The organism is Micromonospora sp. NPDC048830 (assembly GCF_043198215.1).
In the GTDB taxonomy this organism is placed as follows: Bacteria; Actinomycetota; Actinomycetes; order Mycobacteriales; family Micromonosporaceae; genus Micromonospora.
The window spans coordinates 1-45,766 of record NZ_JBICUP010000050.1; the positions used below are offsets into that span (position 1 = coordinate 1).

Consider the following 45,766-nt stretch of genomic DNA (forward strand, 5'->3'; position numbering starts at 1 on the left):
AACGACTCCACCACCGACCCCGGAGAACACCCCTTCTAACCCAGACCGAAAAGATCACGCCTCAACCGCGAAACACCACTCCCAGGGACTTGACCTCGTCAGGATCGGCTCGACGTGGCGTGCGCTGACGAATACCCGAAGCCTTGTCGGGACCTGGCACACTGAACACAGTTGCCCGTGGAGCGAGACATCCACCGGGCCTCGCGGGGGGGCCGCGCGCCGCATAGCGCGCGGGAGGAATCGACCTCGGAGGCTGCGGTGGGTATCCCCCACGAACTGGCTGAACTCGTCAACTTGGCTAACAGCTTGGTGCAGCTGATCGCTGCCAGCGTCGGTCTTGCTGCTGCCCTGGCTGTGCGGCGTCGGATGCGCGATTCTCGACAGAACGAGGACGGCAGGCGTGACAACGGCATGCCTGACTAGTTCAGGTTCGACCGGATTGCACGTCGAAGGGCCGGCCAGGCAGCGCCGTTCGGCCTTGCTGGCGACCTGCGGGCATCGGGCCGTACGGCACGCTTGTGGAGCTGGTTGCGGAACCCTTATTCACCTTTGCCGCGCGTCATTCACCTTTGCCGCGCGTCGTCGGCCACTGATGACCGAGCGACGGAGCGGCGTCTGCGGTCCGCCGCGCCTGGCTCCCCTTACGCGAGAGGTCCGGGTGTGGAGGTGAGCAACTGGTCGTGCTGGCCGGTGGTGGGCGGCACCGGGAGCTGCGGGGTGGGTCTGTTGGCGGGCCGGGGCGGGGTGAGTTTGGGTAGGGCCTTGTAGAGGGTGGTGCGGGAGACGCCGAGCAGTTTGGCGATGGAGGACATGGATCGGTCGGGCTCGGCGAGCAACTGGAGCGCGTAGGCGGTCTTCTCGGGGGTCATGGCGGGTGGGCGGCCGAGGCGTTGGCCGCGGGCGCGGGCGGCGGCGAGGCCTTCGTTGGTGTTGGCGGCGATGATGGTGCGGATGAACTCGGCCAGGGCGGCGAAGACGTGAAAGACGAACATGCCGCCGGCGGTTGTGGTGTCCAGCTTCTCGTGCAGGGACAGGAACCCCACGCCCTGGCGCTTGAGCCGGCCGACGATGCTGATGAGGTCTTCCAGGGAGCGGCCGAGCCGGTCAAGGGACACCACGGTCAGGGCGTCGCCGGGGCGGATGTAGTCGAACATCCGCTCCAGCTCCGGCCGGTTCGTGTTCTTGCCGGAGGCCTTGTCGAAGAAGCAGCGCACGCAACCGGCTGCGGTCAGCGCCGCCTCCTGCCGGGCGAGGTTCTGCTCTCGGGTCGAAACCCGACCGTAGCCGACGAGCACCCCGGACAGCGGGGCCGGCATGAGAAGGTCGCCCGGCGGGGGCGTGGGCGCGGGGGCGGTCATGCCGTTGATCCTGTCCGACAAACCCGTGGTCGTCTTGTTGGACACGCCGGCTTTCTGGACAGGTTTGTTGGACGGCACTGACCGGCCGATGTCCTGCTTTCTGATCTTGTTCGGGAAACGATCGATTGCTGGACACACGGCGAGCGGCCCGAATCTCCTTCGGGCCGCTCGCCGTGACTCGATTACGCGGAATCACCACGGTCGGTCAGGTCAGCACTCCCCGGTCAGGTCGGCCACGTACTCGAGCGCCGCGTTGCCGTCAGCGCGGGTGGTCCAGCCGTGGCAGACCACGCCGGCGTCGGCCAGCACGGTGGTGGCCCACTGGCACGCCTCGTCGACGCTGGCGGCGGGCAGCGCGTCATGGTCGGCGTGGGGCTTGTCGTCGGCCAGGAGCAGCCAGGCGTCGTCGACCGGGTCGTGCACCAGCCGCCATTCCCCCACTGGGCCCGTCCCGGCCGCCGCCGCGGTGAGATCGCCGGCGTGCACCGCGAGGTACGCCGGCCGGCCGGGCAGCAACTGCCCGTCGGTCCAGCCGGTGACCTCGATCCGGTGCCGCTCGGCCAACACCTCGGCCGCCCACGCCTGGGCGCCGTCGACGTCGTCGGGGTCGGTGAGGTGCTCCGCGCACGCGGCCGGCTTGTCGACCTCCAGGTCGTAGAACAGCAGCCAGCAGCAGGCGTCCTCGGCGTCGTAGGCCAGCGACACCCGCGCCGGCACCTCCGCGTCGACCTGGTCGACGGCGGTCTCGTCAGCGGGCGGCTCGATGGCGGCCAGGCGGGCCTGCTCCCACTCGGTCGGGGTGTAGCCGGCCTCCTCAACGAGGCGGTCCATCCACTCCTTGTCCCCCTCGTTCCAGGACCGGTAGGTACCGCGGGCCTGCACCTCGCGGCGGGCGATGCCGAGTGCGTGAGCGGCGTGTACCCGGGTCGGCCAGTCCGCTCGACGGACGTCCTCCCACCACCTGTAGTTGGGCAGGGCTGGGTCCGGGCCGACGCCGGCAGCGACCAGCCACCGGTGGGCGAGCTGAGCGCACTCGTTGCCCGGCGCCCACAACCAGGCGTCGACGATGTCCGCCGCCGACTTCGGCAACCTCGGCGCCCGAGCGGCCAGCACGGCAGCAGCCTCCGACCGGGCGGTCATGGCCCTCCGACGCTCTCGGTCGTCGGTGATCCGCTGTTGCTCGGCGGGGCTACGAGCGGCGGCCGTCGGGTGCCAGGATTCCCTTGCACCTGCCATCTGAGATGTTGAGGAACCAGGCGAATGTGGAACATTGCCGAGCGTCGAGGCGCGACGACCGTCGCCCTCACCACCGTCCAGGTCGCCCTGCTGCAAGTGATCTACGACGAGTTCCACGCCGGCACCGCCTGGCCGACGATGTACCAGGTCGACCGCGCGTTCATCAGGTTGAAGCGGCGCGGCGCCGCGAGCGCCGCCGCAGTGATGAGGGATTTGCCCGACGGGCTGCTGATGCGCAGCGGGATCCGGACGGACCCGGCCGCCCGCGACGAGGTGAAGCTGACGATCAGCGGCGTGGTGCGGTGCGCTGGCGGCGGCGCGGAGGACGCCGAGGCGTTTGTACGGGCCGTGCGCTGGTGCGCGCGACAGGAGCCGACCCGGGAACCGAAGGTCGGGGAGACCTCGGTGCAGGTGTACTGGCGGCAGGTGCGGCGGGCCATCCCGGTGGAGCTGCGGCCGGACCCGGGCAGCATGGACCGTCTGCACCTGCTGCTGACCGCGCACCACTGGGGGTGGGCGCAGGCCGGGCGGGCGCCGGACGGATCGGAGTGGACCCTTCACCTGGGGTCGGAGGTGCGGCGGTTCAGCAAGGTGCAGTCGGTGGAGGACTTCGTCGACGCGCGGGTCAGCTGGTGGGAGGAGGGCAATCAGCCCGTCCCCGTGACGAACACCTTCTTCGCGCCGAGCGAGGTGGCAATCACCGGGGCCGCGCAGCCCGAGGAGGCGCTGACCGCCGGCGCGTACATCAACCCGCTGGCTTTGGAGCAGCTTCGCGAGTGCGCGGGCACGGGCTGGGATACCACCAAGCTGGTGGCGCTGGCCGAGGAGCTGGACGCCTGCTGGCGGGCCGGGCATGTCTATGCGGCGCACACGGTGTTGCGGGCGCTTCTCGACCATGTGCCACCGTTGTTCGGCCAAAAGGGCTTCGCCGCCGTGGCGAGTAGTCACCCCTGGGAAAAAACGGACTCGAACTACCTGCGTCGGCTGAGCGCCTTCCGGGACCAGGCCGACGACGCTCTGCACCGTCAGATCTCCAAGAGGCCGGACCTGCTCATGCTGGACAACCTTCCGCCGGCCGCGGCGGTCAACGCTCTGCTGGGCGGCTGCGCGGCACAGCTCCAGCAGCCCTGACGGGCCCGGGGCCGCCAGCGATGCCGACCTCCGGCCACGTCGGTAGATGGCGGAGTCGAAGCGGCATCCGAGCCACCCCATCGCCGCGAACCTCCAAGCAGGAGGGCGAACGGACCCGTTAACCGCGGTTAATCAGGGGACGCGCCGGACTGAACCAGGTTTTCAGCTAGGCCCAGGTCAGCCCTAACATGGCGGGCATCCGAAGTACCGCGGCCCACGCTGGGCCAGGGAAGCACACGGAACGGAGCCCGTATGACTCAGGTGCATGTCATCGCCAACCAGAAAGGCGGCGTCGGTAAGACCACTCTCGCCGTGAACTTGGGGGCGGTGACCTACGACGTCTTGGTCAACCCGGAGCCGATCCTTCGGTCAACCGCTGAAGCTGTCGGCGACCCAGAGAGCCCGGTGATGGTTGCGTCCACGGACCCCCAAGCATCGTCGGTGTGGTGGTCGAGGCGCGTAGAGCAGCAAGGAGGAGGGCTGCCGTTCGACTTCGCTCAGGTCGACGACCCCCGCGACCTACGAAAGCTGCGGAACCTGCACTACGAACACATCTTCGTCGACACGCCGGGCTCACTGGAGGATGAGCGCATCCTCCAGGTCGCGCTCGATGAGTGCGATGACGTTCTCGTGCCAATGGTGCCGGAGCCGCTCTGCTACGACCCGACCACCAGAACTATCGAAGCGGTTATCGCGCCGCGCGGGATTCCGTACCGGGTGGTCGTCAACAGCTGGGACCCGCGGGACGGACTTCCCGACCTGCAGCAGACCGCGCAGTTCATTCAGCGCAAGGGCTGGCCCATGTGCAACACGGTCATCCGCCGGTACAAGCTGCACTCCCGAGCGTCCGCCGAGGGCATGGTGGTGACGCAGTACCCGCGGAACCGCGTGGCGATGGAAGCGCGCGAGGACTTCTTCCGCTTGGCGCTGGAGATGGGCTACGGCGGGGCAGCGCCAATCCCGTCACAGGCCGGCGCGCCAAACCTCCAGGAGGTCTGACGTGGCAGGGAAGCGAGTCAACCTGTCGGACCTCGCCACCGAGCCGGCGCTTCCTGAGGCACGTGTTCCGGCCTTTGCCGAGTCGGCGCCACGGACGGCTCGCGTGCAGCAGGTCGCGGCCAACCCACTGAACACCCGAGACCTTGACGCCGATCACGCGAAAATCGGGAGCATTGCGGACTCGATGCGCACGCACGGCCAGCTCCAGCCATGCGCGGTGGTATCCCGGGAAGCCTTCCTGCGTATCTACCCGGAGCACGAGGCTGCCATCGGCAGGGCAACCTGGGTTCAGGTCACCGGCGGCAGGCGTCGCGCCGCCGCGCTGCTGGCGAACCAGCCGACGTTGGACATCATCGTCAAGAACAGTCTGGCGGAGAGCCGGGAGGCTTGGGTCAGCGCCACCGCAGCCGAGAATCTCGACCGAGAGAACTTGGATCCGATCGAGGAGGCCCGGGCGATTCAGCTCTTGGTGCAGGAGTGCGGGACGGGCAAGGCCGCAGCCGAGCGGCTGTCCCGCACCCCGGCCTGGGTGACTCAACGGCTCAACCTGCTCAAGCTTGCGCCGGAGCTACAGGCTCTGCTGAGATCCGGCGAGGTGCCACTCCGAGACGTCCGAGACCTCCACCAACTCCCCCTCGCAGAGCAGCTTGAGGAACTGCGACAGCGACAGCAGCCCCCAGCCGAGCCGCCATTAACCGCGGTTAACCGAGCTCCCGCCACCTCTGAAACGCTGCCGAGTAGTGGCGCGACGAGCGAGCGGCGCCCGCGCAAATCTGCAGCAGCATCTGCCATCAGGCGCCTCGGCGGCACCCCTGACAAGGTCGCGGAATCACTACGAGCGGAGATGACGCCTGAGGATCTTCGAACCCTGGCGAACCTCCTACTAACCGAGTAGCAACGGCGACGAGTGTGGCCGGGACACCAGCGTGTCCCGGCCGCACAGATCGCCTGGAGCCCTACAGATTCGCCGAGATGACCGCGAAGGCGAGCGTCAGCTTCACCGCCAACTTCACCAGGACCTTGTAGGCGTCAGCGCGCTTCTTCTCGCTGCGCGACGCCACGGCGAAAGCCACGGCGAAGACGAACGACGCGCCCAGGGCCAGCATGTAGGCCACTTCGATCCACCCACGCACGGGTGCTCCTCCTCATCAGACGACAACGTCGGCGAGGAGAGGCGAAGCAACTTGCAACTTCCTGGCTTCCCTGCCCCCGATTATCCCGGCACGCCCTGCCCGTCGTCAGCAGCCAGAGGTCTTCGGCCCCCCATGCCGGGCGAGGATGCGCAGGATCTTGGTGGCCTGGGTCCGGTTGAGGCGGGCGGCGGCGTCGACGCCGCACAGCTCGTCAAGGGTGAGATGGTCGGGTCCGTGGGGTACTGCGGCGAGGATCGCGTCGACGCCCATGCCGGGGTCGTCGAGTTCGACGCGGTAGTGGATGTCGGCCCAGCTGGCGGGAATCGACCCTTCGGCAAAGATCGTGTACTTGACGTCCGGTCCCGCGACGGCGAGGGCTTCCAGGTCGGCGGTGGCCGTGTCCCAGCGGGCCTCTTCCTCTGGGGTCCACTTGCGGGTCATGCCACGCAGGCCGTCGCGGATCGCCTCCAGGTGGTCGTGCTCGGTCCAGTAGGCGTCGGCGACGCCCTGGATTTCCGCCTCAGCGGCGAGAGCGCCGGCAAGCGTGGCGCGCAACTGCTGCACGGCCCGCTGGTTCAGGACGGCGGTGTAGCCCAACGGGTACACCTCGGCAAGGTCCATGTCGTCCAGGACGCGGTAGCGGGCCTCCAGGGCCGCCTTGCGGACCGGGTCGGTGGCAGGCTCCGCCTCCAGACTGGTCAGCTCGGCATCGACCGCCTCCCGCTCGTCGCGCCGGACCTTCCGGCGCGCGTTGAGCGCCACGGTCGGGTCCGGCCCACCGAGCCAGGGGCCGGCCGCGTCTTCCCGGCTCCCGTACGCGGGGCCCCCGAGTCCCAGCCGCAGCGCCACCACGCCGGTCCGGTCCGTCACGGCCGCGACCCGGACGGTGCCGAAGTCACCAGTGACCTTGTCAGAGTCGATCAGTCTCTCACCTTCGTGCAGGTCCATCCGCCCGGCCAGCTTCAGCCGGTCCTTGCCCGCAGGCCGCCCGGTGGTGCTGGTCGACGTGACTGTGGTGGAGGTAGAGCCGTCGCCCATCGGGTTCTCCTTGCTCTCGCGAGGGCGCCGCCAGCCTCGGCGTTGCCGTAAGTCTGACTTTTCCCCAACTTGCTCCGCGCAGCGCGTCGGGCCCGGGTACCGGCCCAGTCCTGTCGGCCCCCGGGCATACCGTCCACGGGATGAGATACGAGTACGAGGCGGCGTGGGTCCCGTTCACCACGGACCGCACGATCGAGGACGCGGCCGCCGTCGCGATGAAGTGGGCCGAGCACGCTGCGGCTGAGCGAGGCCGTCCGGCGGTGTTGGTAACAGACCTGCTGGGCGAGTACCACGGCCGCAAGCTGTTCGACGGCTATCGGCGCGACGGCCGGCACGTCTCGCCGAGGTCGACGGCTCTGGCTGCGCGGCCAGGCGCGGTCATTGCCCACGCGCCCACGCCGAAGGCACTGGACCTGGCGATGCGACTGGCGCATGGAACAGCCTTGGCGGTCGTCGAGCATCCCGCGCCGCGCCGGCTGTTCGGCTGGGCCCGAATCGTGGGCGCTCGCGATCTACTCACCGGCGAGCCCGCGGCCGCCCTGGACCCGCAACTCGTCGAGCGCCTGGAGCACCTGATGTTCCTCGGCAACAACGGCTACGCCCGCGGTCCCGGCCAGACCAGCGCCCGCGCGGTGCTGCGGGAGCTGCACGCCGACGGACTGCTCGACCGCGACCTGGTCGTCAGCGCCCTCGCAGGGATGGGCGTCTCACCACGCAGCCAGGACGTCATCGCAGGGACCGTATTGCCCCCCGCACCGTAGCCAGGCGGCGGTGACCGAGGTCGGATCCCACCGGGCGCCGGGTTCGCCGGCGGGCAGCGCGAGGGCGGCGACGGAGGCTGCGATATGCGCGATCAGCGAGGGCTCCGGGCCGGCCGCCAGCGCCGGGGATGATGCCGGCGGCATCGCCTCGGGGATCGGCCCGGTCGGGATCAGGTGTCCGAGGCCGCGGCCGAGTCCGCCTCGGGGGCGCGGCGGGACGGCGCCGGCGGGGGTGGTCACGGGGTCGAGAGTAGAGCCCGGACGCTGGTGATAACCGCGATTATCACCATGGCGTGCCGGTGGCCTCGGCGGGGCGACCGGGCGATCACCCCGCCGAGACCGGTCGCGGCTTACCGGCCGTGCTCCGGGCCCGCTGTCACACTGATCAGACGCAGCAGCCGGCGCACGTTCGGCGCGATGAGGTAGCCGGTGGCGACGAGCAGCCCGAGCATCTGGCTGGAGTGGAGCCACCACTGCGGCTCCCCCCACCCGGAGGTGCCCATGCCGTACCCGGCGTGCGCCCCCAGGGTCACGAACGCCGTCGCCAGCGCCCTGTTCCGCTGGCGGAGGTGCCGCCGAAGGATCTCGACGTGAGTGTCGGGGCGGGCTCCGGCGCGCTTGAGTTCGCTTTCCAGTTGCGCGATCCGGCGGTTCGCCCGGTCCAGCTCGGCGGAGAGGCCGGTGGCCCGGGTGCGGGAGTGGTTGTTCTCGTCGGCCGAGATGCTCGGCACCTCGTGCGACAGGTCGGTGACCCGGACGGGCCGGTTGCCGCTGTTCCTGCGGGGCATAGGGGTCCTCGTTGTCTCTAGGGCTCCGGCCCCCGCAGGGGGCCGGAGACATGACGAAGGGTTGCCATCCGTCGCACAGAATACGTGAGCAGCACGCACGACGTACACACGACCTCAATCAACCATCCGTACATGTGACGAGCTTCACTCGCACCTGGGGCGTGATCGAACTGCCCTTTGCCTTGCAGCCAACTGCCTGATGTGCGCATACTGTCTGGGCATCACGCGCACACCGGTGCGCGGGCCCGCGTAATGCGCGAATGCGCGGGCTTGCGCGCATCCGTTGAGCGGAAGCTCGCTGAGCGGAGAATTCGAGGAGAGGAAGCTATGACCAGGGGCTCGGCAGCAGTCACAGACGTCGCGTCGTCGACGCGCGGGGGTGGTTCGCACGAGCGTGTCACCGTCAACCTCACCGAAAAGACCGCACGCGCACTTGCCGAAGCGGTCGAGATCACCAGCGACAGCAAGACGGACGCCATCAACAAGGCGCTACAGATGTACGCACTGCTCCAACGCGTCCAAGAGGCAGGCGGGGCGATCTATCTGCGAGAGAAGGACGGCGCCGAAATCGAACGCCTCCGCATGCTTTGACCTCTCGCGGGCAAAGCTATGTCCCAAGGGGCCATTGACCGGATCAAGCCGGTCCAGCCCAGCCTTGGGAGGGGTTCACGTCACACCAGGAGTGTTGACCATGAGCTGCGGAAACTGTCCGACGATCATTCCTAGGGCTGGGTTGCCATCCACATCCCGGGCTGGGCTTCTCGTGCCGGACGGGCTCCGCGCCGCCGTGTCTATGTCTGGCCATAACAGACGTAGACACGGCGGCACCCACGAGTGAACCCCGAGAGCAGGCACAAGGAAAGCGCCAACGAGTCGTGTATCTGACTCATCGTTCACCTGATCCTCGCCGGGCCGTCGCGATCTTTTGAGATCCCTCGCGGAACGGAGCAGTTCAAGCAGGGTTTTCCTTGTATGCCTGGGCGACAAGCGGTGTGCGGGGGTAGGGCGAACTAATCCACATGCAGCCTGCCGCCGCCCTTTCGTGGATCAAACGCTTCCGGGCCGCTGATGGCGCCGGTGGCGACTTGACAACCGGCCCACTGGCATTCCGTGGAATCGTTGCCGCGCTTGGCCAGGACTCGCCGCCGTTCGTTCACCGTTGGTCACCCGGATCGCCGCCAACAGGCGGCCGTGTGACCGCGCGCGGCGTCCGAGTGGCGCTACCCACCCGGGTTCCGCAGCTTGTAGTTAAACGATCATCGGGATCTGCGTGGAGAGCAGCGAAGATAGGCGTGCGTCGCCGAAAGGTCGTGTGCCTACGCGTTCTTGCCGTTGTCTGATCTTGGCTAGCGGGGGTCGAACGCGGTGACCCGGGCTGGTGGTTGGACGGAAAGCGCCTGGTAGATGGCCTTGTGTTCGGGTCGCAGTGGGGTGGTCTGCACGACGGTGCCGGCGGGTCCGGCGAGGGTGACCTGGCTGATTCGCCCGAGTAGCAGGCCGCCAGCCCGCGGATAGCGGGCGAGGAAGTCGGCGTTCGGCCCGGTCCGATAGAGGGTGATCTTTCCCAGGTCGCGGATGCGCGGGGAGAGCTGCTTGCCGACCAGGTCGAACAGGGCGAAGTTGGCCAGGGTCGCGCCGTGGGTGTCGGTGGCGTGCTCGAACACGGGTAGGTCGGTCTCGTTGCCCAGCAGCCCGTCGAGCACGTAGTGCGACTCCGGCGCGGTCGCCACGATGACCTTCGTGTCGAAGGTGGAGTGCTGGTCGGAGACGTGGGTGTAGGTGGAGACGCCCCGGCCCCGGCCTCCCCTGTCTGTCGGTGTCCAGGGATACCCCTTCGGGGAGTTTGAGCGTCTTCAGGTATTCGCGGAGGGTGGCGGGCCCGTCCTCACTGGGCCGCCAAGTGAGCACGTGATCTGGTGGTGGGGGCAGCAGCGGCGGCGCCAGACGCTCGACCCCGCGCCCTAAAGATCAACTAAATGATCCCCGGTGACATGAGCATTAGGAAAACCTCATGTCCGGCCCTGCCAGGTGGCCCAGGCGCCGGGGTTCCCGCTGTCGTCGTCGGGCTGATTGTCGATGGGCGGCTGGTCGAAGTCGGTGGACATCCCAGCACCGTGGGCGGTCATATCAATGTCGGGATTCGGCCACGCCGGTCCCGCCCACCCCGCCCACCCCGCCTGCCAGGACGATGCCGTGGGGACGTCCCGGTCGCCCAGCGGCCCGGGCAGCCCGAGCAGACCCGTGCCCGCCGGCGGGGCAGGTACCGACCCGGACATCGGCAACTGAGATGCCGGTTCCTGTACGCCCGGTCCGGGCGGCAACGACTGCGTCCCTGAGAACTGGCTGGACTGGTCGCCGCTGGACTGCGGCCACCATGTCGGGCCGGGCGGGGCCTGCGGCAGGGGCGGACCCGGATCGGTCACCCTGTACCGCGCCGCCACGCGACCGCGTTTTTCCTGGTCCAGCCACAGCAGACGACGGTTGCGCAATGCCACGATCCGGCCACGCACCGTCGGCCGCGCTGTGCGTGTCGCATCGGCGAGGGCTGGCTCGCTGGCGGTGATGAGCCCGTCGCCGTCCAACTGGTCGATCAGGGCGTTCCACAACTCCCGCAGCGGCTGCTCCTCCAGCCGCGTTGTGGTGGTGATGTGGCCGATGTGCTGCTCGAACAGCGTCCGGGCATCATCCCGGTCGAGCACCCACTGTCTGCCCTCAGGAGGGTCCGGCAATGCTTGCCGGGGCGGATCCGGAACGGTCACCTTGTACCGACTCGCCTCGCCACCGCGTGTTCCCTGGTCCAGCTCCAGCAGGCGGTGGGCGCGCAATACCCCGATCCGCTTATTCACCGTCTGCTGCACTGTGCCTGTCGCCTCGGCGAGGGTTGACTCGCTGGCGGTGATGAACCCGCCCTCGTCCATACGGCGGATCAGGGCGTCCCACAACTCCCGCAGCGGCTGCTCCCGGTACTGCGTTGTGGCGGTGATGTGACCGATGTGCTGGTTGAACAGCGTCCAGGCCCCATCCGGGTCGCGCACCCACTGGAGGCCCGCAGTGGGTTGGGGTTGGGGTTGGGGTTGGTCGGGGTGGAGTGGGGCGGGGGTGGGTGGCTCGTCGGCCGGGTGATGGAGGGTGTCGCCGGCGTGGAGAGTGCCGGCGTCGGTGCGGGTCACCGCTGGGGAGGGTGCGGGGTATGGTTCCCAGTCCATCTCCGTCCCCGGGTAGATGGCCCAGTCGCCGAGGTTCCCGCCGTCGTCGGGCTGATTGTTGATGTGCTGCTGGCCGGGGTCGGTGGACATCCCAGCACCGTGCCAGGTAGTCACATCAATGCCGGGATTCAGCCACCCCTCCGGCCAGGACGACGCGGCCGGCCCCTCCGGCCAGAACGATGCCGTGGAGGCGCCCCGGGGGTCGTCCAGCAGCCCGGGCAGCCCAGGCAGACCCGCGACCGCTGGCGGGGCAGGTACCGACCCGGACATCGGCAACTGAGATGCCGGATCCTGTACGCCCGGTCCGGGCGGCAACGACTGCATCCCTGGCAACTGGCTGGGCTGGTCACCGCTGGACCGCGACCACCATGTCGGGTCGGGCAGGGCCTGCGGCAGGGACAGATCCACCGGTTGCGGCCCGGGGTAGAGTCCCGTGCCCACGGCCGTGGGCAGGCCGCCCCACGCCGAATCGAGCGGATCAAGCGGATCGAGCGGACCGGCTGGGTCTGGCTCCGCCGGTTCCGCCCACCCCTCCGGCCAGAACGATGCCGTGGAGGCGCCCGGGTCGTTTAGCGGCCCGGGCAGCAAGCACCGGTACCTGCCCCGCCGGCGGGCACGGGTCTGCCTGGGCTGGGGCGGACCCGGATCGGTCACCCCGTACTGCGCCGCCATGCGACCGTGTCGTTCCTCGACCGGATGCAGCAGACGACGGGCGCGCAATGCCTTGATCCCCCGATGCACCGTCGTCTTCCCTGTGCCTGTCTCCGTGGCGAGGGTTGACATGCTGGCGGTGATGATCCCATTGTCGTTCATCTCGCGGATCAGGGCGTTCCACAACGGCCGCAATCTGGTGTCGTGGCCGACGTGCTGTTCGAACAGGGTCCAGGCATCATTCTGGTTGCGCACCCACTGGCAGCCCTCAGGAGGGGCCGGCAATGCTTGCCGGGTACCCGGATCGGTCACCTTGTACCGACTCGCCTCGCGACCGCGTGCTCCCTGGTCCAGCTCCAGCAGGCGATGGGCGCGCAATGCCACGATCCGGGCATTCACCGTCGCCTGCACTGTGCCCGTCTCACCGGCGAGGGCTTCCTCGCTGACGGTGATGTACCCCTCGCCGTCCATACTGTTGATCAGGACGTCCCACAACTGCCGCAGCGGCTGCTCCTGGTGCTGCGTTGTGGTGGTGATGTGGCCGATGTGCTGGTTGAACAGCGTCCAGGCCCCATCCGGGTCGCGCACCTGGGGGTTCGCAGTGGGTTGGGGTTGGGGTTGGTCGGGGCCGTTTTCCGTTGGATCGGGCGACTGCCCGTCTGAGGTGGAGCCGGCCCACCGGTGTTGACCGCCAGCGGCGGTGAAGTCCTGCTGGTCCGGCCAGCTCACGCCGGGTTCCTGACCGTTCTCGACGATGTCCGCGGTCCGTACCGCCTCCACCAGATCCGGTCCGAACAACTCCACCGAACCGTCCGAGAACAACACGGACCGCACCGGCTCGTCCGCGTGTGGCCGCAGCTCGCCGGGTATCTGGTCTACCTCGTGTGTGGACGACATCAGCCGCCGGGCGCGCAGTTGGGTGCGCAGCCATTCACCGAAGGAGGTGGCCTGTCCCGGTCCCTGCCATGCCGCGTCGCACCAGACGAGCATGATGTCGGGTGTGTCGCCGCCTTGCTGTTGCGCCTGCGCGACGGCGTGTTGCCAGGCGGGCGAGGCGGTGAGCGTCCGTAGGAACAGGGCTTGGCGTACCGGATCGTGGGCCAGCCGTTCGGCCAGGTTCCGGTGCCCGGCGATGGTGAACCATCCCTGCACCCACGGTAGCGCCTGTGCCGCCGTGTGGTCCGCCGCCGCCGTGTCCAGATCCGCCATGGCCGGGTCGGCGAAGTACACGCCGCTGAACGTGTCCGCCATGGCGATGTCCCTGGCTGCCTCGAACAGTTGGGGCAGGACCTCGTCCGGCGAGGCCGCCTGGATACCGATGTCCGCGGCGAGCCGGCGCAGCTGGGCGTCGGTGGCATGGCCGTGGCCGCCGCTGGCGAGATTGTGGATTCGTTCCGCGGCCGGCCCGTGGGCAGCGGCGAGCCCGAGATCGGCCGGGCTGCTGCTGCCGGCCGGGCCGGACGCAGCGCCCGGCCGGGATGCCGTACCTGAGTCCACCGCGGACCCGATCGCCGCGGCGGCCGGCCCCGTTGCCGCGACGGCCGGCTCGCCGAGACTGCCAGAGTCGGCACTGATCGGTTCGTCCGGTGAGGAGAGGGCACTGGACGTGACGGTGTCGGTGGAGCTGCTGTCGCCGCTGAACACGTCGTCGCTGAAGACGGACATGGCACTGTCCGACATCCTGTCGCTGGTGCGGTCCTGGTGCGGCGTGCCGTCGATGTCGGGGGCAGCGCCACCCGGCACCGTACTGCGGGCGCCGGCCGCATCCGGCGTGCCCGACGCGCCCGGCGTGCTGGCCGTACCCGAAGTGCCCGGCATGCTGGGCGTGCTGGGCGCAGCCGGCGTGCCGGGGGTGGCGGGCGCGGCGCTGCCGGCGGCCTGCGCGAGTACCTGGTGGTATTCCTTGACCCAGTCTTCTTGGAATGATCTGACGAGGGTGCCGTGGTTGGCCGGGTCGACGCCGTAGTACCGGTGGGCCAGGGCGGCGAACTGCTTTACTGCCAGCCTGTTCGCTGCTGCGGTGTGCTGCTCGGGAGTCACCGGCACCGGCGGCGCGTCGGCACGCCGGTGTGCCGGGATGTCCGCCGGGGACGCGACGGTGTGCGCTGCGGTGGTGTCGGGAATGGCCGCGGCCGTGAAACGGGCGGGCAGGTCGGTGACCGTCTGCCGGACCGCGTTCGCCACGGCGTTGACCTGCGCGGCGTCGGGACTGGCCACCACAGCGGGCAGTGCGGAGGTATCGAGGATCGCATCGAGGATTCGGTCCATCCGGTTCCGCACGGCGCTCTTGACCGCCTCGATCGCGGCGGCGGACGGCACCGCCGCCCCGGCGCCTGCCGGCACGCCGGCACCTGTCGGCGTGCCAACGGCCCACGACGTGCCAGCGGCCGTCGGTAGGCCGGCGGCGAGGTACCGGTCGATGTGGTGTTCGGCGGCCAGGTGCGCGATCTCGCGCAGCGCCTCCAGGTCGAACGCCGCCGGCAGCACGTCGATCACCTGCTCCGACCACACCTCGGCCGGGATCTGCTCACCCGCGGACGCCAACGCCTCGGCCATCCGGGCCACCGCCCGCTCCCGGACACCCGTCAGATACTCCTCGGTGAGCGCGGTACCGGGCAGACCGACCGCGGACAGGAAAGCCGCAACAGTCGGATCACCCTGCCGGGCGTCGACCCACCCGGCGAAAACCCGCTCGATCGGCACGGCAAGCGCGGCCATGCTCTTGCCCGCCCGAGCCACCCCGGCCAACAGCCCACCGTAGCGGTCCACCAGATCCTGCTGGAACCGATACCACTGCTCGACCACCGGCGCACCAGCTGCCACGACCCACTGCGGCGCCGGCGCAGCCGGCACCGACAGCGACGACCACGACGGCACCCACGTCGGCATGGGCAGGTTCAGCTTCGGCACGGGCATGTTCACTGCCGGCAGCGGCGGCGGGGTGGGCGGCGGCGTGGGCGGCGCGGCCTGCCCGCCGGTACCCGCAGCCTTCGGATCGCCGACCCCGCTCTGGTAGCCCGCGGACGTGTCCCCACCAACCGGCCTCGGCCCCACCGGCAGGACCGGCCTACCGTCCGGCGTGAAATCGGCACGAGGCACCTGCACCCGGGGCTGCGTCACGGCCCGACCGGCAGCGAACCCGGCCGCGGCCCCGACCGTGCCCGCGACCGATCCCGCTGCCCCCGAAAACGCCCCGGAAGTAGCATCCGCACCGACATTGTCGAGGTTGACGTGCCCCGTCACCATCCCCTCGGCGCCGATACCGAAGATCACCTCCCCGCCGGTCTCCAACACGGGCCGCGTCAGCACGTCGACCAACAGAGGACGAATGGCATCCGGCACGCCGAGCTTGCTGACACCGGCGGCGACAGCGCCAGCGACCTTACCCATCGCCGGCCCCGCCACCGTGCTCAGGAACGCCACCGACCCCGCGAACGCCGCCTGCTTACCGACCGCCGACCAGTTCACCCCGGACTGCAGACCGTCAGTCATCATCGACACCTCGGCCAGCAGCGCAGAACCCGGCATGAACAACATCTGCACAGCCGTGCCGCTCGCCGCCGACCGGACCGCCGCCGAACGCAGAACCGCCTGGATGATCGACCGTGTCTGGGCGACGTGTGCCGCCGCCCCCACCGGATTCCAGAACCACATCGCGGCGGCGGCGGCGAACTCGGCCTGCATGAAGCTGAACATGGCCACCGCCGTACGCTTGCCGGTCTCCGTCTCGAGGAAGAACTTCTTCTCCGCCTCGATCACGGCGAGCAGCAGGTCGGCCGTCTCAGCCATCTTCCTCACGAACGGAACGGTCTGGGCCACGAACCGGTCGAAGACCTCGCCCTCCCCCGCCTCCCGGACCGCCTTGATCGTCTGCTCCAGCATCGGACCAAGCACCGTACGCACCCGATGCTCCAGCACTTCGGCCGTGCCGATGTCCTGCCACAACAACGGCAGCTTCGTCCGGGACAACTTGAGCCCGGTGAAGCCTTCCAAAACCCGCATCGCGCTCTCGTCGAGCTCAACGGTCGGAACGGCGGCGGCCAACACGCAACGCTCCTTCCCCGCCCCGAATCAGGGCACCCAGTGCGGATCAGTCAGCCGCGCAGGCCGCCACCCCAGCCCCCGACCACTTCGTCGGCGATGATCTCGGCGCTGTCCCCCACCCGGCGGCCGAGACCCCCAACTCCTCGCCCTGCAACCCGACCGACGCCTCCACCGCCACCCAAGGTGTTGATCACCGAGAGCTACGCACCCGTCACCGTAAAGCGACGGTAGTCGACATCGGCGACACGAGCCACCCCCACCCACACGTGAACCACCACACATCCAGGCGCACGGCACGGGCGAACAAGACCAGCCACGACGGCTCGCGCAGACACACCACCAGATCCAGCCGGCCCGGCAGCAACGCCCAGCGCTCGACGAAACCATCAGTGTCCAGAGGCGACCGACCCACCAGCGATCATCCTGACCACCCTCAGAGCCGCCGGTCGGGGCGCCGATCCGCATCAGCTACGCCCGCTGCTCCACCACCGGCCAGGACCTGACCAGCCAGCTCGTGCTCCAAACCCCAGCACCAGTCGTCGCCCAGGCCCTCAACTTCCACCACCACACCACCCAACGGCACCACGCCGCCGCCGGCGGCACTCGGAACCGCTACAGCCCAACCCGCAACACACCGTGACTGGCAAGCGGTGAATACAAGACGATTGGATTACCACACCCTGCCAGTCGGGCGGGCCAGTTCGTTGCGCCCACTCCGGCCCCCACTGTGCGGGGCCGGAGCGGCATCCGTTGACTGCGGGGCAGGTGGCCGTGGGGTGGGTGTCCCATGCCCGTGCCCACCGCCGAACACGCACCGCGGTCACCACAGCTGGACCTGCCGCCAGTGCGCTGCGCCATCGACGATCTACTACCAGTGTGCTTACGACCTGACCCCCGCTGCCAAGGATTCCGGGGAATCACCGCGCTGAGGGCTGCGCGGGTGCCAGCGGCTACCGCTCGGCGGCTGGTTGCTGGTGATGGGCGGTCCCGTCCGCAGCCGGGGACGGCCGGGGAATGGCCGGGGATTCCGACCGGGGCTGGAGGACGCGTCGAGTGCTGCCGTGGATTGCGAGGGCTGCTACCTGTACGGCAGAGCTCGTGGTGGGACGACTCATCAGCGGCGCCGCTGAGGCGTCGATGGCGGCCAGGGTGGCGTGCCACCGGGGGTCGATCGTGGCCCGCAGCTGTCGGGAGTTGTCGACATACCAGGCCTGCTCAGTTGGGGTCCAGGGGCGGTGGTGCTCGGCGGTGATCGCGGCTGCCAGCGCCGGCGGGCGTTGCCAGGTGCCGTCGGCGGTGACGGTGTTGGCGTAGACCACCTCGCCGCTGCGGCGGAACGCGAAGGCGACGTGCGCTAGGGCCTGCGTGTCGACAGCCTGGGCGCCGCGGATGACGCCTCGGTAGCACTCGTCGTGGATCGCGGTGTCGATGAGCCGGCCTCGGCCGACTTCCTGGACCTCGCTCCAGTAACGATGCAGGATGCCCAGGCGGCTGAGGGCTTCGGGGACGGCCACGATGGCGACTTCGACCCGGTAGCCGGCGTTGTGGAAGCGTCGGGCGATGTCCTCGAACTCGCTGGGGTAGCGCATCGCGGACTCCAGGACCACGTGGCAGCGGTTGTCGATGGCGTACTGCTGGGCCTTGTCCCACCAGCGTTCGCCGTCGGGCCGCACCTTGGCGCTGGCGGTGGTCTCGTCCTCGGCTTGCCACCGGTGGAAGCTGGGGTGCATCGGGTTGTAGAAGTCCATGTTGATGTTGATGAACCCGCTGCTCGCGCCCAGGGCGCGTTTGACCATCGCGGTCACGGCCGTCTTGCCGGCGCCGGTCTGGCCACCCACGATGACGAGGACCGGATGCTCCCGGGTGGGAGCGCCGGTGAGGAACATCGGGACGATCTGCTCGCGGAAGATCCGCTCGTTGGCCTCCTCAGAGAGCACACCGTCGTGGTGGTCGGTCAACGGCCGGCCTCCCGCAGCAGGTCGATGCACTCCTGACGCAGCCGGGCGACCTGCTGCTCGTCGGCGGGGTCCAAGGTCTGCAGTGCTTGCGCGAGCCGGTGCTGAGTGGCGGTGACCTGGTCCAGCAGACGGGGGTCCTCGCCGGCTTGCTCGAGCTGGTGGCGGCGGGCGGACTGTGCGGCCAAGGCCTGCGTGATCAGGTCCCGCACCACCTGGTGCTCGTGAACCTGCTCGGGGGTGGGGGCGGGGGTGTCGAGCCGACCCAGCAGGGGCGTTTCATCGGCCGAGGTGGGCATGCTGATCCTCTCTGGTCAGGTGGGGAGTGACGGCGAACTCGACTAGGCCGAGGCGGCCGTTGGCGTGGACGTAGCGGGTGAGCGAGGTGTTGGCCACCGGGGTGACCGCGAGGATCGCGTCGAGGTCGGTGAACGGCAGCCCATCGAGGAGGTGGCGTACAGCGACGACCACGGCGTCGTGAGCCACGACCAGGACCCGCTGGCCGGGGTACCGGGTGTTCAGGTCGGTCAGGACAGCGCGGATCCGCGCTGCGACATCGTCGAACGTCTCACCGCCCGGCGGCCGGTAGGCGTAGAGGCCGTCTGCGGCGAGCCGGGCCGCTTCGGCAGGGAACCGGCTGGCGATCATGAGGGGGGTCAGCAGCTCCAGGTCGCCCATGAGCCGGTCGCACAGCCGGTCATCGACGTGGGCGTGCGGGACGGGCACGCCGAGCTCGGCGGCGATGTCCGCGGCCCGCGTCCACGTCTGGCGAGCCCGCAGGTAGGGGGAACAGACGACCACCTCGGGGCGCTGGTCAGCGGGTTGGGCCGCGAGCCAGCGGCCAAGGTGGGTGGCTTGCTGCCAGCCCAGCGGTGACAGCTCGATGTCGGCGTCGCACCCGGTGAGGCCGTGGTCGGCCAGGCCCCGGGCCTGGGCGTCGGCGAACGCCACGTTCGCGGTGCTCTGCCCGTGACGGACGATGGTCAGCTGCGCGACGGTGTCCATGACTCCATTGTCCGGCGAGGGTGTGTCAGGCATCGGGGAGCTGAGCCAGCACCTCGGCCGGTGCGGGCTCGACGGGCAGAGGCTCCGGGTCACGGTGTTTGTCCGGCCCGCAGCGGACGAACGGGCCTGCGTCTCCGGCCAGGACGGCTAGGTGCGGGTCGAGGTGGTCACGCCACCAGATGCTTATGCCGGTCTGCGGGTCGTTGACGCGCAAGGCTTCCCAGGCCCGCCACAGTGCGTACAGGCGGGAGAGTGCCTCGGGGTGTGCCCACCAGCGGGGGCACCAGTTGATGCCGGGCGTCGGCCCGGAGGCGACCCGCCGCTCCAGGACGAGCACAAGGTAGCCGGCGACGAACTGGTCGACGTTGCTGAAAACCGGCTCCGGAGCGCTCGGGTCCTTCGCCGGTCCCTCGGGAGTGCCGGCGAGCTGGTCGAGCAGATTGGTCAGGTCGGCGACAGGGTCGGTGGCTGGTCCGGACGTCGGGCTGGTCATGCGATTGGCTCCGGCGGCGCGTCGGGGGACAGAATCCAGTCGGTGCGACTGTCGGGATCCCAGCGGGCGATCGAGGCGCGGATCGCCGCAGCGTACGGGCCGTCCTGCCACGGTGCGGTGCGGGCGAGCGCCGGCGGGGCACCGGAGGCGTAGACGACCATCCGGCCGCGCGGCAGGGCGTGCAGGTCGGACACGTCGAGGATCCGCTGCCGGCGGGTGGCGTGCGAGACCGACCGCTGGCCCCATCCGGATCCGCTGCTGCTGGTCGACCTAGTGGTGACCTCGTGTTCGCCGATGAGCTTGGACAGCTCTTCCAACCAGTCGGGGTCGGCGACGCCACCGCCGTAGGTGCGCACGTTCGCCGCGGACCATAGCTTGCGCATGCCCTCGCGGCCCCACACGTCGACGCCTTGGGGGTAGGACTGCAGGATCGTGATGATCGGCAGGCCGTGTGAGCCGTAGTAGGAGTAGAGGCTGGGGAGCTGGCGTAGCCGGCAGATGTTGGCGGCCTCGTCGAGGATGCTCAGCAGCGGCGGGTCCAGGCGCCGGCCGGTCGAGGCGCGGGCGCGCAGCTCGCCGGCGCGCAGGACCGCGTCGGTGAGCGCGGCGACCAGCGGGGCGGGGGATCCGGGGCCGCCCTGGGAGAGCAGGTACAGCACGTCGGTGGAGGCCACGAATGCGGCCGGGTCGAACTCGAGGACCCCGGCGCGGGTCGGTGGGGTGACCCAGCGGGTGACGGCGGGCTCGGTGAGGCACATGAGCATCTTCTGGGCGCCGGCGTAGATGCCGCCGCGGGTCTTGTCGGGCATGTTGACCACGCCGGCGACGGCGTCGGCGGGCAGGTCGTAGCCGTGGTCGCGTAGCAGCAGGGCCGGCTCGTCGTTGCGGGGGCTGACGGCCCACCGGTAGGCGGCGAGGATGTCCCGGCCGGAGACGGCGGCCGCGAGGAGCAGGTTCGCCACCAGCTCCTCGGAGCTGGGGTCGAAGAAGGCGTCGCGGCTGACGCCCGGTTCCCGTTCGGCGGCGGCGAAGTGCTCGGCCAGGCGGCGGGCGTCGGTGATGGTGGCCACGGCGCGCAGCGGGTTCCACCACATGCCCTGCTCGGCGCCGAGGATGTGCTGCGGGTCGAACGCCCACACGGTGCCGCGGGCCGCGCGTACCTCGCGGGTGGCGTCGACGATGTCGCCCTTGACGCTGGTGACCAGGGTCGGTCCGGGGGCGGCGACGACGGCTGGGATGGCCCGGCTGGTGGTCTTGCCGGTGCGGGGCCCCCAGATGTCGACGGCCATGTCCTCCCAGGACTGGCGCAGCGGCATTCCGCCGGCGACGGTGTGGCCGATCAGCACGCCGAGCTGGTCGGGGTCGGGCCGTTCGACGTCGGCGAGGCTGGGCCGCAGTCGACGGCCGCTGTCGGCGACGCCTTTGGGCCCGAGGTGCGCGAGGTCTTTGCTGGTGGCCATCCGTCGCGCGGCCGAGTCGACCCGGGTCCGCCGCCGGCGGGCCCACCGCCAGGCGGCCACGGCTGAGGTGGTCAGTAGTGCCAGGACGGTGACCTCGATGACCGCGACGACGGTGCAGGCGGTGGTCCAGGTGATGTCGCCGCGCAGCACCGCGGCGGCCACCCTGATCGGCCCGCCGCCGCGGTATCCGGGTGGCCGGGTGAGCATGACCGGCAGCCACACCGCGCTGGCGGCGGCCAGGACTGCGGCGGCGATGCCGCCGACGATCAGGCCGGCGTCGTCGTGGCCGCCGCGCGGCCCGGCGGGTCGGCTCACGTCATCGTCCAGCGGAAGTCGGTGTTGCCGAGCTGCTTCTCTACCTCGGTGGGTTCCAGGTGCACGGGGATGCCCGGCCGGGAGCCGACCTTGATGAGGAAGTTCCCGCGGCCGACGGTCTCGCTGCCGGCACCGGCCCAGGACGGTGGCGCCGACCAGGACAGCACCTCGCGTCGCTCGGCGTTCGACAGCGGCCGTACCCGGGCGACGGCGTCGAGTTCCTGCTCGGAGCAGGGGCCGATCATCAGCACCGCGGACCGTTCGGCGAAGCCTCTCGCTTTGGCCCGGTCGTGGGCGGTGGGCAGGGCTTCCAGGTCGGCCAACGAGTGGGTGATGAACGCGGTGCCGGTGCCCTTCTGCCGGTTGAGCCGGGTCAGGCCGTCGGCGCGGTCGACCAGGCCGTGCCCGACGCGCAGCGCCCGCCACAGCTCGTCGAGGACGGTGAAGAAGGTGCGGGCGGGGGCCAGGCCGAGGTCGGCCATCAGGTGCGCGGCCTCCACCTGGGCGAACCCGTAGGACCAGGTCGACAGGAGGGTGGCGGCGGTGCGCAGCTCGTCGGTGTCGTCGATGCCGGAGATGTCCACGCACACGGCCGGGGTGTCGAGCCGGATCGCGGTGGTGGTCTGCCCCTCGAAGGTGCCGCCGAGCGGGCCGTGCAGCAGCGCCAGCAGCGTGCGGTGCAGGCTGGCGGTTTCCTCCCGGAACCGGGGAAGATCCTGGTCGGTCTGCCACAGGGTGACCGCGCGGACCTGCGGCGGGGCGTCGCGGATGACGTTCAGGACGTCGGAGAGAACCGGCTGGGTGTCGGTCTCTCGTTCGGCGAGGTAGCGCAGCGCGGCGGCCAGGACGGTGGTTTCGTCGGAGTTGACGGGCCCGCGGCGGATCAGGGTGGCCAGGGCGACCAGCATGTTCAGCCGCCGGTCGGTGACCGCGGCCCGCACGACGGCGCCGGTGCGCTCGTCGACCCGGTCGAGGACCTGCCGCCACGGGCCGGCGTCGAGGGGGTTGATCCGGTCCAGGCCCGGCCCGACCCGCAGCACCTGCCCGCCCAACGCGCGGACCAGCTCGGCGTAGTCGGGCTTGAGGTCGCCGAGGATCAGGGGCGTGACGCCCTGGGCGGTCAGGCCGAGGACCATGCGGCGCACCGCCGTGGACTTGCCCATGCCGGGCTCGCCCTCGATCCACACCGACGGGTTGTTGATCAGCCGGGCGCGGGTGTACCAGGAGATCGGGTCGAAGCAGACCGCCGAGCCGGTGTAGAGGTGCCGGCCGACCGGTACGCCGATCATCGGGGTCGACGCGCCGGTGCCGAACGGGAACAGCCCGCAGACCTGGACGGTGGTGCCCCGGTATTCGGTGGGCGGCTCGATGTAGGACCAGGCGCCGCCGCCGGGCCCGGTGTAGCCGAGTCGGCCGGGCCGGCGGGCTGGTCGATCCGGTGGGTGGGGGGTGTGGGGTGCGGTGGTCATGCCGGCGTCCTAGAAGGGGATCGTGGCGTGGGTGGGCAGGACCACGCCGGCGGGTAGGCCGGCGGCGAATCCGGCGGCCTGGCAGCCGTACATCGGGCGCAGTGTCAGGCGTGCTTCGCCGGCGCGGGCCTGGATGATGCCGCTGGCCTCGTCGAGGTGCTTTTCGTCGGCGATGGTGGCGGTGACCAGCACGGTGAATCGGGTGACGCCGGCGCCGGCGGCCTCTTCCTCCGCGGCCTGTTCAGCGGCGGCGAGGTCGGTGAGGTCTCGGGCGCTGGGCCGGTGTTTCTTGCTGGCGAGGAAGCGGGCGTCGCGCTTGTCGGACTCGACGAGCCGGGCCGCCTCGCCGGGGGAGTACGGCCGGTAGATCATGGTGACCCGTTTGCGCAGCAGTTGCGGGTCCGGGTCGGTCAGCCGGGCGAACAGCCGCGAGTACACCAGTCCTCTGGGGGCTTCGACCATGCACCAGGTGCGCGAGATCCCGGAGTCGTGCCGGTAGAAGTCCCAGCTCTCCCGGGTGGCTACCGGGCCGGCCTGCGTCCAGTCGGGGGTGAGTTGGGGGTCTCGGGCGAGGTCCAGGGCTGCGGCCGGGTCGTACGCGGCGCGGACCATGCCGGCGAGGCTGCGCGCGGACATTGGCACGATCCCGGCGCCGGTGGCGCCGGTGAGGCCGGCGTGCAGGTGCGGCAGTCGGGCGGCGACCTCCCGGCAGATGTCCTCGTGGGACATTGACCGGTCGGGTGGGGCGGTGTAGGTCAGCGACACGCGGGTGTCCACGGTCGCCGAGCCGGCGGGGTAGGACTGGACGACGTCGTCGAGGACCTGCAGGGCCAGAGCCGGCGCGTCGGGCCGGGAGGTGGCGGCCACCTCGGCGGCCAGCCGGGTGCCGGGATCCGGGGTGGTCTCGACGGTGACCTGCGCCTGGACCAGCTGCGGCTCGCGGGACAGCGCCGCCAGCCAGGACGCCAGGTGCCCGACGCGGGCGTCGATGACCGCCTGGTCGACCAGGTCCATTCCCTCTGGCGCGCACCGCAGGGTGACGGTGTAGTGCCGGCTCTGCGGCACCACGACGACGGCGACGACACCGGAGCGTCCGGTCTCCACCTCGTACACCTCGGAGCGGGCCAGCACCCCGGGCAGTTGGTGGGCGGCGGTGACACGGGACGCGACCCCGGAGACGTAGACGTGGTGACGGCGGGACCGGGCCAGCCACCACGCCACCCGGGCGGTGATGACCTGGAACCCGGTGCGTCCGTTGACCCGGATCGCCAGCGGCGTGAGGACTATCAGGCCGGTTATCGCGGTGATCAGCGCCGCGAGGGTGGACACCGACAGCATCACGGCGGCGAGCACCATGACCAGGAACGCGGCGATGGTGCCGGCCGGGCCGAGCCCGAACAGGCCGGCACCGCGGCCGAGCCGCCAGTTGCCGTAGGTGCGCTGCTCGCTGGCCCGTTCCCGTACCCCGGTGCTCATGAGCCCTCACCGGCCGTCGAACCGGACGCCGTCCCGCCGACCTTGCGCACGACTGTGGGTCCAGCCTTTGCACCCTCCACCCCGGCGGCGGCGGCGAGACCGACCGGTCCGGCTGCGGCGGTTGTCGGGCCGGCAGCGGTGCCCGGCCTGGCACCGCTGCTGGCAGGGCGGGGAACCGGCGCGGACGGTGCCGCACCACCTGGGCGGCCTGGACCGCCGCTGTTCCCCGCGCGGCTGGATTTCCCGCGGCTGTCGCCGATGAGACGCACCGCGCCGGAGGCGACCTGCCCGGCTGCGGATCCGGCGGCCACCGCAACTCCGCTCCCGCCGGTGGAGAGTACCGACACCGCCGGGGCGATGAGCCGCATCAGGGCCGGCAACGCCACGATGGCCATGCAGAACATCACCAGGCCAGTCAGTAGGTCGGTGAGCGATTGGCCTTTACCGATGAGCCAGAACACGGCGGCGTAGATCGTGGCCGCGGCCGGCTTGTAGAGCACCAGGGCGAGCAGCCACGTCAGGTACCGATCACGTATCGATCGCCCAGAGCCGGAGATGCCCGCCGAGGCGGCCAGCGGCAGCAGGCCGGCCAGCAGGACCAAGCCGGCGTTGCGGGCGAGCAGCAGCAGTAGCTGCACCATCGTGGACAGGAAGATCATAAGTGAGATGCCGGCCACCACCAGGGCCGGCATTCCGGTGGTCGCGGGGGCGGGAGCGAGTAGCAGGAGCCGTTTTCCGAGGTCACCGTCGGCGGAGGCAGAGAGGATCCAGTTCGCGTATTCGTCACCAATGCCGATGAGTAGCTGCACCCCCGGCACGCCGGCGACCGCGAGCACGACCATCGTTACGAGCCCCTTGGCGAACGAGCCGGCTTCCCGGCCGTCGCGTTCCAACGCCATCTTGATGGCCGCGATTAGTACCGCGGCGACGGCGATCGCCGCGACTGCCCAGGTAGTGTATTCCCGCAGGTAAGCGACCGTGCTGCTGCAGTCGAGCTTTCTGGCACCATCGAGCCGGCAGGAGCCCTGAGACACGTCCGGCGTGGAGAGGGACAGCCAACCAGTCACAAGGGTTTTCAGCATCTCGGCTGCGGCTTTGGACGCTTGTTCGGCTATTTGGTCGAAGTATCGGCCTGTGGTGTTGTCGATGATGGTTTCCGCGGCTTGGCAGGTTAGGTCGATCTCCGGGCACTCCGGCATTACCGCGGCCCCCACTCGACCACACCCGTGAGATCGCTGGTGTTGCGGTTGACGGACGTCCAGGCGCCGCCGGGTGGCGCCTGCATTTGCCAGTCGCCGTCCCGCCAAAGCAGGACCAACGACAGGACGTGGTAGCGCGGGGTCCCGGCCGAGGGGGCGCGGAGCACGAGCCCGATCACTGCGGTATCGGGGGTGTAGGACTGGTAGCTGAAGCCGGCGATGTGGCTCTGCGAGCCCGGGTCCGCTGGGCTGCTGTCGCTGGCTCGCATTTGGGCAAGCAGCCGATCCCGGTCGGCGCTGGGCGCGAACTGCCTCTGGATGGTGGGTTCCCAGTAGTCCCGGCCCAGGGAGTAGCTGGACCGCATGCCGATCTGGGCAGCGGCGATCAGCGCGCCCTCGGGGGTGTGGGCGAAGCCAGCCGCGGTGGTGGCGGTGACCCGCGTCGGGCCTGCAGTGGTGCTGACTGGTACGGGGAGGGGACCCACCAATTCCCACCGCACGTCCGGCGGCGCGGTGGTCGGCACGGTGGTGGGTAGCGCCTGATCCGGGCTGCTCCCCGCCGGTGTCGGGTTCACCGGGGGCGTGCTGTCAGCGGTGTCGTTGCTGTCGTGTCCCAGGGAGAGTGCGGCGATCAGCACCCCGACGATGACGATGACCAGGAGCAGAGCTGCGGAGGCGATGAAGCCGGGCCGCGTCCACGGCGGACGGTCGGCGAAGTCCTGGGGGGCAGACGAGCGCGGCATCGGGGGTTCCTTCCTCCTAGATCAGTGCGGAGACGATCGCGGACGCGCTTCCGATGAGCAGGCAGGCGGCGAACACCCAGCCGAGTTGGGAGACGTTGGTGTCGTCACCGCGGCGGTGTGCCAGGGCCATCTTCGCTGCGGTGTAGAGCAGCCCACCGACGCAGGCGGCGGTGGCCAGGTAGGCGATCCACTGCAGGATCGTGAGCACTTTGTCCGCCACCTCCGGTGGTGCCACGCCGCTGCCGGGGTCCGGCACGACCGGGCCACCGCTTGGGCTCGGCACCGCCGCCAGGGCCTGCTGAAGCTGGTCGATATATTCGATCGGGGTCATCGTTTCCCTTCCCGGGTTGCGCCCACCTTCTGCCAGATCGCGTTGCGCAGCGCCTCGACGTCGGGGGAAGCGCCGACGTCACGCGGGTCGTCGGCGGCGAGCAGCGCGTCGACCCAGCCGACGCGCCAGACCTCGGGTGCCCATCCGCGTAGCAGTTGCAGTCGTTCGGTGGCGATGCGCGGCGGCCTCCGGGGTGAGGCGGCGACCGCGACCACGCCGAGCACCTTCGTCAGGCTGTGCATGCCTGGGGTGCTGCGCCATTGCTCGATGGCGCCGGTCGCCGCCCAGGTGCCCGCTGCGGATGCTCGGCAGACGAGGACGACGTGGGTCGGCGGCATCGCCGGTGTCACCAGGGGCCAGCCTTTGCTGCCGAAGTCCAGCCCGAAGCCGACCAGCCGCGCGAGGGTGCTTGTTCCGGCGCCGCCGTGACATCCGACCCACCACACCGGCGGCCAGTCGCCGAGATTCTGCGGAATTATCGCGAAGGGCATCGCCGGGGCGGGGCCGGGGCGCGTGCGGGAGGCTGTGACAGCTGCTGCCTTCACCGTCGGCACCGCCGGCACGCATAGGGGCTTCTCGCCATCCGATGCCTCCCCCGCCTTTCAAGGTCACCCGACGAGCACCCGACAGTAGCACCGCGTTTCCGAATGGATCTATGGTGATTGCTCTGCCGCGATAGGCACCACGGGGGAGGCGTCGAATGGCACCCAGGGCGCGCACATTGGCACGCATCGACCACCTGAATCGGCCGGCACGGCTCGCCGCTGGCCTTGTTCTCGCCATGGTGTGCACAGTCGGCTGCGCACCCACCGGCGATCCGGGCACACCGGCACCGCAGCGCAGCGGCCCGGTCTATCCGACGGCCGGTGCCGGGGACGGCGATCCGTCCCCGACGGGGGAGCTGCCGGGCGGGGACGACCACGAAGACGGGGCGCCTGCAGCCCCGCCGCCGGCGGCGCAGGCGGCGCCCGTCGCTGCGGCGTTCGCTGCGGCGTGGGCGCGTCCCGACCTGCCGGCCGAGGCGTGGTGGCGGGGGATCGCGGTGGTCTGCGACGAGGGGTTCGCTCGCGCGCTGCGTACCGTCGACCCGGCGCGGGTGCCGGCGACGCGGGTGACGGGCCGACCGGTGGCGAAGCAGGCACCGAAGGGCGGCGCGGCGGTGTACGAGGTAGCGACCGACGCGGGGACGCTGACCGTGACGCTCGCCAGCGTTGGTGGGCGGTGGGTGGTGACGGGGAACGACTTCACCCGGTCGGTGAGCCGATGAACCGTCGATCGGTCGCGCTGGGCGTGGCGGTGCTGGCGGTGGTTTCGTTGGTGTGCGGCGGCACCGTGGGTTTGCCGTTGGTGATGTTCGGCCTGGCGCAGGCGGAAGCGGCGGCGTGCGAGGTGCCGTCCCTGCCCGGGCCGTCGCCGATTCCCGGCGCCGGTGCGTGGGGCAGCGCCGAGACGACGAACGCCGCCACCATCGTCGCCGTCGGACGGCAGCGCCAGGTGCCGCCGCGCGGATACGTCATCGCGCTGGCGACCGCGATGCAGGAGTCCACGCTGCGCAACCTGGCCAACGCCACCGTGCCTGAGTCGCTGACCCTGCCGCACGAGGGCGTGGGCCGCGACCACGACTCGGTCGGGCTGTTCCAGCAACGCCCCGGGTGGGGCAGCGTGCGTGAGCGGATGACGCCCACCTACGCCGCGGGGAAGTTCTACGAGGCGCTGCTGCGCGTCGACGGCTGGCAGCGCATGCGGTTGACCGACGCGGCGCAGGCGGTGCAGCGCTCCGGCTACCCGGAGGAGTACCAGAAGTGGGAGGACGACGCCGAGCAGCTCGCCGCGAGGGTGCTCGGCCTGCCCAACATCGGCGACATCGGCGGTGGTGCGCCGACCGCCCCGTGCGGTACCGACGACCTGGGGCCGGTGCCGGTAGGTCCGGGCGGCTGGGTGCAGCCGATCCGGGCCACCATCGTCAGTCCCTTCGGCCAGCGTGGCGGTCGGCTGCACGCCGGTGTGGACATGTCGAAGGCCGATGTGCGCGGCGACGCGATCCGCGCGGCGTCGACCGGCGTGGTGGAGCAGGTCAAGTGCGACTGGTACACCACCTGCGACCGTGACGGGAACACCAGTCAGCGCGGGTGCGGGTGGTACGTCGACATCCGCCACCCGGGCGACATCGTCACCCGCTACTGCCACATGATCCAGCGCCCCGAGGTATCCATTGGCCAGCGGGTCACGGCCGGTACGGTCATCGGGTTCGTGGGCAACAGCGGCGGCAGCTCCGGACCGCACCTGCACTTCGAAGTGCACCTGAACGTCCCGCCCGGGCCGTACCACGCCAACGGCGGCAACGCGGTCGACCCGGAACCGTGGATGCGGGCCCGCGGCGTGCCGCTCGGGACCAGGTCATGACCGGCGCCCACACGATGACGGCCTCCCTCGCCGAAGCTGGGGAGGCCGTCATCGTGACGTGGGCGTGGCCGCTACGTCTGCGCCGGGACGTCGGTCGGCGTCACCAGCTCGTCCGGCCGATTCTGCACGGGTTGCGCCTGCCGAGGTGCGCGGCGCCGCCTGGACGTGCTGGACGACTCCGGTGCATCCAGGCCGAGCTTGGCCAGGTCGTCGGCGGTCCAGCCGCCGGCGACGGCGTCGGCGTAGCGGGCGGCGTAGCGGGCGTTGGCCTCACGCAGCGCGTCGACGAGCTGGTCGCGGTCGTGGCGGGCGGTAGCAGCTTCGCCGACCAGGTTCGTGCGCTCACGCAGCAGTTGCAGCGCGGCCCGCTCGGTCTCGGTACGGACGGCCTTGGCGGACTGATCGGCCATGGGATTCTCCCCCTGGATGCTCCGGTCTGGTGGATGTGGACGCCGAGCCTAGCGGTCAAGATCGATCCTCGTGGGCCCACCCCTGCGCCGCCGCTGGTGACCGCCGAGGGCGCCGTCAGTGTCCGCCGAGGACGTCGACCAGGAGCACGGGCGTGCCACCGGCACGTCGCACAGCGCCGCGCCGCGTCGTTGACGCTGGGCGCTGGCGACCGGCCGCGCCGGGTCACCACGAGGCCGTCTCGTGGTGCGCGTCGTCAGGTGCGCTCGGGTCCGCGACCACGCGGCCAGGTCGCGCACGCGCGACGCACCGGCCTCGCCGGAGCAAGTTGGAGTAAAAGTCTGACTTTTGGTCAGACGGGCCGCGCTGCGGCCGGCCGAGACACGGCGGGCGACGCCGGTCGGGAGGGGGGTCGACGTGGCTGATCCGGCGCAGGTCGGGGTGGTTCGCTTCGGTGCGAGCCAGCGCCGGCGGCGTGCCCACAGCGACGACGACCCGCGAGTGCATCGGGTGACCGTGCGGCTGTCCGAGGCGGAGATGGCGGCGGTCGAGGCGAACGCAGCGGCGGCCCGGATGGCCACCTCGGCCTACCTGGCGGAAGCCGGATCGGCACCGCTCGTGCCCGCTGCCGGCCCGGACGGCGCTGCGGAGACGGGGCCGCTGCTGGTCGAGTTGATGGGCGTGCACAGGCAGGTGCGGGGCGCGGCGCACAACCTGAACCAGGCCGTGGCCCGGCTGCACTCCACCGGCGAGCCGGCCGGGGACCTGGACGCGACGGCGGCCTACCTCGCCCGGGTCGCGGCGCGCGTCGACGACCTCGTGACCGCGATCGCCGCCGCGCAGACGGGCCGCCGATGATCCCGAAGGTGACCTACGGCAGCCGGGTACGCGGTCTGCTGGAGTACCTGTGGGGGCCGGGGAAGGCCGAGGAACACGTCGACCCGCACCTGGTCGCCGGGTACGACGACGTGGCGCTGCTCGCCCCCGAACGCCGCGAGCGCGACGGCGGTGGGTGGTCGTTGGAGGAGCTGGCGGCCCGGCTGGACGCGCCGCAGATCGCCGCCGGCGAGCGCGGGGTGCGGCAGTACGTGTGGCAGTGCTCGCTGAGCCTGCCCGCGCAGGAGGGGCAGCTCGACGACGCGACGTGGGGTCGCATCGCGAGTCGGTTCGTGCAGGAGATGGGTTTCACCGGCGACGCGGAGCGGGCCGGGTGCCGGTGGATCGCGGTGCGGCACGGACTGTCGGCCAAGGGCAACGACCACGTGCACCTGGTCGTCACCCTCGCCACCGAGGACGGGGCACCGGTGTGGCTGCGGCAGGACAAGCGACGCAGCCAGCAGGTCGCCGACCTCCTAGAGGACGAGTTCGGGCTGGGCAAGTGGACGCCCGGCCGAACCGGGGCGACGAAGCGGCCGGAGCTGAACCGGCCGGAGGTCGACCGGGCCCGGCACAGCGGCCAGGCGCCGGACCGGGAGCTGCTGCGCCGCCAGGTCCGGGCGGCGCTGGCGGGGGCGGGCAGCGAGGCTGAGTGGGTCGCGCGGATGAAGGGCGCAGGGTTGCTGGTCGCCGCGCGGACCGCGGCGAAGGACCCGAACCAGGTGGTCGGGTACGCGGTCGCGCTGCGGCCGGCCGGGGTGGGTAAGCCGACCTGGTACGCGGGGCGCAGCCTGGACGGCGACCTCAGCCTGCCCCAGGTCCGCAAGCGGTGGCCCGAGGCCGAGCGGCCATCGGCCGGCCAGTGGAAGGCGGCGGATTCCACGGAATCGAACCTGCGCGGCGAGGATCGGATGGCGGTGTGGCGATCGTCTGCAGCCGCGCTGGAGGCGATTAGCGGCCGGCTGGCCGGGATGGCTCCCGACTCGCCGCAGTGGCCAGCGGTGGCGCGGGCCAGCGCCGAACTGTTGGCGCGGGTGGCGGCGGCCACCGAACCGTCAGGGCAGGGTCCGATGAGCCGGGCCGCTGACGCTCTGGCCCGCGCGGCGGCGCCGCCGCGTCGCGCGCCGGCGCCTGCGGCGTCGTCGGTGGCCCGGGAGTTGGGTCGCGTGGCGGACGCGCTGCTGGTGGCCGGACACGCCCGCGACGGTGGTGAGGCGGCCGTCCTGCTCGCCGTGGTCGTCCAGGCGGCCCGGCTCGTCGTGGCACTGGCCGAACTGCGTGCCGCGCAGCAACAAGCCCACGCCGCCGGCGCTGCTGCCGCCGCCGCCGCATACCTGATGCCCCTGCTCCAGTCCGGTGCCCCGCTCGTCGACCAGGTGCATGTGCCGAACCAGGGTGGGCCGCCGCAGCGGCCGGTCCACACCGTGCCGGGCCCGGTCCGGCCCCGCGTCGACCCGAACGTCGAGCGGGATCCGCAGCGTTGAGGAGGACGAGCTAGTGGCCGAGAACGAGATGGCCGAGATCCACCAGCGGGCCACCGCGGCGGTGACCGCCGCGATCCAGGCCGCCGGGCAACTGGCGCAGGCGGCCATCGAGATCCGCATTGCCCAGCTGCAACGCGCGGCCCGGGTCAGCGAGGGACAGGCCCGTCGCATTCGCGCCCAGGTGCGCGCGGCCCAGCAGGCGGGCGCGGCCGTGTGGCGGCCGGCGACCCGGCCGTCGTGGTGGCGGCAGGCGTCGGCCGAGGACATCGCGCGGGCCTGGCGGGCCAGCGCCGAGTGGGCGGCCGTCGACCCGCGCGCCGAGGCCGCCCAGCGGGTCATTGTCGTGCGGCTCGCCGAGCGCGGCGTTCACGTCGACCCGCAGACCGGCGCCCGGCCGGGGGACGAGGCGTGGCTGTCCGACCAGCTCGACCGCGCCGCCGTGGACGACGTCGACCGTCCGGCGGAGGCCTCACCGGCGGAGGCCCGGCCCGATGGCGCCGGCGAGCGACGCCGCACCGCCCAGGACCGTCAGGAGGCGATGGCGGTGCACGTGCGGGAGGTGTGGACCGCCGATCGGGCGGAGCGGGTCATCGCCTCGGCGGCGTGGCCGGCGCTGGCCTACAAGCTCGACCAACTGGAGCGCGCCGGGCATGATGTGCGCGATCTGCTGCGGCAGGTGCCCGGCTTCGTCGACCGGGCTCACACGCCCGCCGCGTACGCGTTCCGGGTGGTCGACGACTACGCCACCGAGCAGGGCGCCGGAGCTGTACGGGCCGACGGCACCGTCCAGGGCGACGGGGATCGCCCCGCCGTCACCCTTGATGGTGAGTGGCGGGAGACGGGCGGCGGCAGGGAGGAGGGCGCTCGCGGCGACCGTCCGGAGGCCGGCCAGACGTCTGCCGGGCCCGGTGATCGTGACGTGCACGGGGCGAAGCTCGCGGCTCAGGCATTTCCTCAGTCGACCGCGGCCGCTGTCACCGATGCCATGTCGGCGGGCCGGCCGGCTGAGGCGCCACCGGCACCGCCGCGGTCCCCTTCGGCGGGTGTGACCGCCGAAGCGCCGGGCCGGTAGAGGGCTGGCCGGCGGCTTCGGCGGCGCGGAGTTCCAGTCGCAGGAACAGTCCCTGCCGATGCTGCGCCGCTACTTCACACGGTTGTTCATTGCGCACGGCTACCTGCCTGAATCCGCGGGGTGACATCGCTGGCCGGCGGCCGGGATCGCACACCGGCAGCTCCTGGCGTGTCGCCGAGCGTGTCGGAGGCCAACGCGCAGGGGCGGGACCAGCTCTGACCAGCATTGCCGTTGGTTTTTCGCTGATACTACGGGTGGGCCGACGCGGCCCCTCACCTTTCGGTGAAAGGCCGCAGCCGTGTGATCGACCGATACGGACATCGCCGGGGCACAGGCCGGTGGCAAGCCGACCCGGACCGCAGCGCCGGCCACGGCGCGAGGACCGGAAGCGGCACGGCAGCACCTTTGACCTTGCCCCATGCCCGGCAGGGCGGTCGGTTCGCCAATCAGATCTGGAACCATCCGCTGTAACAGCAACTGGGGCTCTTCTGGTAATTCCGATACCAGTAGCCGTTTGGGCTCTGCCCGTCTACGACAATCCCGCCGTAGGAATTCTTCCAGGTATTCCAGTTGCTGGTTAGAATACCCCCCATGGACGTCCAGGCGCTCCAGCAACAGTTCGGCGTCGTCTGCCAGATGTGGTACATGGCTTGATTCGGACTGCGGCCGAAAATCTCCAGTCGGCCGTCTGCATTGGCCTGTCCGTCAACGTCCTCGGCCAGGCAACCACCCATGCTGACGATCCCGGACCAGGCGCCACCCGGCGACAGCTGCCAGCGGTGCCAGAGCGCACAGTCGCTACCGCGCCAGAACTCCTCCCAGCGGCCATCCTGATTTCGCAGCCCAACGACAATGACCTGCGTCCCGACGTCGCTGGACATGGTTCGCACTCGTTTGCTTGCCTGGTCGTCTGACTTGCGCGCCGAGCTTTCGACGCCAGAGGGTTGAGCTGCCGCGAGGGCGTGGCCGGGAGTAAATGTAGCGACAGCGGCTTGGGTGGGCGTGGGCGACACGAATACCCCGAACAAGGCCACCATCAGCACGGCCAGTAATGTTTTGCGCTGATGCCTCATTTTCTTCCTCCTTGATCAACGGGAAGTCGATGTTGTGGCAGGTGCCTGGCTTCGTCGACCGGGCCCGCACCCCCGCCGCGTACGCGTTCCGAGTGGTCGACGACTACGCCGCAGACCAGAGCGCTGCTGCCATGCGAGCCGATGGTGACGCGAACGGTGACCGATGGTCTTGCACCTGATTAGGAATCATGCCGGGAGACCCGCCTGTCGTACAGGCGCTGGCAATACCGACTAGACGAGAATCCATAGAATATTCGTTATGGTCCGTGACGGTGCCGGTAGGCGGCCGCGACCTCGGGTCCGATCCGCCTCGCGTGAACCCAGCGTTCATCAACTGCGGCTGTTTCTGGTGCTGGCCGAGGAGTTGCACTTTGGTCGTGCCGCCCAGCGGCTCTTCCTGAGTCAGCCGGCGCTTAGCCAACAGATCCGCGCGCTGGAAGGCCGGCTCGGCGTCGACCTGCTGCAGCGTTCCTCCCGCCAGGTGGAGCTCACCCCGGCGGGCCAGGCTTTGATACCCAAGGCGCGCGACACCGTTGTCGCCATGACCCGTCTGCAGAAGCTCGCCGCCGTGTACTCCCGGGAGACCCGGGGGCATCTGAGGATCGGGGCCATCGGCGGGGAGGCCTTCATGCCCTACGTGATCGCCATCCTCGCCGAGCTGTCCGCCCGGCATCCCGGGATCACCGTTGAGATTCGCTCGGTCAACTTCGTCGAGCAGGTCTACGTGCTACCCCGGGGCGAGGTGGACGCGGCGTTCCTGCGTCCTCCGCTGCCGCCCGGACTGCGGAGCCTGCAACTGTCGACCGAGCCCCGGGTCGCCTGTCTGCCCGCCAACGACCCGCTGGTGGCGCAGGCGCCGTTGACCCTGGCCCAGCTGTCCGACCGGGTGGTGGTTGACGTTCCGATCCCGGAGCTTCGACAGTGGTGGGACTTCTGGACGGTCAACCCCCGCCCCGACGGCAGTGCCGTCCGGTACGGGCCGGTGGCCGAGGACATGGACGCCCTGCTGTCGGCTGTCGCTCGTGGTCAGGCCATCGCCTTTCTGCCCGCCGAGGCCCGCCTCGACTACTCCCGCCGGGGCGTCGCCTACGTCGATGTCGTCGACCTGCCGCTGTCCACGGCAGCCCTGGCCTGGCTCCCCCGCCGCGACAACCCTGCCCTCGCCGCCCTGCTCCAGGCCGCACGCACCGTGGTGCGCCGTAATGGCCGGGAAGACCCTCCACCAGTCTGAGCTCCATCAGCGGCGCAAAGCAGCATGTCAGTGCGTGGGTGGACGGGGATGACATGTCCACGGTTGCTGACGACACCGCGACGGACGGGTACTGCGCCATCACCCAGATCCGCTACGAGATTTACGACGGCGGCTGGACGGGGCACTGGCACTACCGTGAACCCGTGGTGGACTGTTCCACAAACGGGGTAGACGCCCGAAAGGGGTACTACTACAGCTACAACCTCACACGCTACCTGGCCACGCGTGCTTGCAAAGGTGCCCCCGACGGATCGATCACCTACTGCGAGTCGACCTGGCATTGGGCGCATCAGCCGTAGCTCCAATCCGGGGCCGCGCCGGGCTCGGTGCGCTGCGGGGCAAGCGGTGAACCTCGTCTTGCCGCTGCCGCCGGGCCGGCCTCGGGCGTCACTGCCCGGGGCCGCAGGCCGCACGACACAGGTCAGGCTTACGGTCGCCGCTGCTGGGCGAGACCACCGTGACCTTCGCGCGTCGCCGCCCAACTGGTGATCTGAACCGCGCCCACCGAGTGACGACCCGGCAGCGGGCTCGCGCCGGTGCGCGCAGGCCGGGACGTCACCGTGACTGGACGCGGGCGGCGACCGCGGCACCCAGGAGCGTGAGGACGGGACGGGTCGGTGTGGGTCACCGCTCGGGTACGTGGGCGTGGTCGTGGTGGGCGACCCGGTGGGTAGTGACAGGGGCGGGGGAGACGGATGCCGCCGTTACCGTGCCGGCCGCCGGCACGAACGCCGTGGCGGCGACCGCAGCCGCGTCGGCGGACCGTGTGCCGGGCCCACTCTGGTGATCCGGTCGCCGGGGGGTGAGCTTGTCCCAGACGAGGTGGGTCAGGCCGTCGCGGAACGCCTGATCGCGGTGCAGTTCGGCGAGGCGTGCCACGTCAGCGGGGTCATCGAGCTGGCCGATGGCGGTGGTTAGCGCGGCGGCGAACGCCGCGGTGAAGGCGGTCTTGTCGCCGGCGCGCGCGGCGGCCTGGACGTCGCTGGCGCGCAGGGCCTGCTGTGTGCAGGCGTCGAGCAGCGCCCGATCAGCCGGCGTGGTGGCGGCGACGATGGCGGCCGGTGTCAGTGGGCTGGCCGGGCCGGGCCGGTCTGCGCTGGCGCCGGCCGGGACCGTGCCGGCTGCCGGCGTCGGCGTGGCCCGGACCGTGTCGTGGACGGCCTGGCGCGCGGCGTTGAACAGGGTCGCGCGCCAGTCGGGGTCGTCGCACTTGAGGAAGATCGCCACGGACAGGTTGGGTTCGTTCGGGTCGCCGAGCATGGCGGTGAGTGCCTTGTCGAAGGTGGCGGCGAACGCGGCGACGTCGTCCTGAGCGCGGGCGGCGCCTTGTAGCGTGCCGGCGTTGGCGACGCGGTGGATTCGGGTGGTCAGCCAGGCGCGTTCGTCGGTGGTGAGGCTGTCGCGTACCTGGTCGGGCATCCAGGTGTCGTCGAGGGTGACCGGTACGGCGGGTGCGCTGGCGGTGCTGACCGGCACGGAGTCGAGGTCGGCGATCGCGTCGACGGCGGCGGAGACGGCCCGCATCCGGCGCCGGGTGTTGACGAGTTCGTCGTGGCGGGCGAAGGGCTGGCCGAGCTGGGTGCGGGCCCGCTCGATTTCCTCCCGCTGGCTGGCGATGTTGGCGACGAGCTGGCCGCGTCGGGACTCCAGGGCGGCGAGGTGGTGTTCGAGGCGGCGGATGAGGCCGGTGGTGTCGCCGGTGGTGGCGTCGGTCAGCGACAGTTTGGTACTCATGCCGGAGTCGCCGTTGACGGTGAGGGAGACCAGGACCCCGTCGCGGCCGTTCCAGATGGTGGCGGTGACGGCGAAGCCGCCCAGCTCGGCCAGCGGCACCTGGTCGCGTTGCTCGGTGGAGCCGAGGCCGGCGGACGCGGCGGTGATGGCGTGTTGCAGCGCGCGGCCGGCGTCGGGACGCTTGTTGAGGTGGTGGCCGGCGACGGTCATGCGGAACTTCTCGCCGCGGATGTCTTGGCGGCGGGCGATCGTCTGGTCCAGGGCCTCGATGCGCCGCTCGTCGACGGCGATCCACTGGTGCAGCTCCCGGATCTGTTTCTCCAGGGCGGCGTGGGTGTTGTGGTGGGATCGGTTGGCCCGTTCCAGCCGGGCCAGCTCCATTCCCAGCTCTTCCTTCTCGATGAGCAGCGGGTTGCCGGTGGCGATCGCCTTGATCTGGTGAGCCTGAAGGGTCTCGTCGGAGACGTCCTCGATCTCCCGGGCCACAGTGCCGCGCATCATCTGGTCGATGAAGCCGCCCTTGCGGGCGACGGTCTGCCAACTGAAGGCGTCGAAGGAGCCGGTGACGACGTACCGGTAGATGCTGACCTCAGCGTTCTGGTTGCCCTGGCGCATGATCCGGCCGTCTCGCTGAGTGATGTCGGCCGGGCGCCACGGGCAGTCGAGGTGGTGCAGGGCGACGGCCCGGTTCTGGATGTTGGTGCCGGTGCCCATCCGGCCGGTCGAGCCGATGAGCACCGACACGTCGCCGTTGCGGCAGGCGGCGAACAGGTTGGCCTTCTCCTTGTCGCTGTTGGTCTCGTGGATGAACCTGACGACCTCGCGGGGCATCCCCAGCTCGACGAGCCGGTCGCGCAGCGCCTCGTACGCCGTCCACCGTTCCGGGTCCTTCGGCTTCGGAGTGCCCAGGTCGCAGAACACGATCTGCAGCGCGCCCGGCGTCGGATGCTCGACTGGGTTCTCGGCGTCCGGGTCGACCAGGTAGCGGGTCTCGCGGTGCGCCTGCCAGATCTCGGCGATGTTGCGGGCCGCCACGTCGATCTTTCCCGGGGTGTCCTGGGCCGCGCCGAGCAGCCGCAGGTCCAGCGACGCCGCCCGCGCCTCCCCGGAGATCTTCAGGATGTTGTCGATGTCCCGGTCGCGGGGGTTGTTACGGCACCACTCGACCCGGTCATCGAGGCTGGCGATGAAGTCGACCAACTCGGGCGCCGGGTCGATGCTGATGACGTGCGGGGCCCGGTGCCCGTCGGCGTTGACGCTCAGCAGCGGGGTGGGCAGTTGCAGGTCTTCGGGGGTGCGGATGTCGCCGAAGGTGCGCAACATCAGCGACAGCTCGGCCGCGTTGGTGTACTTCGCCAGCCGCGACTTGGTCTGGAAGCCGCTGCCGGTGGGTGAGATCTCCACCGACGTGACGACCTTGCCGAACACCGACGCCCAGGTGTCGAAGTCCATGGTGCCGGTGGCTTCGAGCAGGTCCGGGCGCAGGTGCCGGGTGACGACGTACAGCTCCCGCACCGAGTTGGCGATCGGGGTGGCGGTGGCCCCGCACACCACCCGCTGGCCGTAGCGACGGCGCAGGAAGTCGAGCTTGGCCCGGAAGTCGATCGCCCGGTCGGAGCCGTCGTTGCTGGCGTCGACGATGCTGGACGTGATCGTGTCGTTCTTCAGGTCGTGCCACTCGTCGCGGAAGACGAAGTCGACGCCGGTCTGGTCGAACGTCACGCCGGGGTCGGTCGGCTTGTCGAACTTCTCCTTGATCTTCTCCTCTTTGCGGATCAGGGAGCCTTGGAGCCGTTTGACGGCGCCGTTGCGCCCGGGGTCCTCGCCGTTGTCGACTGCCTGCGCGTGTGCCCGCTCGATCTTGTCCCGGAGGTCCTTCAACTCACCGTCGAGGAAGCGGCGCTGCTCGTCGTCGGACAGCCGCAGCGTCTCGAAGAAGCTGGCGGCCATGATGACGGTGTCCCAGTTGCCGGTGGCGCAGCGGGCCACGAAGCGTTGCCGGCGGGCGGCGCTGGTGTCGTCCTGCCCGGCGGCCAGGACCCGGGCCTGCGGGTAGATCTGGAGGAACTCCCGAGAGAACTGTTCGAGCAGGTGCGTCGGCACGACGATGGCGGGCTTGTTGACCAGCCCGAGCCGCTTGAGCTCCATCGCGCCGATCGCCATCACGGCGGTCTTGCCGGCGCCCACGCAGTGGAACAGGCCCACCCCGGGCTCGTTGACGATCCGGGTGACCGCCTCGATCTGGTGTGGGCGGGGCTTGAACTCGACGGAGATGCCGGGCAGGCTGCGCCGCGCCCCGACGTAGCTGCGGGGCACGTGGGCGTTGAACATCCGGTTGTAGGTGGCCGCGATGCGGGCGGCCCGCTCCGGTTCCTCCCACACCCAGGCTTCGAACCGTTCCTCCAGCTCGACAGCCTTGGCCTGCGCGGCGGCGCTCGCCTCCACGTCGAGGGCCCGCTTGCCCTTCTCGACCTCGTAGAAGACCCGGATCGGGGTCTTGGTCAACAAGCGCTGTGCCAGCTCGGGGGCGGACATGCCGGCGGTGCCCCAGGTCGACCGGGCCAGCACCCCGGTCCGGCTGCCCTTGACCTGCCAGTCCGATCCGCCGGGGTGCGTCACCCGCAGCCGCGGATCGTGCAGGATTTCCTGGAGGAACGCCTGCACCTCCTGGTAGTCGATGAACGGCGCACCGAAGGACACCATGATCTCGCCGGGGCCGACGTCGCGGGGCAAAACCCGTTGTAGGGCGCGGACGTTGACCTCGAACCTCGGGTCGTCCTCGACAGCGACCAGTGCCTGGTCGAGCTTGGCGCGCACGTTGCCGGACAGGTAGGCGGCGGCTTCGACCAGGCGGCCGGTGCCGGGGTCGTCGTAGACCAGCTCACCGAGGGCTTCGCGGGCCTCGGGCTCGTCGACGCCGACGAGCCGGGCGATCTCCGGCAGAATCACGGCGCCGTGGTCGTCCAGGCAGATAGCCAGCGCGTCTTCGGGACTGTCGGCGCCCAGCCGGGGCGCTCGGGGCAGGATGACCCGCTTGCTGAAGATGTCCGCCTTGGTGGCGGTGCGGGTGTCGTCGTTGAAGTTCTCCAACGCGAACACCGTGGCGGCGTGCGGGTCGATTCCACGGAATCCGGCGAGCTGGGGGTAGTTGCGGTACAGCTTCGGCTGGCCGGTCTCCTCATCGAGGATCGTTTCCAGCTCGCCGGTGGTCTTGTTGCGCTGCCGGCGGGTGTAGGTGTCGTACCGGTTCAGGAAGCCGTACTGCTCGACGTAGGCGTCGTAGAGGGTGTTCAGCCGGATCCGCAGGAACGCCGCCGAGCCGGCCGGCGGGCCGTCGGGGTGCTCGTCGCCGTCGTCCAGCGATGACGACTCCGCTTGCAGCAACGCCGTCACGGTGTCGCGCAGCAGCAGCAGCGCCCGCAGCTCGTCGGCTTGGGTGGCGGGCACCTTGTACTCGACGACCTGACCGGCCACGACGGTGGTGAACGTGCCGTCGTCGAGGGCTTCGATGTGGCCCTCTTCGCGGCCGACGGCGGCCAGGACCGCGACCGGCGCGGCCGGGCCGGCTTCGACGCGCGGAGTCAGGGTCAGCCCGGCGAGGCGGGCCTCGTCGACCACATCGCCCAGGACCCGGGCCAGCTCGGCGGCGGTATCGCCGGCGCCGGTGACGACCAGGTCGTGCGCGGTGTAGGCGCCCCGACCGACGGACAGGTCACCGAGGATCCGGTCGGGCCGGGCGGCGAAGAACTCGTTGACATGGACGGTGTCGCCGCCGGGCACGTCGATCTCCCGGGTCTGCTCCCAGGCCATCCCTGCCTGCTCCCGGCCGGGTTCACGCCGCCGCAGGATCAGCAGATCAGTGACGACCTTGGTGCCGGCGGCGTCCTCGTGCGCGCCGGTCGGCAGCCGCACGGCGGCCACCAGGTCCGCCAGGGCCGCCATCTCCCGGCGGGCGGCCGGGTTCGCGGCGTCCATGGTGTAGCGGGAGGTCAGTGCCACGACCAGGCCACCAGGCCGGGTCAGATGCAAGCTCTTGATCAAAAAGTGGTTGTGGATCGAGTGCTTGCCCGGGTTGTGCCGCCGGTCGGCCAGCGCGAAGTTCCCGAACGGCACGTTGCCGATCGTCAGGTCGAACGCGCCGGCCGGCGCGCGGGTGTCCGCGAACGACTCGGTGCGGATGGTGGCGTGCGGGTAGAGCGCGGCGGCGATCCCGGCCGTGACCGGCTCCACCTCTACCCCGACCATCCGGGCAGTGCCCGGGGCCAGGCCGATGAAGGTGCCCGGCCCGCATCCCGGTTCCAGCACGTCCCCGCCCTCGAACCCGAGGCCGGTGACCGCGTCCCAGATGGCGTGGACGTACGCCGCGTCGGTGTAGTGCGCGTTCAGGGTGTTGCGCTCGGCCGCCGCGTACTCCCGCTCGTCGAGCAACTGCCGCAACTGCTCGCGGGCCGCCGCGAACCGTGTGTGGTCGCGGTGGTCGGTGCGGCCCTCGAACACTCCGGGCACCGCACCCCACCCCGACCAGCGGGCCAGCACCGACTGTTCCTCGGCGGTGGCCGGCCGGCCCTCGGCCTGAAGCGTCCGCAGGGTACGCAGCGCCGCCAGGTTCGCGTTGAGTCGGGCCACCTCACCCCGAGGGGCCAGATCCTCCTGCCCTCTCGGGGTGAACGACGCCAGGCGGTCCGGATCCGGCGCCGTAGCTACTGGCGCTCTCGCCTCCGCTGGCGGGCCCGGCTCGGCCAGCTCAACCGGCGGGGCCGGTTCGGCGGCCGGTGGCTCGGCGTCTAGCTGCGGGCTGGCGGTTCGCTGTCGTCGTTCATCGCGGCTTCTTGCTCCGCGATCTCCTGCCAGCGTGGATCGGTCGGGTCCTCCACCATCGGAATCCAGTCCTCCGGATCCGTTCGCGGTTCCGCCGTCGGGCTCTGCGTCGCCGTCGGGCTGATCTCGTTCGTCTCCGGGTCGATCAGGATCAGCTCCGGCAGCACCTGTTCCTCGGCCGCCATCCGGGCCTCGTTGAGCCGGCCCAGCTTGTTCAGGTACCCCTCGCCGGCCGGGTCCGGGCCGGCCAGTTGCCTCGTCAACTCCTCGATCTGCTGGGTCGCCTGATCCCCCAAAGTCGAGAAGAAGCTGTTCAGGTCCGTCCCGTCGGCTATCAGCGCCGCGTATCGGTTCGGAAGGTACGTCTGCCAGTGCCTCTGGGCTTGCGCCCCGTACCGGTTCATCCTCTGCTGTCTCCGTCTTCTCTGGCGCTGCGGCCGGCTGGTTGGTGTCTGGGCCGACCGGTGGGCCGGTCGTGGTCGCCGCGCCATCGAGGACCGCCGGCACTGGCGCCGGGACCGCCGTCTGCGGGGTCACGGCCGGCTTGGGCGTTGCCGGCGCCGGGTCGACCGGGACGCCGAGCCGGCCGGCGGCGTACGCGGCCAACGGCTCGGCGATCTCGTCAGGCTGCCCGTGCAGCATCGCGCGGATCGACTGGGCGGCGACCTCCCGGCCCGCCGCCGTGGTGAAGGTGCGGGCGGCCCAGTCGACCCGGGCGGTGACCACCACCTCCACCAGCGGCCATGTGTCCTCGCCACCCGCAGTAGCGGCCAGCACCGGCCCGGGCCGCTCCGGGTGCCGGGTCACCGCCGGGTCGAGCACGTGGAAGGCCCGCGCCGCGGACCTGCGCCCGTCGGCGCTGCCGTCCTCGTCGACGACCACCGCGACACCGGCCGCCGGATCCGCCTGCGCGGTGAGCGCCGCGACCTGCGGCCCCGTCAGTGCCGGCCCGCACGCGGCCACCGCCAGCGGCGCACCGTCACCGCGCTCGGCCAGGGCGATGGCCTCCAACGCGGTCCGTGCCACCACCGACCGGCCGGTGCGCTCAGGCTGCTCAGCGAGTCCGAACACCACCTCGGCCGGTCGAAAGACCGCCGTGGCGGGACTGTGCAGCACTGGCGCCACGTCCGGCACGCCGGGCGGGGCGTAGCCGATGAAGCCGACCACCGGCCGCTCCGGATCGCGGTGCTCACGGATGCCGACCATCACCCGGTTACGGAACCGGTCGACCAGTTGCCCGCTGCGGCCGGTCGCGGCCAGGCCGGACGCTCGGATCTCCACATCGGTGAAGCCCTGCCGCCGCAGCTCGTTGACCAGCGCGGCCGGCCGGTCCGGCGCGTACCCGACCGCCCACCGCCCGTCGATCGGAACGCCCTGAGCGGCCAGCCAGCGCGCCGGCGACGCACCCTCGGGCCGGTCGAGCTGGGCGCGGTAAAACTCGGCCGCCACGCGCTGCACGGCCAGCAGACGTTGCCGCCGCGAGTCCGGGACCACCGACAGGCGAGGCGGACCGGCGACCTGAGCGGCCAGCGACCCGGCACGCCCGCGCAGCGCGGCGGTCCGGTCGACCGAAGCCGCAACACGCTCGGCGACCTCCCGCGCAGGCCGGGCCGCCGGCTGGTCTGGCGCCGCCATCACGGCCGCCCGTCGTCCGGATCGGTGGGCAGCAACCCACGCGCCCGCAACGACTCGAACAGGCGTTGGTGGTACTCCAGCGTGGCTGTCAGGTCATCGATCTGCGATTGCAGCCCGGCGGCGACCCCGTCGGGCAGGTCCTCCGCGCCCGGCGCGGCCATCGGTACAGCGGCGTCGTCAGCCATCGCTCCCCCATGTGATCACTTGATCACCACCGTAACCAGGATGTCGAGCGGGATCGACACGTCGGCGGCGCCGTCATGTCGGCTGGGGTGGCGTCACCGCCGGTGCCGCCCTGAGCCTCGATGCGCGCCGGACCGTGATCCGCCTCCTCTTGGAGGTCACGGTGGACCGTGGCCGGCGTGGCCCAGGCTTCAGCGTGGAGGGGATCACACTCTCCTGGCGGTGACCTACGCCCGATCGAACAACTGCGCGGGGACATCGGTGGCCATGACGATCTCTGCGATCTTGCCGCCCCCCATGGAGACCATGTTGCGGCGGAACATCGGATCGAACTCAGGGACCCACACCATCGGCAGGGTGGGCGGGCACACGGTCCGTAGCGGGACTGTTCTGTCGGCCGGCATGGAGAGCCAGTCGGAGACGTTGGCCCACCCTTGCGCGGTTAGCAGCACGTCGTCGGGTGGTGCGAACTGCCATGCAAGCGGCGGGAAGTAGATGCTGGCGCTGGACCGCACCCCGACGTTCCGTGCGCCACGGCCCATCGAGCTGGCGACGATGTTGAAGAACGGTCCCGCGATCCTCGCCTGAGTACCGACAGACAGTGCGAGGTGTATCGCGAAGTTGGGGGGCAACGTGATCGCCGGGTCACGGCGCACAAGAGAGTCGGCCAGTCCAGGGTGTAGAGCGCGGAGCTTAGGGGCCAGCGCGAAGAAGCCGATCAGCACGGTTCGGGCGATGGCTCCCGGCATGATGTCGATCGCCGGCAGGGCATGACGCAGGGGCATACCCGGGGTCGGGTACGGAACCCAGAGATGGCGCAGGCCGTTCGCCATTTCCGCGTAGGCAGGGTCGTACTGTGCCTGTAGGTCTCCGTTGCATGTCCGACAGTGGGCGAAGACGTACAGGCCGCCATCGCGAGGGTCAGGATCGGGGATGACTCGGCCGTTGGCAGAAACCATGCGCGACCGCCTGACCCGGTTTCCGGCCGCCTTCGCCGGGACATGGGTGCGCGTCAGCTTCCCGAATTGCCCGCAGAGGTTGCACGGGTGGTTGCCCTTGCGGGGGGTTGCGCCGAGGTTGTGAAGCGCGCGATTGGCCATCCTGGGTCTTCCGGTAGTGCGTCTCCTGGCGGCAGAGCGTACCGACAGCGTGACCACTGGCGAAACTCTTATGGTCGGCGCGGCCGGGCGGCCCGGAGCATGGATCTCGCGGTTGAGAAGACCCATGTGGACCGATCCGACCTGAAACTGGAGCGACCTGCACAACGTCCAGGAACCCCGGGCGCCCCCAGGTGGCCCCGGATGGACAGCGTTGGTGTCTCCGGAAACGCCATCCGGTGCCCCTTCGGCGAGATCCGCCAGATGGCCTTCCCGAGCAGGGTCGATTACCTGGAGGAGGAGATCCTCGACAAGGGGAAAGGCGTTCCCGCCAGCGAAGCCGCGCCCGTCCTGACCACCGCGGTTCGGCGCGAAGCGGGGGTGGCTCGGTGTTCGGGAGTGTGTTCGGCGGTACCGCCGAACGCGCATGGCCGGCAATCTGTCTCGTTCGCTCGATACAGTCCTGAGGCAGAGCGACCGGCCCGCATCTGTGGGTCAAGGCGGCGGGTCCCCGGGCTGCAACCCGGGGGCCGCCTTGAACGGTCGCGTCCACCAATGTCCGTGGCAAGGACCAGCTATCAGGAGGAACGAGACCAGGTGACCACGGTAACGAGAGAGACCGGGCAGGACCAGCCCGGGGGGCTGTTGAGCCCGGAGAACATCCCGATCTGGGCGCTTGTGCTGGTTGTGTTCGTGCCGGTCGGGGCGGTGCTTTGGATTGCCCTGGCGTACGGCTCCACCGGCAACATCGGCCAGGCGGCGATCGCCGCTATCGGCGGGGTGGCGGTTGCCTCGATCAGTGCCATCCCGGTGGTGCTGCGGAGGCGGCCCAACAGGAGGCGCACCTAGGGCGCGTATCGAGTTGGGATCAATCTATGGGGTTGGTCCGTGGGGTCGAGGCGTGATGCTGTAGATCGTCTTGTATGACGCGGGTGCAACT

General features: G+C 70.6%; 38 protein-coding genes and 2 pseudogenes. 15 read left to right on the plus strand and 25 right to left on the minus strand.

Going from position 1 to position 45,766, the window contains the following annotated elements; translation table 11 throughout:
• Window positions 1-258: 258 nt before the first annotated feature.
• Entirely contained in the window at window positions 259-423 is a 165-nt protein-coding gene (locus ACGFIZ_RS29135; protein ID WP_393424796.1) for a hypothetical protein, read from the plus strand.
• A gap of 218 nt (window positions 424-641) precedes the next feature.
• Here ACGFIZ_RS29135 and ACGFIZ_RS29140 read toward each other — a convergent pair whose 3' ends face one another.
• Entirely contained in the window at window positions 642-1,403 is a 762-nt protein-coding gene (locus ACGFIZ_RS29140; protein WP_393424799.1) for a recombinase family protein, read from the minus strand.
• Between the two features lie 165 nt (window positions 1,404-1,568).
• The gene (locus tag ACGFIZ_RS29145) at window positions 1,569-2,498 is read right to left on the minus strand and encodes a hypothetical protein (protein WP_393424802.1); all 930 of its coding nucleotides are present in this window, start codon (window positions 2,496-2,498) and stop codon (window positions 1,569-1,571) included.
• Window positions 2,499-2,618: 120 nt separating this feature from the next.
• On the opposite strand from ACGFIZ_RS29145, the gene ACGFIZ_RS29150 reads away from it, so the two are divergent.
• From ACGFIZ_RS29150 to ACGFIZ_RS29160, 3 genes are all read left to right on the plus strand, one after another.
• Window positions 2,619-3,725 carry a hypothetical protein gene (locus tag ACGFIZ_RS29150; RefSeq protein WP_393424805.1) on the plus strand — a complete coding sequence of 369 codons (1,107 nt, stop codon included), beginning with the start codon at window positions 2,619-2,621 and terminating at the stop codon, window positions 3,723-3,725.
• A 252-nt stretch (window positions 3,726-3,977) separates the two neighbouring features.
• Window positions 3,978-4,724 (plus strand): ParA family protein, encoded by a 747-nt coding sequence (locus tag ACGFIZ_RS29155; RefSeq protein WP_393424808.1) that lies wholly within the window; start codon window positions 3,978-3,980, stop codon window positions 4,722-4,724.
• Window position 4,725: 1 nt separating this feature from the next.
• Entirely contained in the window at window positions 4,726-5,619 is an 894-nt protein-coding gene (locus ACGFIZ_RS29160) for a ParB/RepB/Spo0J family partition protein (RefSeq protein WP_393424811.1), read from the plus strand.
• 61 nt (window positions 5,620-5,680) lie between these two features.
• Here ACGFIZ_RS29160 and ACGFIZ_RS29165 read toward each other — a convergent pair whose 3' ends face one another.
• Complete coding sequence (locus ACGFIZ_RS29165; protein WP_393424814.1) at window positions 5,681-5,857, minus strand: hypothetical protein; 177 nt, start codon at window positions 5,855-5,857, stop codon at window positions 5,681-5,683.
• 105 nt (window positions 5,858-5,962) lie between these two features.
• Window positions 5,963-6,895, minus strand: coding sequence for a hypothetical protein (locus ACGFIZ_RS29170; RefSeq protein ID WP_393424817.1), 933 nt, complete (start codon window positions 6,893-6,895; stop codon window positions 5,963-5,965).
• Between the two features lie 140 nt (window positions 6,896-7,035).
• Here ACGFIZ_RS29170 and ACGFIZ_RS29175 point away from each other — a divergent pair, with 140 nt between their 5' ends.
• The gene (locus ACGFIZ_RS29175) at window positions 7,036-7,656 is read left to right on the plus strand and encodes a hypothetical protein (RefSeq protein ID WP_393424820.1); all 621 of its coding nucleotides are present in this window, start codon (window positions 7,036-7,038) and stop codon (window positions 7,654-7,656) included.
• Between the two features lie 350 nt (window positions 7,657-8,006).
• On the opposite strand, the gene ACGFIZ_RS29180 is transcribed toward ACGFIZ_RS29175, so the two are convergent.
• The gene (locus tag ACGFIZ_RS29180; protein ID WP_393424823.1) at window positions 8,007-8,444 is read right to left on the minus strand and encodes a hypothetical protein; all 438 of its coding nucleotides are present in this window, start codon (window positions 8,442-8,444) and stop codon (window positions 8,007-8,009) included.
• Window positions 8,445-8,771: 327 nt separating this feature from the next.
• On the opposite strand from ACGFIZ_RS29180, the gene ACGFIZ_RS29185 reads away from it, so the two are divergent.
• The gene (locus ACGFIZ_RS29185) at window positions 8,772-9,035 is read left to right on the plus strand and encodes a hypothetical protein (protein WP_393424826.1); all 264 of its coding nucleotides are present in this window, start codon (window positions 8,772-8,774) and stop codon (window positions 9,033-9,035) included.
• Window positions 9,036-9,919: 884 nt separating this feature from the next.
• On the opposite strand, the pseudogene ACGFIZ_RS29190 reads toward ACGFIZ_RS29185, so the two are convergent.
• The 13 genes and pseudogenes from ACGFIZ_RS29190 to ACGFIZ_RS29250 form a co-directional block, all read right to left on the minus strand.
• Window positions 9,920-10,243, minus strand: a pseudogene (locus ACGFIZ_RS29190) (Tn3 family transposase); the annotation flags it as partial.
• Between the two features lie 210 nt (window positions 10,244-10,453).
• Window positions 10,454-16,348: a hypothetical protein gene (locus tag ACGFIZ_RS29195; RefSeq protein ID WP_393424829.1), complete on the minus strand. Its 5,895-nt coding sequence runs from the start codon at window positions 16,346-16,348 to the stop codon at window positions 10,454-10,456.
• Between the two features lie 947 nt (window positions 16,349-17,295).
• Entirely contained in the window at window positions 17,296-18,303 is a 1,008-nt protein-coding gene (locus ACGFIZ_RS29200) for a zeta toxin family protein (RefSeq protein WP_393424832.1), read from the minus strand.
• Entirely contained in the window at window positions 18,300-18,599 is a 300-nt protein-coding gene (locus ACGFIZ_RS29205; protein ID WP_393424835.1) for a hypothetical protein, read from the minus strand. The genes ACGFIZ_RS29200 and ACGFIZ_RS29205 overlap by 4 nt, the downstream gene beginning before the upstream one ends.
• Window positions 18,580-19,305 carry a histidine phosphatase family protein gene (locus ACGFIZ_RS29210; RefSeq protein ID WP_393424838.1) on the minus strand — a complete coding sequence of 242 codons (726 nt, stop codon included), beginning with the start codon at window positions 19,303-19,305 and terminating at the stop codon, window positions 18,580-18,582. The genes ACGFIZ_RS29205 and ACGFIZ_RS29210 overlap by 20 nt, the downstream gene beginning before the upstream one ends.
• Window positions 19,306-19,330: 25 nt before the next feature.
• Entirely contained in the window at window positions 19,331-19,798 is a 468-nt protein-coding gene (locus ACGFIZ_RS29215; protein ID WP_393424841.1) for a DUF4913 domain-containing protein, read from the minus strand.
• The gene (locus tag ACGFIZ_RS29220) at window positions 19,795-21,573 is read right to left on the minus strand and encodes a type IV secretory system conjugative DNA transfer family protein (protein ID WP_393424844.1); all 1,779 of its coding nucleotides are present in this window, start codon (window positions 21,571-21,573) and stop codon (window positions 19,795-19,797) included. Before ACGFIZ_RS29220 ends, ACGFIZ_RS29215 begins: the two co-directional genes overlap by 4 nt.
• Window positions 21,570-23,042, minus strand: a complete 1,473-nt coding sequence (locus tag ACGFIZ_RS29225) for an ATP/GTP-binding protein (RefSeq protein ID WP_393424847.1) — start codon at window positions 23,040-23,042, stop codon at window positions 21,570-21,572. Before ACGFIZ_RS29225 ends, ACGFIZ_RS29220 begins: the two co-directional genes overlap by 4 nt.
• A gap of 9 nt (window positions 23,043-23,051) precedes the next feature.
• Window positions 23,052-24,518, minus strand: coding sequence for an SCO6880 family protein (locus ACGFIZ_RS29230; protein ID WP_393424850.1), 1,467 nt, complete (start codon window positions 24,516-24,518; stop codon window positions 23,052-23,054).
• Entirely contained in the window at window positions 24,515-25,732 is a 1,218-nt protein-coding gene (locus ACGFIZ_RS29235; protein ID WP_393424853.1) for a hypothetical protein, read from the minus strand. The genes ACGFIZ_RS29230 and ACGFIZ_RS29235 overlap by 4 nt, the downstream gene beginning before the upstream one ends.
• Window positions 25,717-26,460 carry a hypothetical protein gene (locus ACGFIZ_RS29240; RefSeq protein WP_393424856.1) on the minus strand — a complete coding sequence of 248 codons (744 nt, stop codon included), beginning with the start codon at window positions 26,458-26,460 and terminating at the stop codon, window positions 25,717-25,719. Before ACGFIZ_RS29240 ends, ACGFIZ_RS29235 begins: the two co-directional genes overlap by 16 nt.
• Before the next feature lie 16 nt (window positions 26,461-26,476).
• On the minus strand, window positions 26,477-26,791 hold the full coding sequence (locus ACGFIZ_RS29245) for a hypothetical protein (RefSeq protein ID WP_393424859.1): 315 nt from the start codon (window positions 26,789-26,791) through the stop codon (window positions 26,477-26,479).
• The gene (locus ACGFIZ_RS29250) at window positions 26,788-27,345 is read right to left on the minus strand and encodes a hypothetical protein (protein WP_393424862.1); all 558 of its coding nucleotides are present in this window, start codon (window positions 27,343-27,345) and stop codon (window positions 26,788-26,790) included. Before ACGFIZ_RS29250 ends, ACGFIZ_RS29245 begins: the two co-directional genes overlap by 4 nt.
• 227 nt (window positions 27,346-27,572) lie before the next feature.
• Here ACGFIZ_RS29250 and ACGFIZ_RS29255 point away from each other — a divergent pair, with 227 nt between their 5' ends.
• Entirely contained in the window at window positions 27,573-28,058 is a 486-nt protein-coding gene (locus ACGFIZ_RS29255) for a hypothetical protein (RefSeq protein ID WP_393424865.1), read from the plus strand.
• Entirely contained in the window at window positions 28,055-29,194 is a 1,140-nt protein-coding gene (locus ACGFIZ_RS29260; RefSeq protein ID WP_393424868.1) for a M23 family metallopeptidase, read from the plus strand. Before ACGFIZ_RS29255 ends, ACGFIZ_RS29260 begins: the two co-directional genes overlap by 4 nt.
• A gap of 71 nt (window positions 29,195-29,265) precedes the next feature.
• Here the strand turns inward: ACGFIZ_RS29260 and ACGFIZ_RS29265 are convergent, their stop codons facing one another.
• On the minus strand, window positions 29,266-29,604 hold the full coding sequence (locus ACGFIZ_RS29265; RefSeq protein ID WP_393424871.1) for a hypothetical protein: 339 nt from the start codon (window positions 29,602-29,604) through the stop codon (window positions 29,266-29,268).
• 415 nt (window positions 29,605-30,019) lie between these two features.
• On the opposite strand from ACGFIZ_RS29265, the gene ACGFIZ_RS29270 reads away from it, so the two are divergent.
• The 3 genes from ACGFIZ_RS29270 to ACGFIZ_RS29280 are packed head-to-tail and all read left to right on the plus strand — an operon-like array spanning window position 30,020 to window position 33,034.
• Window positions 30,020-30,460, plus strand: a complete 441-nt coding sequence (locus tag ACGFIZ_RS29270) for a plasmid mobilization protein (protein ID WP_393424874.1) — start codon at window positions 30,020-30,022, stop codon at window positions 30,458-30,460.
• A complete protein-coding gene (locus ACGFIZ_RS29275) occupies window positions 30,457-31,962 on the plus strand; it encodes a relaxase/mobilization nuclease domain-containing protein (protein ID WP_393424877.1) in 1,506 nt (501 codons plus the stop codon). Before ACGFIZ_RS29270 ends, ACGFIZ_RS29275 begins: the two co-directional genes overlap by 4 nt.
• Before the next feature lie 13 nt (window positions 31,963-31,975).
• Window positions 31,976-33,034 (plus strand): hypothetical protein, encoded by a 1,059-nt coding sequence (locus tag ACGFIZ_RS29280; protein ID WP_393424880.1) that lies wholly within the window; start codon window positions 31,976-31,978, stop codon window positions 33,032-33,034.
• Between the two features lie 446 nt (window positions 33,035-33,480).
• Here ACGFIZ_RS29280 and ACGFIZ_RS29285 read toward each other — a convergent pair whose 3' ends face one another.
• The gene (locus ACGFIZ_RS29285) at window positions 33,481-34,107 is read right to left on the minus strand and encodes a hypothetical protein (protein WP_393424883.1); all 627 of its coding nucleotides are present in this window, start codon (window positions 34,105-34,107) and stop codon (window positions 33,481-33,483) included.
• Window positions 34,108-34,366: 259 nt separating this feature from the next.
• On the opposite strand from ACGFIZ_RS29285, the gene ACGFIZ_RS29290 reads away from it, so the two are divergent.
• Both ACGFIZ_RS29290 and ACGFIZ_RS29295 read left to right on the plus strand, forming a co-directional pair.
• Entirely contained in the window at window positions 34,367-35,338 is a 972-nt protein-coding gene (locus ACGFIZ_RS29290; protein ID WP_393424886.1) for a LysR family transcriptional regulator, read from the plus strand.
• A 38-nt stretch (window positions 35,339-35,376) separates the two neighbouring features.
• On the plus strand, window positions 35,377-35,658 hold the full coding sequence (locus ACGFIZ_RS29295) for a hypothetical protein (RefSeq protein WP_393424889.1): 282 nt from the start codon (window positions 35,377-35,379) through the stop codon (window positions 35,656-35,658).
• Window positions 35,659-35,983: 325 nt separating this feature from the next.
• Here ACGFIZ_RS29295 and ACGFIZ_RS29300 read toward each other — a convergent pair whose 3' ends face one another.
• The gene (locus tag ACGFIZ_RS29300) at window positions 35,984-41,719 is read right to left on the minus strand and encodes a DEAD/DEAH box helicase family protein (protein WP_393424901.1); all 5,736 of its coding nucleotides are present in this window, start codon (window positions 41,717-41,719) and stop codon (window positions 35,984-35,986) included.
• Between the two features lie 158 nt (window positions 41,720-41,877).
• Window positions 41,878-42,315: a hypothetical protein gene (locus ACGFIZ_RS29305; protein WP_393424904.1), complete on the minus strand. Its 438-nt coding sequence runs from the start codon at window positions 42,313-42,315 to the stop codon at window positions 41,878-41,880.
• A gap of 140 nt (window positions 42,316-42,455) precedes the next feature.
• Here ACGFIZ_RS29305 and ACGFIZ_RS29310 point away from each other — a divergent pair, with 140 nt between their 5' ends.
• On the plus strand, window positions 42,456-43,061 hold the full coding sequence (locus ACGFIZ_RS29310; RefSeq protein ID WP_393424907.1) for a hypothetical protein: 606 nt from the start codon (window positions 42,456-42,458) through the stop codon (window positions 43,059-43,061).
• Here ACGFIZ_RS29310 and ACGFIZ_RS29315 read toward each other — a convergent pair.
• From ACGFIZ_RS29315 to ACGFIZ_RS29325, 3 genes and pseudogenes are all read right to left on the minus strand, one after another.
• Window positions 43,025-43,546, minus strand: a pseudogene (locus ACGFIZ_RS29315) (hypothetical protein); the annotation flags it as partial. The gene ACGFIZ_RS29310 and the pseudogene ACGFIZ_RS29315 overlap by 37 nt on opposite strands.
• Window positions 43,546-43,731: a hypothetical protein gene (locus tag ACGFIZ_RS29320; protein ID WP_393424892.1), complete on the minus strand. Its 186-nt coding sequence runs from the start codon at window positions 43,729-43,731 to the stop codon at window positions 43,546-43,548. The pseudogene ACGFIZ_RS29315 and the gene ACGFIZ_RS29320, both read right to left, overlap by 1 nt.
• A gap of 225 nt (window positions 43,732-43,956) precedes the next feature.
• Window positions 43,957-44,829, minus strand: a complete 873-nt coding sequence (locus tag ACGFIZ_RS29325; protein ID WP_393424895.1) for a hypothetical protein — start codon at window positions 44,827-44,829, stop codon at window positions 43,957-43,959.
• Window positions 44,830-45,423: 594 nt separating this feature from the next.
• Here ACGFIZ_RS29325 and ACGFIZ_RS29330 point away from each other — a divergent pair.
• Window positions 45,424-45,675: a hypothetical protein gene (locus ACGFIZ_RS29330; protein ID WP_393424898.1), complete on the plus strand. Its 252-nt coding sequence runs from the start codon at window positions 45,424-45,426 to the stop codon at window positions 45,673-45,675.
• Window positions 45,676-45,766: the final 91 nt, after the last annotated feature.

What these genes read in the sequence shown, in the direction of transcription:
- ACGFIZ_RS29145 (WP_393424802.1), bottom strand. Translation starts at nt 2,498, where the DNA reads ATGACCGCCCGGTCGGAGGCTGCTGCCGTGCTGGCCGCTCGGGCGCCG.
- ACGFIZ_RS29150 (WP_393424805.1), top strand. Translation starts at nt 2,619, where the DNA reads ATGTGGAACATTGCCGAGCGTCGAGGCGCGACGACCGTCGCCCTCACC.
- ACGFIZ_RS29155 (WP_393424808.1), top strand. Translation starts at nt 3,978, where the DNA reads ATGACTCAGGTGCATGTCATCGCCAACCAGAAAGGCGGCGTCGGTAAG.
- ACGFIZ_RS29170 (WP_393424817.1), bottom strand. Translation starts at nt 6,895, where the DNA reads ATGGGCGACGGCTCTACCTCCACCACAGTCACGTCGACCAGCACCACC.
- ACGFIZ_RS29175 (WP_393424820.1), top strand. Translation starts at nt 7,036, where the DNA reads ATGAGATACGAGTACGAGGCGGCGTGGGTCCCGTTCACCACGGACCGC.
- ACGFIZ_RS29180 (WP_393424823.1), bottom strand. Translation starts at nt 8,444, where the DNA reads ATGCCCCGCAGGAACAGCGGCAACCGGCCCGTCCGGGTCACCGACCTG.
- ACGFIZ_RS29185 (WP_393424826.1), top strand. Translation starts at nt 8,772, where the DNA reads ATGACCAGGGGCTCGGCAGCAGTCACAGACGTCGCGTCGTCGACGCGC.
- ACGFIZ_RS29205 (WP_393424835.1), bottom strand. Translation starts at nt 18,599, where the DNA reads ATGCCCACCTCGGCCGATGAAACGCCCCTGCTGGGTCGGCTCGACACC.
- ACGFIZ_RS29210 (WP_393424838.1), bottom strand. Translation starts at nt 19,305, where the DNA reads ATGGACACCGTCGCGCAGCTGACCATCGTCCGTCACGGGCAGAGCACC.
- ACGFIZ_RS29215 (WP_393424841.1), bottom strand. Translation starts at nt 19,798, where the DNA reads ATGACCAGCCCGACGTCCGGACCAGCCACCGACCCTGTCGCCGACCTG.
- ACGFIZ_RS29225 (WP_393424847.1), bottom strand. Translation starts at nt 23,042, where the DNA reads ATGACCACCGCACCCCACACCCCCCACCCACCGGATCGACCAGCCCGC.
- ACGFIZ_RS29230 (WP_393424850.1), bottom strand. Translation starts at nt 24,518, where the DNA reads ATGAGCACCGGGGTACGGGAACGGGCCAGCGAGCAGCGCACCTACGGC.
- ACGFIZ_RS29240 (WP_393424856.1), bottom strand. Translation starts at nt 26,460, where the DNA reads ATGCCGCGCTCGTCTGCCCCCCAGGACTTCGCCGACCGTCCGCCGTGG.
- ACGFIZ_RS29245 (WP_393424859.1), bottom strand. Translation starts at nt 26,791, where the DNA reads ATGACCCCGATCGAATATATCGACCAGCTTCAGCAGGCCCTGGCGGCG.
- ACGFIZ_RS29255 (WP_393424865.1), top strand. Translation starts at nt 27,573, where the DNA reads ATGGTGTGCACAGTCGGCTGCGCACCCACCGGCGATCCGGGCACACCG.
- ACGFIZ_RS29260 (WP_393424868.1), top strand. Translation starts at nt 28,055, where the DNA reads ATGAACCGTCGATCGGTCGCGCTGGGCGTGGCGGTGCTGGCGGTGGTT.
- ACGFIZ_RS29265 (WP_393424871.1), bottom strand. Translation starts at nt 29,604, where the DNA reads ATGGCCGATCAGTCCGCCAAGGCCGTCCGTACCGAGACCGAGCGGGCC.
- ACGFIZ_RS29275 (WP_393424877.1), top strand. Translation starts at nt 30,457, where the DNA reads ATGATCCCGAAGGTGACCTACGGCAGCCGGGTACGCGGTCTGCTGGAG.
- ACGFIZ_RS29285 (WP_393424883.1), bottom strand. Translation starts at nt 34,107, where the DNA reads ATGAGGCATCAGCGCAAAACATTACTGGCCGTGCTGATGGTGGCCTTG.
- ACGFIZ_RS29290 (WP_393424886.1), top strand. Translation starts at nt 34,367, where the DNA reads ATGGTCCGTGACGGTGCCGGTAGGCGGCCGCGACCTCGGGTCCGATCC.
- ACGFIZ_RS29305 (WP_393424904.1), bottom strand. Translation starts at nt 42,315, where the DNA reads ATGAACCGGTACGGGGCGCAAGCCCAGAGGCACTGGCAGACGTACCTT.
- ACGFIZ_RS29320 (WP_393424892.1), bottom strand. Translation starts at nt 43,731, where the DNA reads ATGGCTGACGACGCCGCTGTACCGATGGCCGCGCCGGGCGCGGAGGAC.
- ACGFIZ_RS29325 (WP_393424895.1), bottom strand. Translation starts at nt 44,829, where the DNA reads ATGGCCAATCGCGCGCTTCACAACCTCGGCGCAACCCCCCGCAAGGGC.